General features: G+C 62.3%; 48 protein-coding genes (1 of these 48 only partly in view). 23 read left to right on the top strand and 25 right to left on the bottom strand.

The window, feature by feature from the left end; all coding sequences use genetic code 11:
* Window positions 1-213 precede the first annotated feature (213 nt).
* The 3 genes from uvrD to ACIPL0_RS29235 all read left to right on the top strand — a co-directional run bounded on the left by uvrD (window position 214) and on the right by ACIPL0_RS29235 (window position 4115).
* Window positions 214-2400: a DNA helicase II gene (uvrD, locus tag ACIPL0_RS29225; protein ID WP_400602548.1), complete on the top strand. Its 2187-nt coding sequence runs from the start codon at window positions 214-216 to the stop codon at window positions 2398-2400.
* Between the two features lie 324 nt (window positions 2401-2724).
* Window positions 2725-3576 (top strand): Tim44 domain-containing protein, encoded by an 852-nt coding sequence (locus tag ACIPL0_RS29230; RefSeq protein ID WP_400602546.1) that lies wholly within the window; start codon window positions 2725-2727, stop codon window positions 3574-3576.
* 131 nt (window positions 3577-3707) lie between these two features.
* Window positions 3708-4115 (top strand): SMI1/KNR4 family protein, encoded by a 408-nt coding sequence (locus tag ACIPL0_RS29235; RefSeq protein WP_400602544.1) that lies wholly within the window; start codon window positions 3708-3710, stop codon window positions 4113-4115.
* Window positions 4116-4150: 35 nt separating this feature from the next.
* On the opposite strand, the gene ACIPL0_RS29240 is transcribed toward ACIPL0_RS29235, so the two are convergent.
* On the bottom strand, window positions 4151-5914 hold the full coding sequence (locus ACIPL0_RS29240; protein WP_400602543.1) for a cation:proton antiporter: 1764 nt from the start codon (window positions 5912-5914) through the stop codon (window positions 4151-4153).
* Window positions 5915-6224: 310 nt separating this feature from the next.
* Between ACIPL0_RS29240 and ACIPL0_RS29245 the strand changes: the two genes are divergently transcribed.
* Window positions 6225-6710 (top strand): acyl-CoA thioesterase, encoded by a 486-nt coding sequence (locus ACIPL0_RS29245; RefSeq protein ID WP_400602541.1) that lies wholly within the window; start codon window positions 6225-6227, stop codon window positions 6708-6710.
* 177 nt (window positions 6711-6887) lie between these two features.
* On the opposite strand, the gene pdxY is transcribed toward ACIPL0_RS29245, so the two are convergent.
* Window positions 6888-7754 carry a pyridoxal kinase PdxY gene (gene pdxY, locus ACIPL0_RS29250; protein ID WP_400602538.1) on the bottom strand — a complete coding sequence of 289 codons (867 nt, stop codon included), beginning with the start codon at window positions 7752-7754 and terminating at the stop codon, window positions 6888-6890.
* 134 nt (window positions 7755-7888) lie between these two features.
* Between pdxY and ACIPL0_RS29255 the strand changes: the two genes are divergently transcribed.
* Window positions 7889-8281, top strand: coding sequence for a DUF3301 domain-containing protein (locus tag ACIPL0_RS29255; RefSeq protein ID WP_400602536.1), 393 nt, complete (start codon window positions 7889-7891; stop codon window positions 8279-8281).
* A 20-nt stretch (window positions 8282-8301) separates the two neighbouring features.
* Here the strand turns inward: ACIPL0_RS29255 and ACIPL0_RS29260 are convergent, their stop codons facing one another.
* Complete coding sequence (locus tag ACIPL0_RS29260) at window positions 8302-9264, bottom strand: CobW family GTP-binding protein (protein WP_400602534.1); 963 nt, start codon at window positions 9262-9264, stop codon at window positions 8302-8304.
* Window positions 9265-9318: 54 nt separating this feature from the next.
* On the opposite strand from ACIPL0_RS29260, the gene ACIPL0_RS29265 reads away from it, so the two are divergent.
* Window positions 9319-9684, top strand: a complete 366-nt coding sequence (locus tag ACIPL0_RS29265) for an NADH:ubiquinone oxidoreductase (RefSeq protein WP_400602533.1) — start codon at window positions 9319-9321, stop codon at window positions 9682-9684.
* A 174-nt stretch (window positions 9685-9858) separates the two neighbouring features.
* On the opposite strand, the gene zigA is transcribed toward ACIPL0_RS29265, so the two are convergent.
* The gene (zigA, locus tag ACIPL0_RS29270) at window positions 9859-11061 is read right to left on the bottom strand and encodes a zinc metallochaperone GTPase ZigA (RefSeq protein WP_400602531.1); all 1203 of its coding nucleotides are present in this window, start codon (window positions 11059-11061) and stop codon (window positions 9859-9861) included.
* A gap of 125 nt (window positions 11062-11186) precedes the next feature.
* On the opposite strand from zigA, the gene ACIPL0_RS29275 reads away from it, so the two are divergent.
* Window positions 11187-11540 carry a glutamine synthetase gene (locus tag ACIPL0_RS29275; RefSeq protein ID WP_400602529.1) on the top strand — a complete coding sequence of 118 codons (354 nt, stop codon included), beginning with the start codon at window positions 11187-11189 and terminating at the stop codon, window positions 11538-11540.
* A gap of 113 nt (window positions 11541-11653) precedes the next feature.
* On the opposite strand, the gene ACIPL0_RS29280 is transcribed toward ACIPL0_RS29275, so the two are convergent.
* A complete protein-coding gene (locus tag ACIPL0_RS29280) occupies window positions 11654-12895 on the bottom strand; it encodes an N-acetylmuramoyl-L-alanine amidase (protein ID WP_400602528.1) in 1242 nt (413 codons plus the stop codon).
* A 253-nt stretch (window positions 12896-13148) separates the two neighbouring features.
* Entirely contained in the window at window positions 13149-13670 is a 522-nt protein-coding gene (locus ACIPL0_RS29285) for a DUF3617 domain-containing protein (protein ID WP_400602526.1), read from the bottom strand.
* A 190-nt stretch (window positions 13671-13860) separates the two neighbouring features.
* Here ACIPL0_RS29285 and cls point away from each other — a divergent pair, with 190 nt between their 5' ends.
* Both cls and ACIPL0_RS29295 read left to right on the top strand, forming a co-directional pair.
* Window positions 13861-15300 (top strand): cardiolipin synthase, encoded by a 1440-nt coding sequence (gene cls, locus ACIPL0_RS29290; protein WP_400602524.1) that lies wholly within the window; start codon window positions 13861-13863, stop codon window positions 15298-15300.
* Between the two features lie 333 nt (window positions 15301-15633).
* On the top strand, window positions 15634-16110 hold the full coding sequence (locus ACIPL0_RS29295; RefSeq protein WP_400602522.1) for a hypothetical protein: 477 nt from the start codon (window positions 15634-15636) through the stop codon (window positions 16108-16110).
* 3 nt (window positions 16111-16113) lie between these two features.
* On the opposite strand, the gene cfaB is transcribed toward ACIPL0_RS29295, so the two are convergent.
* From cfaB to hflK, 5 genes are all read right to left on the bottom strand, one after another.
* The gene (gene cfaB / locus ACIPL0_RS29300) at window positions 16114-17298 is read right to left on the bottom strand and encodes a C17 cyclopropane fatty acid synthase CfaB (protein ID WP_400602520.1); all 1185 of its coding nucleotides are present in this window, start codon (window positions 17296-17298) and stop codon (window positions 16114-16116) included.
* 294 nt (window positions 17299-17592) lie between these two features.
* Entirely contained in the window at window positions 17593-19536 is a 1944-nt protein-coding gene (locus ACIPL0_RS29305; protein ID WP_400602518.1) for a cation-translocating P-type ATPase, read from the bottom strand.
* The gene (locus ACIPL0_RS29310; protein ID WP_400602516.1) at window positions 19533-20600 is read right to left on the bottom strand and encodes an SPFH domain-containing protein; all 1068 of its coding nucleotides are present in this window, start codon (window positions 20598-20600) and stop codon (window positions 19533-19535) included. Before ACIPL0_RS29310 ends, ACIPL0_RS29305 begins: the two co-directional genes overlap by 4 nt.
* Window positions 20597-21652, bottom strand: coding sequence for a protease modulator HflC (gene hflC, locus ACIPL0_RS29315; protein WP_400602514.1), 1056 nt, complete (start codon window positions 21650-21652; stop codon window positions 20597-20599). The genes ACIPL0_RS29310 and hflC overlap by 4 nt, the downstream gene beginning before the upstream one ends.
* Window positions 21653-21663: 11 nt before the next feature.
* Window positions 21664-23628 carry a protease modulator HflK gene (gene hflK / locus ACIPL0_RS29320; protein WP_400602512.1) on the bottom strand — a complete coding sequence of 655 codons (1965 nt, stop codon included), beginning with the start codon at window positions 23626-23628 and terminating at the stop codon, window positions 21664-21666.
* A gap of 380 nt (window positions 23629-24008) precedes the next feature.
* On the opposite strand from hflK, the gene ACIPL0_RS29325 reads away from it, so the two are divergent.
* Window positions 24009-24884, top strand: coding sequence for a LysR substrate-binding domain-containing protein (locus ACIPL0_RS29325; protein ID WP_400602510.1), 876 nt, complete (start codon window positions 24009-24011; stop codon window positions 24882-24884).
* Between the two features lie 233 nt (window positions 24885-25117).
* On the opposite strand, the gene ACIPL0_RS29330 is transcribed toward ACIPL0_RS29325, so the two are convergent.
* The 4 genes from ACIPL0_RS29330 to fae all read right to left on the bottom strand — a co-directional run bounded on the left by ACIPL0_RS29330 (window position 25118) and on the right by fae (window position 29639).
* Complete coding sequence (locus tag ACIPL0_RS29330) at window positions 25118-26479, bottom strand: MFS transporter (protein WP_400602508.1); 1362 nt, start codon at window positions 26477-26479, stop codon at window positions 25118-25120.
* A 172-nt stretch (window positions 26480-26651) separates the two neighbouring features.
* Entirely contained in the window at window positions 26652-28085 is a 1434-nt protein-coding gene (locus tag ACIPL0_RS29335; RefSeq protein WP_400602506.1) for an NAD-dependent succinate-semialdehyde dehydrogenase, read from the bottom strand.
* Window positions 28082-29116, bottom strand: coding sequence for an aldo/keto reductase (locus ACIPL0_RS29340; protein WP_400602504.1), 1035 nt, complete (start codon window positions 29114-29116; stop codon window positions 28082-28084). The genes ACIPL0_RS29335 and ACIPL0_RS29340 overlap by 4 nt, the downstream gene beginning before the upstream one ends.
* 10 nt (window positions 29117-29126) lie before the next feature.
* Window positions 29127-29639, bottom strand: a complete 513-nt coding sequence (gene fae / locus ACIPL0_RS29345; RefSeq protein WP_400602502.1) for a formaldehyde-activating enzyme — start codon at window positions 29637-29639, stop codon at window positions 29127-29129.
* A gap of 540 nt (window positions 29640-30179) precedes the next feature.
* On the opposite strand from fae, the gene ACIPL0_RS29350 reads away from it, so the two are divergent.
* Window positions 30180-30821, top strand: coding sequence for a CDP-alcohol phosphatidyltransferase family protein (locus tag ACIPL0_RS29350; RefSeq protein ID WP_400602501.1), 642 nt, complete (start codon window positions 30180-30182; stop codon window positions 30819-30821).
* Window positions 30822-31040: 219 nt separating this feature from the next.
* Window positions 31041-32441, top strand: coding sequence for a dihydrolipoyl dehydrogenase (lpdA, locus tag ACIPL0_RS29355; protein WP_400602499.1), 1401 nt, complete (start codon window positions 31041-31043; stop codon window positions 32439-32441).
* A 440-nt stretch (window positions 32442-32881) separates the two neighbouring features.
* Here the strand turns inward: lpdA and ACIPL0_RS29360 are convergent, their stop codons facing one another.
* Window positions 32882-33373, bottom strand: a complete 492-nt coding sequence (locus ACIPL0_RS29360) for an Lrp/AsnC family transcriptional regulator (protein ID WP_400602497.1) — start codon at window positions 33371-33373, stop codon at window positions 32882-32884.
* 135 nt (window positions 33374-33508) lie between these two features.
* Here ACIPL0_RS29360 and ACIPL0_RS29365 point away from each other — a divergent pair, with 135 nt between their 5' ends.
* From ACIPL0_RS29365 to ACIPL0_RS29385, 5 genes are all read left to right on the top strand, one after another.
* On the top strand, window positions 33509-34138 hold the full coding sequence (locus ACIPL0_RS29365; RefSeq protein ID WP_400602495.1) for a LysE family translocator: 630 nt from the start codon (window positions 33509-33511) through the stop codon (window positions 34136-34138).
* Between the two features lie 180 nt (window positions 34139-34318).
* Entirely contained in the window at window positions 34319-35938 is a 1620-nt protein-coding gene (locus ACIPL0_RS29370; protein ID WP_400602493.1) for a glucan biosynthesis protein, read from the top strand.
* Window positions 35939-36572: 634 nt separating this feature from the next.
* Window positions 36573-37874 carry a hypothetical protein gene (locus ACIPL0_RS29375; protein ID WP_400602491.1) on the top strand — a complete coding sequence of 434 codons (1302 nt, stop codon included), beginning with the start codon at window positions 36573-36575 and terminating at the stop codon, window positions 37872-37874.
* A gap of 14 nt (window positions 37875-37888) precedes the next feature.
* Entirely contained in the window at window positions 37889-39184 is a 1296-nt protein-coding gene (locus tag ACIPL0_RS29380; protein ID WP_400602489.1) for a hypothetical protein, read from the top strand.
* Between the two features lie 264 nt (window positions 39185-39448).
* Complete coding sequence (locus ACIPL0_RS29385) at window positions 39449-40216, top strand: substrate-binding periplasmic protein (protein ID WP_400602487.1); 768 nt, start codon at window positions 39449-39451, stop codon at window positions 40214-40216.
* A gap of 164 nt (window positions 40217-40380) precedes the next feature.
* On the opposite strand, the gene ACIPL0_RS29390 is transcribed toward ACIPL0_RS29385, so the two are convergent.
* The 9 genes from ACIPL0_RS29390 to gcvA form a co-directional block, all read right to left on the bottom strand.
* Window positions 40381-42183: an FAD/NAD(P)-binding protein gene (locus tag ACIPL0_RS29390; protein WP_400602486.1), complete on the bottom strand. Its 1803-nt coding sequence runs from the start codon at window positions 42181-42183 to the stop codon at window positions 40381-40383.
* Window positions 42174-43181: a 2,3-diaminopropionate biosynthesis protein SbnB gene (gene sbnB / locus ACIPL0_RS29395; protein WP_400602484.1), complete on the bottom strand. Its 1008-nt coding sequence runs from the start codon at window positions 43179-43181 to the stop codon at window positions 42174-42176. The genes ACIPL0_RS29390 and sbnB overlap by 10 nt, the downstream gene beginning before the upstream one ends.
* Complete coding sequence (gene sbnA, locus ACIPL0_RS29400) at window positions 43174-44193, bottom strand: 2,3-diaminopropionate biosynthesis protein SbnA (protein WP_400602482.1); 1020 nt, start codon at window positions 44191-44193, stop codon at window positions 43174-43176. The genes sbnB and sbnA overlap by 8 nt, the downstream gene beginning before the upstream one ends.
* Before the next feature lie 2 nt (window positions 44194-44195).
* Window positions 44196-45548, bottom strand: a complete 1353-nt coding sequence (locus ACIPL0_RS29405; protein ID WP_400602479.1) for a SidA/IucD/PvdA family monooxygenase — start codon at window positions 45546-45548, stop codon at window positions 44196-44198.
* Between the two features lie 53 nt (window positions 45549-45601).
* Window positions 45602-46549 carry an ABC transporter substrate-binding protein gene (locus ACIPL0_RS29410; protein ID WP_400602477.1) on the bottom strand — a complete coding sequence of 316 codons (948 nt, stop codon included), beginning with the start codon at window positions 46547-46549 and terminating at the stop codon, window positions 45602-45604.
* Window positions 46546-47670: an NAD(P)/FAD-dependent oxidoreductase gene (locus ACIPL0_RS29415; RefSeq protein WP_400602475.1), complete on the bottom strand. Its 1125-nt coding sequence runs from the start codon at window positions 47668-47670 to the stop codon at window positions 46546-46548. The genes ACIPL0_RS29410 and ACIPL0_RS29415 overlap by 4 nt, the downstream gene beginning before the upstream one ends.
* Before the next feature lie 18 nt (window positions 47671-47688).
* Window positions 47689-49200, bottom strand: a complete 1512-nt coding sequence (locus ACIPL0_RS29420; protein ID WP_400602473.1) for a methionine--tRNA ligase — start codon at window positions 49198-49200, stop codon at window positions 47689-47691.
* The gene (locus ACIPL0_RS29425) at window positions 49197-49640 is read right to left on the bottom strand and encodes a cupin domain-containing protein (protein ID WP_400602472.1); all 444 of its coding nucleotides are present in this window, start codon (window positions 49638-49640) and stop codon (window positions 49197-49199) included. Before ACIPL0_RS29425 ends, ACIPL0_RS29420 begins: the two co-directional genes overlap by 4 nt.
* A 629-nt stretch (window positions 49641-50269) precedes the next feature.
* A complete protein-coding gene (gene gcvA / locus ACIPL0_RS29430) occupies window positions 50270-51178 on the bottom strand; it encodes a transcriptional regulator GcvA (protein WP_400602470.1) in 909 nt (302 codons plus the stop codon).
* Window positions 51179-51337: 159 nt separating this feature from the next.
* Here gcvA and ACIPL0_RS29435 point away from each other — a divergent pair, with 159 nt between their 5' ends.
* The 6 genes from ACIPL0_RS29435 to ACIPL0_RS29460 form a co-directional block, all read left to right on the top strand.
* Window positions 51338-52261 carry a DMT family transporter gene (locus tag ACIPL0_RS29435; RefSeq protein ID WP_400602468.1) on the top strand — a complete coding sequence of 308 codons (924 nt, stop codon included), beginning with the start codon at window positions 51338-51340 and terminating at the stop codon, window positions 52259-52261.
* A gap of 173 nt (window positions 52262-52434) precedes the next feature.
* Complete coding sequence (locus ACIPL0_RS29440) at window positions 52435-53367, top strand: LysR substrate-binding domain-containing protein (RefSeq protein ID WP_400602466.1); 933 nt, start codon at window positions 52435-52437, stop codon at window positions 53365-53367.
* Between the two features lie 358 nt (window positions 53368-53725).
* Window positions 53726-54736, top strand: a complete 1011-nt coding sequence (locus tag ACIPL0_RS29445; RefSeq protein ID WP_400602464.1) for an NAD-dependent epimerase — start codon at window positions 53726-53728, stop codon at window positions 54734-54736.
* Window positions 54733-55476 (top strand): glycosyltransferase family 2 protein, encoded by a 744-nt coding sequence (locus tag ACIPL0_RS29450; RefSeq protein WP_400602462.1) that lies wholly within the window; start codon window positions 54733-54735, stop codon window positions 55474-55476. The genes ACIPL0_RS29445 and ACIPL0_RS29450 overlap by 4 nt, the downstream gene beginning before the upstream one ends.
* On the top strand, window positions 55473-55757 hold the full coding sequence (locus ACIPL0_RS29455; RefSeq protein WP_400602460.1) for a lipid-A-disaccharide synthase N-terminal domain-containing protein: 285 nt from the start codon (window positions 55473-55475) through the stop codon (window positions 55755-55757). The genes ACIPL0_RS29450 and ACIPL0_RS29455 overlap by 4 nt, the downstream gene beginning before the upstream one ends.
* A gap of 4 nt (window positions 55758-55761) precedes the next feature.
* Window positions 55762-57195: the 5' portion of an ArnT family glycosyltransferase gene (locus ACIPL0_RS29460; RefSeq protein WP_400602458.1), read on the top strand. It continues 90 nt past the right edge of the window; the window shows 1434 of its 1524 coding nt (coding positions 1-1434); the start codon lies at window positions 55762-55764; the stop codon falls past the right edge of the window.

Raw genomic sequence — 57195 nt, forward strand, 5'->3', positions numbered from 1 at the left:
TGAATGCCATGGTTCGGGATGGAAAACCATGGCAAGACTCGCCTGCCAGCCGTTAGTCGGGTGGGAGGCTTAAGACAGTTGGCTCCCTCCCACAGAAAAACATGCCATCGACCCCCTATCGGGCAAGCATGCTCTATAAGCGGAAAACGGCTTTTCACGACCGCCCGCCGTTAGGGTTTGCCCGCCATCCCTCCGCCACCCTAGAATGCCCCGATGCGCAATGATGACCTCTCCCTCCTGCTTAATTCCCTCAACGACGCCCAACGTCAGGCCGTAGCGGCCTCGCTTGGCCGTCAGTTGGTCCTGGCCGGCGCTGGTTCCGGCAAAACCCGCGTGCTGGTGCACCGTATCGCCTGGCTGATGCAGGTCGAGGGCGCCTCGCCGCATTCGATCCTGTCGGTGACGTTCACCAACAAGGCCGCCGCCGAGATGCGCCACCGCATCGAACAGCTCATGGGCATCAGCCCGGCGGGCATGTGGGTCGGCACCTTCCACGGCCTGGCGCACCGCCTGTTGCGCGCGCACTGGCAGGAGGCCGGGCTGAGCCAGACCTTCCAGATTCTCGACAGCGACGACCAGCAACGAGTGGTCAAGCGGGTGATCCGCGACCTCGGCCTGGACGAGCAAAAGTGGCCTGCCCGTCAGGCGCAATGGTTCATCAACGGCCAGAAAGACGAAGGCCTGCGCCCCAAACACATTCAGGCGTCGGGCGACCTGTTCCTCGGCACCATGAAGTCGATCTACGAAGCCTACGAGGCCGCCTGTCAGCGCGCCAACGTCATCGACTTCTCCGAATTGCTGCTGCGCGCGCTGGATCTGTGGCGCGACCACCCAAGCCTTCTGGAACACTACCAGCGGCGTTTCCGCCATGTGCTGGTGGACGAATTCCAGGACACCAACGCCGTGCAGTACGCCTGGCTGCGCCTGCTCGCCAAGGGCGGCGAAAGCCTGATGGTAGTGGGCGACGACGACCAGTCGATCTACGGCTGGCGCGGCGCCAAGATCGAGAACATCCATCAATATTCCGATGACTTCCCGGACACCGAAGTCATCCGTCTGGAGCAGAACTACCGCTCCACGGCGAGCATCCTGAAAGCCGCCAACGGCCTGATCGTCAACAACAGCGGCCGTCTGGGCAAAGAGCTGTGGACGGATGTCGGCGACGGCGAACTCATCAGCCTGTACGCGGCGTTCAACGAACATGACGAAGCGCGCTACGTGGTCGAAACCATCGAAAGCGCGATCAAGACCGGCCTGTCACGCAGCGACATTGCCATTCTCTACCGTTCCAACGCCCAGTCGCGGGTGCTGGAAGAAGCCCTGCTGCGTGAGCGCATTCCGTACCGTATCTACGGCGGTCAGCGCTTCTTCGAGCGGGCTGAAATCAAGAACGCCATGGCCTACCTGCGCCTGCTCGACGGCCGTGGCAACGATGCCGCGCTGGAGCGGGTGATCAACGTGCCGCCACGGGGCATCGGCGAAAAGACCGTCGAGGCGATTCGCGAGCACGCCCGCCACGCCGATGTGTCGATGTGGGAAGCGATGCGCCTGTTGGTTGCCAATAAAGGCCTGACCGGTCGCGCCGCCAGCGCGCTGGGCGCCTTTATCGAGCTGATCGAAAACCTCGCGGCCAAGGTGCTGGAGATGCCGCTGCACCTGATGACCCAGACGGTCATCGAGCAGTCGGGTCTGATCATTTACCACCAGGAAGAAAAAGGCGAAAAAGGCCAGGCCCGGGTAGAAAACCTTGAGGAACTGGTCAGCGCCGCCCGTGCCTTCGAGAGCGCCGAAGGCGAGGAAGACCTGACACCATTGCAGGCATTCCTCGGCCACGCGTCGCTGGAAGCCGGCGACACCCAGGCCGACGAACACGAAGACAGCATCCAGCTGATGACGCTGCACAGCGCCAAGGGTCTGGAGTTCCCGTATGTGTTCCTGGTCGGCATGGAAGAGGGCCTGTTCCCGCACAAGATGAGCCTGGAAGAGCCCGGCCGTCTGGAAGAGGAACGGCGTCTGGCGTACGTCGGGATTACCCGGGCGATGCAACATCTGGTGCTGACCTACGCGGAAACCCGTCGCCTGTACGGCAGTGAAACCTATAACAAGGTGTCGCGCTTCGTCCGTGAAGTACCGCCGAACCTGATTCAGGAAGTGCGCCTGTCCAACAGTGTCAGCCGACCGTTCGGCGGCTCGAAGGTCATGGCACCGAGCCGCCTGTTCGAAGGCGAAGGCATTCCGCAGAGCCAGTTCTCGCTGGGCCAGCGCGTGCAGCACGCCGTGTTTGGCGAAGGCGTGATCCTCAACTTCGAGGGCTCCGGCGCTCAGGCGCGGGTGCAGGTGAACTTCGCCGAAGGCAGCAAGTGGCTGATGTTGGGGTATGCCAAGCTGGAGCCGGTTTGATCGGCGGGGTCGCCTGGCCATGGCGATGATCCTTTCGTAGGAGTGAGCTTGCTCGCGATTGCTGTTATCGAGATGCCATTGCGGTGTCTGACACTGCGCTATCGCGAGCAAGCTCACTCCTACAAGATCGTTCTCTCCCACAAGACTTGTATTCCTAAGCTGCGCCCTCACCTTTCCTACAGAACTTTCCACATAACCCCACAGCCCAAGTAGTACGTACGCTGTGACTCTTCACGCAAAAGCCGGAAACATATGGCTGCTGGTCAGACACATTTGTCCTGTGCAACATGGCGCGCGTGCTATCCACAAACGGGAAATCCCACTATGCAACGATTTTTAAGCATCGCTTTGGCGCTGGTCATCGGGCTCACCATGAGCCTGGACGCCAACGCCGCGCGTTTCGGTGGCGGCAAGAGCATGGGCTCGGCGCCAAGCCACCAGGCGCGTCAAACCGCTCCATCCGCTCCTGCAGCCGCCCCTAACGCCGCCGGTCGCCCTGCGCCGGCTGCAGGCGGTGCTTCCAAGTGGCTGGGCCCTCTGGCCGGTATCGCTGCCGGCGGTCTGCTGGCGTCCATGTTCATGGGCGGCGGCTTCCAGGGCATGCAGTTCTTCGACATCCTGATCATGGCGGTCATCGCCTTCGTGATCTTCCGTTTCATCGCCGCCCGTCGTCGCAAGCAGCAGCCACACATGGCTCCGGCTGGCGCGCCGTACCAGCGTGAAACCTTCGAACAGCCACCTGTGCAGAACAACTCGATGTTCGGCGGTGCTTCGGCTGCTGCTGCCCGTCCAGTGATCAACGCACCGGCCTGGTTCAACGAAGAACGCTTCATCGAAGCCGCTCGCAACCACTTCCAGTCGCTGCAACAACACTGGGACGCGAACGAAATGGACAAGATCGCCGAGTTCGTGACCCCGCAGATGCTGCAGTTCCTGAAAAAGGAACGTGCTGACCAGGGTGAAGGCTTCCAGTCCACCTACATCGACAACCTGACCGTGCAACTGGACGGCGTCGACGACCGTGCCGACAAGACCATCGCCACGCTGACCTTCAACGGCGTCGCGAAGACCTCGCGCTTCGACCAGGGCGAAGTGTTCAGCGAAAGCTGGAACATGGAACGTGCTCCGGGCGAGAACCAGCCTTGGCTGGTAGCAGGTATTCGCCAGAACGGCTGAAACTCCTGGCCGCTTCGCTAATCCAAAACCCCGACTGCGATCGGGGTTTTGTTTTTTGGGGCCCGGCGGTTAATTTGGTGATGTCTTTGAGCTACTGTATAACCCGCGCAAATCGTTAGAGGATCCACGTCGTGGAAGAAGTCATCGAACAACTCCGTGAAGCGAACGAGCCGGTTCCCGTCCCGCTTGAGCTGCCGGATGAGGACCAACTGGTCGAGATCGAAGAAGAGCTGTTCATCAACATTCCTTTTGTCTTCAAGGAATTTCTGCTGACCGTCAGTGACGTGGTCTACGGCAGTCTGGAACCGGTCACCGTCACTGATCCGGGGTCGCACACCTATCTGCCGGAGGTCGCCGCCAACGCTTGGGATGCCGGCGTACCCCGTGACCTGATTCCGATCTGTCAGGACGGCGACGACTATTACTGCGTCGAAGAAGACGGCACCGTGGTGCTGTGGTCCGGCGAAGAAGAAATCGTCACCGAAGAAAGCTGGGAATCGGTCTGGCACTGGGCGCGGGACGTCTGGCTGGAAAGCTGAAACCGCCCCCTTCATCGATCAGGAGCCTTCGGCACTCAATGTTCCGAGGGCTCTTGATGATTCCCCAGCGTCTCCATCAGTGCGATCTGCATCCGCGTATGCACCCGGATGAACCAGCGCCACAACACCGCCGCCACAACTCCCGCCACCAGCACAATCAGCAGCAGCCATTCACTGGTCGGCAGCATGCTCGCCGACAGCAGCGCAATCAGCAGGAAAATCACCAGCAGCGACAGCAACGGGATCACCTCGGCAATCACTCGCCGTACCCGCGCCGTGTGCCGCCCGGCCATTTCCGGTTTGACACCCATCTCCGCCAGCAGCATCGACAGGGCTTTGAGCTTGCGATAGGCCGCGATCAGGAACGGCAACGACAGCAGCAGCGAAGCGCCCCAGATCCAGGCCTTCTGCTGACCGACTTCGTTGACCCAGGCGCTGAAATAGTCACCGATACGCTCGGCGAAAAACGCGCCGCAGAAGAAGATCGCCACCACCAGCGCCAGATTGACCCCGACCTGCAGGATGATCTTGCGAATCATCGAGGCCAGTAACGCCCCCTCGCCTTGCGGCTGGATACTGCGCAGCCACTCGCCATACAAACCGAACACCCGCGCCATGCGCTGCGGAACGATGGCGCCGAGGGAATGCGACAGCGGATCAGCGGCACGAATCAGATAAGGCGTGAGCAAGGTGGTGATCGCCGACACCGCCACGGCAACGGGATAGAGGAAGTCGCTGGTCACCTGAAGCGTCATCCCCAGCGCAGCGATGATGAAGGAAAACTCGCCAATCTGTGACAGCCCCATGCCGACGCGCAACGACGTCTTGCCGTCGTTACCGGCAATGAACGCACCCAGGCCGCAGGAAAGCATCTTGCCCAGCACCACTGCCACGGTGATCACCGCAATGGGCCAGGCGTATTCGAGAAGAATTTTCGGGTCGATCAGCAGACCGATGGCGACAAAGAAGATGGCGCTGAACATGTCGCGAACAGGTTCGATAAGGCGCTCGATTTTCACCAGTTGCCGGGATTCGGCCATGATCGCACCGATCAGGAAGGCGCCGAGCACCATGCTGTATTCCAGCTTGACCACCAACAGGCAGAAACCGAAACACAGGCCCAGCACCGTCACCAGCAGCATCTCGTTGCTTTCGAATTTCGCCACATAAGCCAGCAGCCGAGGCACCACCAGAATGCCGATGACCAGCGCCACGATCATGAACAGCGACAGTTTGCCGACCGTGGAAAACACCTCGCCCGAACTGACCGTGCCGCTGACGGCAATGCCCGAGAGCAGCGCGATGATGCCGATGCCGAGAATGTCCTCGACAATCAGCACGCCGAAGATCAGCTGCGCGAAGCGCTGGTTCTTCATCTTCAGGTCGTTGAGCGCCTTGACGATGATGGTGGTGGAGGAAATCGCCAGAATGGCGCCGAGGAACAGAGAGTCCATGGTGCTCCAGCCGAAGAACTGGCCGATCTCGTAACCGAGCCAGATCATCAGCATGATTTCCAGAAACGCGGCGATGAACGCCGTGGCCCCCACCTTGAACAACTTGCGCAGGCTGAATTCCAGCCCCAGGCAGAACATCAGGAAAATCACCCCCAGCTCGGCGAGGGTCTTGATGGTGTCTTCGTCGTGGATCAGGCCGAACGGCGGAGTGTGCGGGCCGATGATGAAGCCGGCGACGATGTAGCCAAGCACCACTGGCTGCTTGAGGCGGTGGAACAGCACGGTGACCACGCCAGCCACCAGCATGATGACTGCCAGGTCCTGAATGAAACTGATGGCATGCATGGGCGCGGCTCCTTGTGACGACTGCGAAGAGGCGCGTTCGCACGGAAAGAACGTCTTCCATTGCGCGAGATGTCGCCAATGGAGTCGGAAAGTTCTGACTGGAACGCAGGAATTACCCCATCCAAGGGTTTTCGCAGGTTAACACCGCACACCTGTGGGTAAAGCCGGTGCAATATATGGAAACAGATAGGCGTCAGGCGTGACGGCAAGGAATCCGCCGGCGTCCCGGTAGTGGTGGTTTTGATTGCCGATCTGCATACGAGCACCGACGCAAGGTGCCTATTTGATTCAACCTGACCGTGAGCATGCTATGGAACCCGGAAACGCCCAGCTGTCGATGACTGTATTGATGACCCCGGACATGGCCAACTTTTCTGGCAACGTGCACGGCGGCACGCTTCTGAAGTACCTCGACGAAGTCGCCTACGCCTGCGCCAGCCGTTACGCAGGCCGTTATGTCGTGACCCTGTCGGTGGACCAGGTGATTTTCCGCGAGCCGATCCATGTCGGCGAGCTGGTGACCTTCCTGGCGTCGGTGAACTACACCGGTAACACGTCGATGGAAGTGGGCATCAAGGTGGTCACGGAAAACATCCGCGAGCGCTCGGTGCGCCACACCAACAGTTGCTTCTTCACCATGGTGGCCGTGGACGATCAGCGCAAACCGGCCAGCGTGCCGCCGCTGGACCCGCAGACCAGTGAAGACAAACGCCGTTATGCACAGGCCAAACAGCGCCGGCAACTGCGTCAGGAACTGGAAAAACGCTATCAGGACATCAAGGAAGACAGCGTTTAAGACCACATTGGTCCCACTGTAGGAGCTGGCTTGTCCTGCGACCGGCTGCGCAGCAGTCGTAAAACCCGAGAACGCGATCTGTCTGATTCACCGCGTTTATCGGACTTACTGCCGCTTCGCGCCAGGTCGCAGGACAAGCCAGCTCCTACAGAGTCGCGTGATGATCCAGAGCGTACGTTACAAACGCACTGCCTCAAACTTCACCCGCGGATGGGCAATCCGGTCCTGCGCTCTGATCAGCTCCAGCTCGTAGCTGCCGCAAGCCTGAGTCTCCAGCAGCACTTCATGCACGGCAGAAGCGGTGTATTCGAAGGCGCTGCGCAGGTCTTCGCCAAGTAGCACTTTCGCCAGAAACAGCCCCGAGGTCAGGTCGCCGACACCCACTGGCTGGCGCGGGAACGCCAACAACGGTCGGCTCAGGTGCCAGCTTTCACTGCGGGTTACCAGCAGCATTTCAAAACTGTCGGCCGGCTTGCCCGGATAGGCCAGATGCTTGACCACCACCGCCTTCGGTCCCCGGTCCAGCAGCGCACGGGCCATGTCCAGGCAATCGAGCAGCGAATCCGGCTTGCGCCCGGAAAAGCTGTCCAGCTCCAGCTGGTTCGGGCAGAGGAAATCCGCCACCGCTGCCGCGTCTTCCAGCAAAAAGTCACTGACTTCCTGTGGCACGATGCAGCCTTTTTCCGGATGCCCCATCACCGGATCACACAGGTACAGCGCACGTGGATTGGCGCGCTTGATCTGCGCCACGGCCTGCAAAATCGACCGCCCCTGCGCGGCGCTGCCCAGATAGCCCGACAGCACTGCATCGCAGTGACCCAGCTCGCCAATCGCGGCAATGCCCTCGACCAGCGCAGGAATCTGCTGTGGCGCCAGCACTTCGCCCGTCCAGTGTCCATACTGAGTGTGGTTGGAGAACTGCACAGTGTTCAGCGGCCAGACATTGATGCCGATGCGTTGCATGGGAAACACGGCTGCACCGTTGCCGGCATGGCCGAAAACCACGTGGGACTGGATAGCGAGTAAATGAGGCGAACGTTTCATGACAGGTTCCTGAAGCCGGGCATGCACAGTAAAAGCGAAGCTGGACGAAGTGAAGCGAAATTAAGCGGCTCTGCACTGGCTGTCAGCCACCCGGCGCAGTTAAGCTGGACATCTTCTCCTGGAGCTCTCTTTCCATGCTGACCCTGGGCAATATTTTCGTCCTGATGCTGCTGGCGACCGCCGGTGCGTGGCTGTGGCATTCCCATGGCTTGCGCGAGCGAGCGCTGGAGCGCGTCAAACAGCACTGCGCCAAACTCGACATCGAGCTGCTCGACGGCAACGTTGCCCTGCGCCGCATCACCTTCAAGCGCGACAACGAAGGCAGAAAGCGCCTGGCCCGTGTGTATAACTTCGAGTTCACCGTCACTGGCGAGCAGCGTCACCCCGGCACCATCACCATGTTCGGCGCCCACACGGCGCAGATCGAACTGGCGCCCTACCCGTTCGAAATCAACAATCCCCGGCCCACGGCGGAAATCATCCAGCTCAACGAGTGGCGCCAGGAACACAACAAGTGGAAACAGTAAGCCGCTGTGGATAACTGATGCTAGGCCAGACAGGCCGCGAGCTGCGCAGTCAACATGGCCTCATCCTGCGGTGCGCTGAAGATCAGTTCCAGACGCGAATCCTTGCGCCATTCACTCGGCGCCCACTCCAGCTCTGTCCCGTCCAGCGCATTGCCCGACAGCCAGCCCGACGCGCTGTGGATAACCAGCTTGGCCCGGCGCCATTCAAGGCCCTGCAGCCAGCCCGACACTTTTGCAGCATCGAACACACGCTCGGGGTGCCAACGCCAGCCGATGCTCCAGCCTTCGACCTGGCCCTGACTCAGGCAGATCGGTTGCAACGGATCTGCCCAAACGGCGGGAAGCTGCCCCAGGGTTTTCGGCGCCACGAAGTTATCCACACCCTCGCTGGCCTGCGCATCGACACCCGGCAGTTGATCGAGCGACAGCGCCGCCCGCTCTGCCCACAGCAGCGGGCCATCCGGCAATTGGCTGACGATGCGCTGTCGCACAGCCTCGGACAGACCCTCGGCCTTGTTCAACAGCAGCAAACCTGCGTCCGCCAAAGCCTCCTGCTGAGTCGGCGGCAACGGGTTGCCCACAGCCAGCGCCTGGGCGTCGAGTACCATCACGCTCGGCTGCACCGCCAGCACGCCGGTCCACGGCGCCTCGCGCAGCTGAGCCAGCAGTTGCGATGGATGCCCCAGCCCGGAAGGTTCGATGAACAGGCGGTCCGGACGGGCTTTGCGCAACAGACGACCCAGACCGATCTGGAACGGCGCGCCATTGACGCAGCACAGGCAACCGCCAGCCACCTCGCCAAGTGCGATACCATCCTCGGCCGTGGTCAGCAGCGCGGCATCCAGGCCGATCTGGCCGAATTCATTGATCAGGATCGCCCAGCGTTGATCGGCCGGCTTCTGCGCCAGCAAGTGTCTGATCAGGCTGGTCTTGCCGGCGCCCAAAGGGCCAGCAATGACATGGGTTGGAATGTTCTGCAGCATGTCCGGCCATTGTTCAACGTCGCTCCCGAGAACGAGCGCAGACGGAGGTAATCGATGCGAGCAATCTGGCTGCCCGTGCGGCTGGCGCTGCTGTTGGTGTCCACGACGACCCCGGCGTGGGCCGAATCCTGTCTGGTCCACAGCCAGGCCGAACGGCTGGACGTGAAGGTCTGCCAGGAAAACCTCAACATCCCCGCCGAACTGTTCCACGACGGCTTCTGCAAACCACAGCTCAAGGATCAGAAGGTCGATGTCACCTATCTGGATCAATGTCCGTCAGGCTCGTTCGGCCAGTGCAGCAACGCGCAAGTCGCCAATATGCCCTATCGGCAGAACATTCACTATTACGGCGTAGCCAGCGACGCAGCGTTTCTCAAGCCGTTCTGCGAGCAGCAGAGCAAGGGTGTGTGGAAACCGTAGTAACGAATCTCGCGGCTGACCATTGAAATACAAAAACCGTGGGAGGGAGCCCTGCTCGCGAAAGCGTGGTGTCAGTCGATACTGTGCTGTCTGACACGACGCTTTCGCGAGCAGGGCTCCCTCCCACAGGGTTCAGTGTCGCCCGATCAATTCGTCAGACCACCACAACCTGTTCTAGGCAGCCTCACCATGCCAATCACCAAACGGATCGGCCAGTTGCGTCCAGGCCTCGGCACCCGCTGCCATCTCGATGTCCGTCAGCAGACACGCATCCAACTCGGCATTCAACCGCACAAAGTCGATGTTCTGGCCGATAAACACCAGTTCCTGACGGCAATCACCGCTTTGCGCCATCCAGTTGCGCATGATCACCTGGGTGCTTTCTTCGTCCTGCGGCCAGTGCTCCTTGGGCACGAAGCGCCACCAGCGCCCGGCAAAACCGTAGCGCATCAGGCCGCCGGCCTGTGACCAGCTGCCTGCTTCCTGATGTTTGTTCGCCAGCCAGAAGAAGCCCTTTGAGCGCAGCAGCCGGCCATTGGTCCATTCGCCGTTGATGAAGTCGAAGAACCGCTGCGGATGAAACGGTCGACGGGCACGATAGGCCGTCGACGCGATGCCGTACTCCTCGGTTTCCGGTACGTGTTCGCCACGCAGTTCCTTGAGCCAGCCCGGCGCCTGAGCCGCCCTGTCGAAGTCAAAACGCCCGGTGTCGAGAATCTTGCCCAGCGGCACCGCGCCCATGACCATCGGCAGAATCTCGGCCTGGGCATTCAGGCGTTGCAGAATCGCCATCAGTTCCTGGCTCTCGGCGCTGCCGATCAGGTCGATCTTGCTGATCAGAATCACGTCGGCGAACTCGACCTGCTCGATCAACAAATCGGTGATCGAACGCTCGTCTTCTTCGCCCAACGTTTCACCACGGCTGGCGAGGCTTTCCGCCGCCTGATAATCACGCAGAAAATTCAGGCCATCGACCACCGTCACCATGGTGTCGAGCCGTGCGATATCGGCCAGACTCTGTCCCTGCTCGTCGCGGAAGGTGAAGGTTTCCGCCACCGGCAGCGGTTCGGAAATGCCGGTGGACTCGATCAGCAGATAATCGAAGCGCCCGTCGCGGGCCAGACGGCTGACTTCTTCCAGCAGGTCTTCGCGCAACGTGCAGCAGATGCAGCCGTTGCTCATTTCCACGAGCTTCTCTTCGGCGCGGTTGAGGCTGACGTCACGCTGGACCTCACTGCCGTCGATGTTGATTTCACTCATGTCGTTTACGATCACCGCGACCCGCAGGTTGTCGCGATTACGCAGGACGTGGTTGAGCAGCGTACTTTTGCCGGCACCGAGAAAGCCGGACAGGACGGTAACGGGAAGGCGGTTCATGGAGTTCTCATCAGGTAGCGGGTTCGGACGCTTTTTACGTTATAGTATAACAATACAAACGCGCTAACATTTTTTGCGGGATCAGCTCGATGGTCAGGATGTGCTGTGTTTTCTGGGTGTGGCTGATGCTGGTCGCGACACAGACGTTCGCTGCGCCGCCGTCGCCACGGCTGGACCAGGCGCTGTGTACACGCAGCGCGACGCTGCTGGCGTGCGTGGACGCCTACGACAATCAATACAGTGTGGCGATGGCGGGCACGACGATGTATCTGCGCGGCTATGAAAGCGCCGACAAACGCCGCTGGGCGCAGACCAACAGCCGCTACGGTTCGCTGACGTTTTTCACCGGGCTGGCTTCGGATGGCGAGGTGTGGGTGGGGTCTATCCAGAAAGTCGGCTGGACCACGATCAGCCGGGTGTCCAGCTCAAGCGGCAGCCAGAGCCGGTTTACCTGCAGTCGGGTGACGGGGTGTCGTTGAACACATGACCTGTAGGAGTGAGCTTGCTCGCGATAGCGGCGTGTCAGTCGATGTAGATGTCACCGAAAGGATGCATCGCGAGCAAGCTCACTCCTACAGAAGATTGCGGGGCGTTAAACGACAGCCTGTTCCGCCGCCTTCTGCTCCTGCCGCCAGGCAACATACGACCCCGCCGGCGGGTTGCGTTCAAAGTACTGTTTCATGCCATCGAACAAGCCGTCGGCAACCGCCTGTTGGTGACGCGGCGTGACCAGGCGCTGGCTGTCGCGGCTGTTGGAGATGAAGCCGGTTTCGACCAGGATCGACGGCACGTCCGGCGACTTCAGCACAGCGAAGCCGGCCTGCTCCACGCGCTTCTGGTGCAGCGTGGTGACGCCTTCCAGACTGCCGAGCACGGTGTGCCCCAGTTGCAGGCTGGCGGCGATAGTCGCGTTCATCGACATGTCGAGAATCACCCCGGCCAGCATCGGGTCCTTGTCCTTGAGATTGAGCAGGCTGTTGGCGCCGATCAGGTCGGCACCGTTTTCGCGCTGGGCCATGAACCGCGCAGTCGCCGAGGTCGCGCCGTTTTCCGACAGGGCAAACACCGAGGCGCCGGACGCCGTCAGCCGTGGCGCAGCATCGGCGTGTACCGAGATGAACATGTCGGCGTTGTATTTGCGCGCAATGTCCACGCGCTTGCGCAGCGGCACGAAGAAATCGTCGTTGCGCACCAGGCGCACATCGAAGCCCTTCTCACGCTTCAACCGTTTCGCCAGCAACTGCGCGATGGACAGCACCACATCCTTCTCGCGTTCGCCTTTCGAGCCAATGGCGCCCGGGTCTTTACCGCCATGACCGGCATCGACCACCACCATGATGTCTCGCTTGGGATGATGCTTGTCGACTACAGGCGCGGGCGGCTCTTTGGCGACGGCCGCCGCAGCGGCCAGTTGCACCGGCGCACGGGCAGCGGCTTCATGACCGAGATCGACCACCAGCCGGTTGCCCTGCGCACCTTCCGGGCCGAGCAGGAAGCTGTTGAGCTGCACCGGCGACGCCAGATCGAGCACGATGCGCGTGTCGCCCTGACCGAAGTGGCCGGAACGAATCGCCTTGATCGGCGTGTTCTCCAGCGCCAGCTGGCTGAAATCGCCCTCCAGCCTCGCGCCGCTGACATCGATGATGATGCGTTCCGGCGCGGTCAGGGTGAAGGTCTTGTACTGCACCGGGCCACTGAGGTCGAACACCAGCCGCAGCTTGCTATCCGAACGCCAGAGTCGGGCGTTGCGAATCTGCGTGGCGTTGACGGAAAAAGGGAGCGCGAAGGCGGCGCTGGCCAAAAGCATATTGAGCAGCAATTGACGTCGATGCATGACACGTTCCGAAAAAAGGCGAGCATCCCGGCTCTGATAGGCGAGAACATTGTTCGTAACAATATAACATGCCGGCCAGACTGCGAAGATGAAGCTTTTTATAGAAAGCGCTGAAACTTTATCCTTTAAAACAAAGGGTAAGGGCAAAAAACTCAAGTGAAACAACAAGATGTTCCACGTGGAACACGCGCCGCGATTTTTGCCCCGAAAACAAAAACGCCCCAGCAAATGGGGCGTTCCGACCAGCGGTCATTCAGGTGCGCGGCTTGACCGTGCCGCACTGCTGGCCCAGCCAGACGGCATGGGTGTCCATGCTGCCATTCTGCTGCTGGCCGGTAGCGTTGAAGGAGCCAATGACGTGGGTATTGAACTCGCGGTCGCTGAGGAACTGTGCGGTGCCGGTGCCTTGGGCGCGCGGGCAGCTGAACTTGAATTTCCAGGTTGGGCCGTTACGTTCAGTGATCTGCTGGGTGCAGCCGGACTTCGGATCCTGCAACGGGATCTGTTCGTTCTTCACCTGGTCCTGGGTCAGGCAGATGCGCACGCCTTTGCCACCCAAGGTAATCCCTTGTTTTTCCAGCATTTGTTCCATGGCCGCGCGCTGCTGCGGGGCCATCATTTGCATCTGTGCGAGCATGACCTGCAAGTCCGGCATCTGCTGGCCGTCGACCTGCATGTTGCTCGACGTCAGTTCCCACAAGCCGGGCTGCAGCACTTGCGCCTGAGCGAAGGGCGCCGCGACACAAACCATCAACGCCAGTACGCGCTTTTTCATGAATCTGATTTCCTGTTTACATGGAACCGTTTTAGATGGAACCGTTGAAACGCGGCCAACACACCAGCCGCCGAACGATGACGCTTAGACGACGAAACCGCGGACTCGTTGCACGGGCAAGAAAATAGCGACATTCCCGCCCCAGTGTGGTCTGTTAAGACACCAGTAAGCCCCAAGCATAAGGTTGCGCATGGATTATCACAGCCCGTATTTCTTTGGCTATCTGATCGGCTTCACTCATCTGCTGGGCATCGTAGCAGCGATCCATGCTCTGCTGACGGTGCGTACTGCACAAGGCTCGCTGGCCTGGGCGATGCCGCTGATTTTCATCCCCTACATCACGCTCATTCCCTATCTCGTGTTCGGCCGCAGCACCTTCGACGCCTACATCAAGGCACGGCGCCAAGCCAACAACGAGATGCGCAACGCCATCGTCGACTTCAACTGGAAGCCGTGGATTGAAGAGGCCGTCGCCGCTCGCCGCAGCGATGCCTATGCGTCATTGCGCGCGATGCCCAAACTCGGGCGCATGCCGTGTCTGGCCAACAATGAGGTGAAGCTGCTGGTCAATGGCACCGCCACCTTCGATGCAATCTTCGAGGCGATTCGTGCCGCGAAGCAGGTGGTGTTCGTGCAGTTCTTCATCGTCCACGACGACGACCTGGGCCGGCGCCTGCAAACACTGCTGCTGGAGAAGTCCGCCGAAGGCGTCGAAATCTACATGCTCTATGACCGCATCGGCAGCCACGCCCTGCCCGCCAGTTACGTGGAAAAACTGCGCGCAGGCGGCGTGCGGATCAAGGCGTTCGCCACCCGCAGCGGCTGGCTCAATCGCTTCCAGATCAACTTCCGCAACCACCGCAAGATCGTGGTGGTCGATGGCGTGAAGGGTTTCGTCGGCGGGCACAACGTCGGCGACGAATACCTGGGCCTCAAGCCGCCGCTGGCGCCGTGGCGCGACACCCATGTCGCCATCGTCGGGCCGGTGGTGGCGTGCCTTCAGGAGTCGTTCGCCGAGGACTGGTTCTGGGCGACCCGCAAGCTGCCGCCGCTGATCCTGCCGGAAAGCTATCCGGAAGACGGCGTGCTCTGCCAGTTGCTCGCCACCGGCCCGGCGGATGCGCAGGAAACCTGTTCGCTGTTTTTCGTCGAGGCCATCCATGCCGCGACCGAGCGGATCTGGATCACCACGCCGTATTTCATTCCTGACGAGGCGGTGTTTGCCGCGCTGCGCCTGGCGGTACTGCGCGGGGTCGATGTGCGTCTGCTGCTGCCGTCGCGCCCGGACCATTACACCGTGTACGCCGCCTCCAGCCTGTACGCGTTTGAAGCCGTGCGCGCCGGGGTTCGGATGTTCCGTTATCAGCCGGGCTTCCTGCATCAGAAGGTGGTGCTGGTGGACAACGCGATCACTGCCATCGGCAGCGCCAACCTCGACAACCGTTCTTTCCGGCTGAACTTCGAGTTGATGCTATTGACGGTGGATGAGGACTTTGCCGCCGAAGTGGAGGCCATGCTCAGCGACGACTTCGCCCAGGCCCAGGAGATCACCGCCGAGGACCGCAAGGAAACCCACCATCTGCAGCGTCTGGGCATGCGTGTGGCGCGGTTGATTTCACCGATTCTGTGACCCCTTCGCGGTCCGTTGCAGGAGCTGGCTTGTCCTGCGACCGGCTGCGCAGCAGTCGTAAATTCGGCAAACGCGGTGTGTCAGAAATGCAAAGTCGCCAGGTTTTACGACGACTGCGTCGTCGGTCGCAGGGCAAGCCAGCTCCTACAAGGTCGGTGGTGTTGATCCAATAGAGAGGTGGGCCCCTTCCACAACAGCAAATGTCCCTTGCCAATGTCACGCTTGCCTTTAAAGAGCAGTAGGAAAGTTCTGATTCACTCCGCCTACCGCACCGGCTCAAACATCCGCTCCTATGCTCTGCCCTCCCTTACGACAGGCACACAAGGAGCCGTGATGAAACTCGCATTATTCGGATGGGTACTGAGCGCCACCCTCGCCGCACCGGTCATGGCGCAGACGCCAGCAACAACGCCGGCTCTCACGGTCGAGTTCGGCAAGCCGACCTTCATTCACCGCCTGACCTACCAGAAGATGTACAGCGAGAAGCCGTTCGAGCAGGCCGTGCTGTATTACTACGATAACGGCCTGTACAAAATCATCTCGCCCGGCGAAGAGCACTACGGGGTGTATGTGGTGAAGGGCGACATCAGCGCGCCGCAGTATTCGATCAGCTACATCTCGCTGCCCCATGTCGACTGGGCCGGCAATGTCGCGCGCCACGACCTGACCTTCAACAAGACCAGCGGCGCATTCGAGCAGCAAGCACTGACCCCGGCCGATCAGCACATTCCCCGTCAACACGGGATTTTCGAGCTGGCAGACAACACCGTCGAAAATCCCCTCGATGAGAAATGGCCGACCGGCCAGTGAGCCTTAGCGGTAGAGATCCTCGCGTGTCCACGGCAGGTCGTGGCCGCCGTCGGCGCGGGGTTTGACCGCGAGGATCTGGTGCAGGTTGATCCAGCCCTTGGAGAAGGCGTACGCGCAGCCGGCCAGGTACAGACGGAAAATCCGCAGGGCCTGTTCCGGCACCATGGCGGCTGCGACGTCGAGCTTCTCTTCCAGCCGCGCGCTCCAGTGGTCCAGGGTCTTGGCGTAGTGCAGGCGCAGGCTTTCCACGTCGACCACTTCCAGACCCGCCTCGCTGACGAAGCCGGTGATCATCGCAAGGTGCGGCAGCTCACCGTTGGGGAACACGTAACGGTCGATGAAGTCACCAGCGCCGCGTCCCACTGGGCGGCCATCGGTGTGCTTGGCGGTGATGCCGTGGTTCATCACCAGACCGCCCTCCTTCACCGCGCCAAACAGACACTTCGCGTACAACTCCAGGTTGGCGTGGCCGACGTGTTCGAACATGCCGACACTGACCACCTTGTCGAAACGACCGTCCTGGGGCAGATCGCGATAATCCAGCAACTGCAGCTCGACGCGATCTTCCAGCCCCTCGGCCTTGACCCGCTCCTGGGCCAGCGCCAGCTGCTCGCGGCTCAGGGTGATGCCGAACACCTTCACGCCATACTCGCGGGCAGCGAAGCGCGACAGCCCGCCCCAGCCGCAACCGACATCGAGCAGGTACTCGCCCGGTTGCAGGCGCAACTTGCGGCACAGGTGGTGGAACTTGTCCTGTTGCGCCTGTTCCAGCGTCTCGTTGCCGGTCTTGAAGTAGGCGCAGGAATAGACCATTTCCTTGTCCAGCCAGAGCCGGTAGAAATCGTTGGAAAGGTCGTAGTGGTAGGAGATCGACTTGGCGTCGGTTTCCTTGTCGTGTTGCGTGCGGACCGGGAGGCTGTCGTCATCCTCATCGCCCAGCGCCTTGGTCAGCTCATCGCAGACGCGCATGACTTCGCTGATCGAGCCCTCCATCTCCAGCCGCCCCTCGACGAAGGCGGTACCCAGCAGATCGAGGCTGGGGTGGGAGAAGTCGGACACCAGTGTGGGGTCTTTGACGAAAATAGTGACACTGGGGTCATCACCCAGTTCGACCTCGTTGCCATCCCAAAGCTTGAGTCGTAGAGGCAAGTGAAGCTTCTGTAACGCCGGTGGAAGTTGCGCAAGCATTGAGATATCCCCCTGATCCAGAAACACGGAAAAGGGTAGTCCAAAACCGGTTCCGCGCAGGAACCGTCAGGCGATCGGCTTTTTTGATGGATTACGGCGACAACGTTTGAAATCGGGTACTGCCTTGTTCCCGAATTTCCAGCCAATGTGAAGCCTGTGATGGAGCACCCTCTTCATGACTGACTGGTAATTTGTTACAGAGTTCTTCAAAGCTCAAGCAAATTTTTATACTTAGAAAACGCCTCTAAGCCGGTGCTCTCAGCGAAAGCACCGGCCGGAAAGGCTTGCAGCAAATTATGAAATTTTGCCGATAGGCTCGTGGAACCTCAGCAACCGCCCTGCATTGCCCAGCACCAGCAGCGTGCTGAGGTTGTGCAGAATGGCGGCAATCATCGCCCCCGCTGCGCCGAGCAAACCGAAAGCCGCCAGCGCGACAATCACCAGGGTCCAGCCCAGGCCGATGATCACGTTGGCCTGCAAGGTCTGCCGGCACTGACGGCTCAAACGCACGCACGTGCCGAGGCGACGCAGGTCGCTGCCGATCAGCACGATGTCGGCAGACGCCAAAGCGATGTCCGCGCCACCCGCGCCCATCGCAACACCCACCACACCGGCTTTCAGCGCCAGCGAATCGTTGATGCCGTCACCGACCACCATCGGCCGGAAGCCGCTTTTGATCTCGCCCATCACGTGGGTCAGTTTGTCTTCGGGCAGCGCCTGGGCGTGGATGTCGTGGATGCCGACTTCTTCGCCGACGCGGTCGGCCACACTCTGCCGGTCGCCGGTCAGCAGCAGCTGGCGACCCATGCCCAGCTCGCGCAGCTCATTGAGAGCATGGCGTGCTTCCGGCTTGAGGCTGTCGGCCAGCAACAGCCAGGCGACGAACACGCCATCCAGCGCCAGTCCGGCAATCGGGCCGTCGTGGTTCGGTACTGGCGTGGTGTCGATGCCCAACTGTGCGAACAGCTCCGGTCGTCCCAACGCCGCTTCGCCGCGCGCGGTCTGCGCCACGACACCGAGTCCCTGACGCTCGCGGATGTCTTCCAGCGCCAGCAGCCGATCCTTGTCGACCAGTCCGGCCAGCGCGCGGCTGACCGGGTGGCTGCTGGCCGAGCCGAGGCTGGCGGCCAGCTCACGCACGCCTTCATCGCTGCCCTGCCCGGCGTCGATCGATTGAAGGCGCAGGCTGCCGTAGGTCAGGGTGCCGGTCTTGTCGACCACCAGCGACGTGAGGTCGGCGAGTTCTTCGAGAAAGGCCGAACTGCGGATCAGGATGCCGTGGCGTGCCGCAACCGCGATGCCGGCAATCGCCGTGGCCGGCGCCGACAGCACCAGCGCGCACGGGCAGGCCGCCACCAGCACGGCGAGCATGGCTTGCGGGTTGTTGGTGATGAACCAGGTCACGGCAGCGATCAGCAGCACCAGCACCATGTAGCTGCCGGCGTAGCGTTCCAGCAGGCGGGTGATCGGCGGCTTCGAGCGCTCGGCGTTTTGCATCAGGGCGATGACCTTGCCCAGCGTCGATTCGTGGCCGGTGCGGGTCACTTCGATGCGCAGCAGGCCGTCGAGGTTGATCGCGCCGCCGAACACTTCCATGCCCGCACGCGCTTCCAGCGGCACCGACTCACCGGTGATCGGCGCAGTGTCGAGGCTGGCCTGACCGGACATCACCAGACCGTCCGCCGGCACACGATCACCGGCCCGTACCTCAACGCGGTCACCGGCCACCAGCGAGCTGTTGTCGACTTCGCGGATCGAACCGTCGGCGCCAATCAATCGGGCATGGCTGCGGGTCAGCCGGCCCAGTGCCTGAATCGCCTCTTGGGAACCGATCACGCTGCGCTCTTCCAGCACATGGCCGAAGATCATGATGATCGGCAGCAGTGCGGCGGTCATCAGATCGCCGGTGGCCCAGGCGCCCAGCATTGCCAGGGCGATCAACTGGTCGGTCACGCCGTGCAGGCTCGGATAACGCAGGCTGTACCAGCCAGCGCTCACCACTGGAATCGCCACCAGCAGGGAGGCTGCGCCCAGCAGCAACTGGCTGACGCCGTTCTGTTCCGGGGCAAAGAAGCGCCAGACCAATCCCAGCGCCAGCAGGCCGAGGGCGAGCATCGCCAGGGTCAGTTGGCGGGCGGCGCTGCGTTGCTCGTTGCGTGTCAGCATGTGACCGGCGTCGGTGTCAGCGTGGTCATGCGGCTCGGCGTGAGCGTGGGTGTGTGCGGCTTCGCCACTCATTTGTCGGCTCCCTGAATGATCAGGCGTGAATCGTCATGGGGGTCGACCGTGGTCACCGACCCGGCCTGCTTGAGAATCGCCGGCACCCGCTCGCGGTAGATCCGCAGCAGCAGGCCCGGGTCGCTCTTGTTCTGGATCGACTGCGCCAGACCGGTCACCGTGGCGGTGTCCGTCTGCGCTTTCGCCAGCCGCTCCGAAGCCTGGGCGTGGGCCACCTGCAAGGTGCGGTCGGCCTGCTGGTTGGCGGTCTGGTTAAGTTTTTCCGCGTCAGTGCGCGCATTGGCCACGGCCTGATCGGCCTGCTGACTGGCCGTCAGCACGGCGTTGAACGCGTTCACTGCGGCGGCAGGCAGGCTCGACTGCACGTCGACCCGCACCACCTCAATGCCCAGCCCTGCCCCGGTTGCCGCCAGTTCGCCCAGACGCTGATTGATGCCCTGGACCAGATCGCCACGCAGTCGCTCACGGCGCTCGGCGGACTGGCTGTCAGCGCCGACCAGTTCCGGACGCGCCACCAGAATGGTGTCCAGATCCCGCGCCGCCGTCAGGCTGACCGCACTGCGATTGACCAGCCGGTCCAGCGCCGGCAGCACATGCTCGCCTTGCAGGACAAAAGCCCGTGGGTCGGTGACCTTGTAGTACGCCGTGACATCCAGCTGTACCACACCCGCATCGCCAGTCAGCAGGTAACCGGAGCCGGCCAGCGCATCGCTCATCGGCGTGGCGAAGCTGGTGACCTTGTCGGCGGCCAGCGCGGTCGGCGAGCGCAGCAGGGTCTCCACGTGGCGCTCGATCACCCGGTCCGGCGACGGCAGCAGCGTCACTTGTTCGAACGGTTGCGGCCAGGCCAGCAGCAGACCGGCGTTCTGCACCCGGTCCATTTCACCGAAGCGGAACACCACGGCGCGGTCCTGCGGAGCGATCTGCCGTACGTTGGAAATGGCCCAGCCGAGCGCCGCCAGCAAGGTCACCGCGTACAGGCCGAGAAACGCCAGGCGGCTGGCCTGCAGCCACGGGCTGTTGACCGGCGCACGCTCGATCGTTGTCGAGTCCTGCTCACTCATGGCTGCGTCGCTGCCTTGTTGTCTGGCTTGCCGTCCAGCGCCGGCGGGCCGTCCACCAGTACGCGGAACGGTGCGGCGTCGGTGCGCAGAATCAGCTTGGTACTCGGGCCGACCACGGTGCCGAGGGTGTCCAGCGAGCGCAGCAGGTTGTACAGCTGCGGCGAGCCGGCGTAGGCACGGCCATAGATCTGCGCCGCCTCGACCCGTGACTGCGCTTCGATGTCGGCGGCTTTCACCGTGGCGTCCGCTTCGACGATACGCGCATCGCGCTCGGCGGCAGAACGGATCTGCGCGGCTTCGCGCTTGCCGATGGCGGTGCGTTCGGTGGCGATGGTTTCGCGCTCGGCGCGCATGCGGTCGACGGTGGCATTGAGGGTCACCGACGGCAGGGTCAGGCGCTCGATGCCGACCTGCAAAACCCGCACGCCGTAGGTGTCGAGCAGTTGCTTGTCGATCTGCTGGCGCAGCTGGTTTTCGAAATCAGTGATGCGCACCTGGCTGGCATCGGTGTTGATCAGGCTCGACAGGTCGAAACTGGCTGCCGTGGTTTCCAGCGCCGAACCGACGAAGGTGCGGATCTGCCGCGCCGCCTCGTCAGGCTGATTCTGCACCGCGCGCATGAAGCGTTTGACGTTGTCCGGGTCGCCCTGCACCTGCCACGCCACGTAGGCCTGAACGATGATGCGCAGGCCGTCGCGGGTGCCGACATCCTGCAGGCCGCTGGAGGTGGTGCGCAGGCGCAGATCGACCGGAATCGCCGCTTCGAACGGCGCCGGCCAGCGCCAGCTGAGGCCAGGGTCGAGCAACACCCGCGCCGGATTGCCGAAACGGGTCACTACGGTGGCCTCGCCGGAACGCACCTGGACCAGGCTGGCCGCCGCCGCCGCGAAGGCGATCAGCACCACCGCCAGCGCCGCGCGCCGCCAGGGGAAATCCGCCGGGCCAGCGCTTTCATCGTGGTGGTGATGACCATGATGATGGCCGCCATGGCTGTGACCGCCGTGGTCATGACCGCCGTGGCCGTGATGGTCGTGGGAATGGAACAGGCTCAAGAGACGACTCCTTATTCAGCCGCTTTGGGGGACGCGGCAGGATCGGCCGGCAGGGTAAATGTTCGTAGATCGATGGTCGGCGCGCTGCTGTCGCCCAGGCGGTGGTCCAGCACCAGAACTTTGGCGTGGGTCAGGCCGAGGGTCAGCTGGCTCAGGTACTGCTCCAGCAGAAACGCCTGGCCGGCCTTGGCGTAGCCCTGTTGCTCGGCACTGAAACGCAGGTCCGCGCTCTGCGCCGTCGCCATGACTTCGCGGGACGTGGCCGCCGCCTGATCGTGGGCAATGCTGGCATGCAGCTGCGCAAGGTTGGCCTGATCCGCCGCCGCGCCGCGCTCACGGGAAATCAGCGCCTGGGCACTGATCTGCGCCGCTTGCACGCCGTGGTAGGCGTTGGCCGCACCGGCCGGCGGATGGATCGACTCGACCACGGTGGCGAGGATTTCCACGCCGCTGTCGAGCTTTTTCAGATCGCGCTGCACGGCGCTGCCGATCTCGTCGGCCAGATCGGTGCGCTGCTCGCCGAGCAGTTCATCGAGGGTCCGCGAGGCGAAATCGTGGACCAGCACGCGGCTGGCGGTGCTGCGAATCAGGCTCGGAATGTCGGCGCTGTTGTAGGTCGCCGCCATCGCCGCCTCGTCACTCAGACCGATGCGATAAACGAAGCGCACGTCCATGTTGACGATCTGAAAGCTCTGCTTGTCGCCCGCACCGCTGGCGATCACCTGGGATTTGTCGTTGATATGGGTGGCGTCCCACAGGCGGTTGGCCCGCAAAGGTGGCGGCCCTTCGGCCGTGTCGACGACCGGCTCGGCGGCGGCTTTGTCGGCGCCGCCCGCTTCGGCAACGCTGGTCGCCAGTTCGTGAACCACGCCGTTTTCAACCGCCAGCACGGTACCGAACGGCCATGGCAGACCGGCATGCAGGCCCGGCCCGAGGACTTCCACCGGCTTGCCGAAACGCTCGTAGATGCCCCGGCCCTGCATCGGAATTTCGTGCACGCCACTCAAGGCCCAGCCCAGCGCGACGATCACCGCCAGCACCGGCAGGAACGCTTTGCGCATGTAAGTGAAGGCCCAGACCTGACGCAGATCGATGCCGAAGCGGTTGCTCAGCTCGTTCTGCAGCGCCAGCAACGGGCGCGGCGGCCAGCGCAGCAAACCGGCGACAAAGCTGCTGGCAACCAGACGCGGCTCCAGCCGTTCGTTGCGCGGGCTGAAGATCGACAGCAGCGCACGGATCAACAATTCGACGGCGACCAGCCCCGGCAGCAGGCCGATCAGCACCGCCAGCCGCGCCGGCCACACGCGGTCCGGCGAGGAGAAAAACAGACAGAGCGCGGCGATCAGCAAGGTGCCAATGGCGGCGCGGCTGATCTGCGCCAGTTGCTCGGCCTCCGGCCAACTGCCTTCGGACTCGTTGCTGAACTGACGCTCCAGCACCAGCAGGCCAAAGCCGATCAACAGCAGCAGGCCGCCGACCAGATTGCCGGCGAGGCCCACGGACGTGCCGACCAGCGTCAGATTCCAGATCAGCGAAATGCTGATCAGCGCCAACAATGCCCAGCCCGCCAGCCAGAACACCGGCGTGCCGATCTGCCCGACCATCGACGTGCCGGCGCCACTGATCCGCGCCAGCAAGCGGTCGTACCAGCCCTGCTCCTGAGCCTCGACCGGCTCGTCGCCCTCCACCACTGCCACGTCAGGCGCGATGACCTGCGCCCGCCACAGGCTGACCACCTGCGCCGACTGCAACGCCGCCGCCAGCACCAGCAGGCTCGCGGCGCTGTTGGTCAGCACCGCGGTCCACAGGGAATTGGGAGAGAACAGATCGACAAACAGCGAGACCACCAGCCCCACCACGCCCATGGCACCCAGCGCCTGGGTCAGCCGCGCCAGGCGTCGCGCCTGAAACGTCGCCCGCTGGAACCGTGGCAGGTTCTCGGGCACCGCGTCTTCAACATCCAGATCAACCCGCATCGATACTCCAGAACGTACTCAACGCTTGCGTCATCACCTTTCCCGCCAGCCCGTGGCAACGGTTCGCAGCGCAGGTCTGCAAACATGCCGAAACATAAATATGTGGGGCGTTACGATATAACAGATGGCGTGAAAGTTTCGTCTGGTCATTTCGCTCCCTGCGACAAAATTCCTTGGCCAGACAGCCCGTAGACAGGTTAGTCGCTCCCTGCCCACGACCAACCCGGAATTTCTGCACCGAGGCCTTGCATCGATTCACGCCAAAGCGTCAGATACGTCCTACAAAATTACCCGCAAAAACAACACAGCCCGACCTCGACCCGCACCGTGCAAATCTGCGTGCGTCGTCGATTTTCGAGGTCGCGCCGGAGCCTGCCTGAATGCGTCAACTGCCCTCGCTGAACACCTTGCGCATCTTCGAAGAGGTGGCCCGGCATCGCAGCTTCAGCAAGGCCGCCGAGTCGTTGAACGTCACGCAAGGCGCGATCAGCCGGCAGATCAAACAGCTGGAAGACTATCTCGGCGTCACCCTGTTCATCCGCACGCCGCGCGGGCTGTCGCTGACCGAGTCGGGCGCGGCGCTGTCGCCGAATCTGGCCCAGGCGTTCGATCACATTGAGCGGGCGTTGCAGGCCGTGCGCGTGCCCAACCTGCGCCAGCGCCTGCGCATCCTCGCCCCGCCGACCTGGGCCACACGCTGGCTGTCGGTGCAGCTGCGCACTTTCGTCCAGCGGTACCCGGACATCAGCCTGAGCATCACCAATCAGGCCAGCCATGAGGGCTATGCCGAGGTGGATTGCCATATCCGCTTCGGCCTGGAGGCTGACACGCACTGCCAGAGTCGATTGCTGGTGATGGAACGGCACATGGCGGTTGCCAGCCCCGAGCTGTTTGAAAACGGCGAAGCGCCTGACCTGCGGCGCTTTCCGCTGCTGCACATCCTGCACGAAGGCAAGCGTCTGAAGGTGTGGGAAAACTGGCTGAGCGCGGTGGGCAGAATCGATGTCGATGCCAGTCAGGGCATGGAATTCAGCACCCTGGATCAGGTGATCAACACCGCCCTGGCCGGCGGCGGTCTGGCGGTGATCGACCGGCAGATGATCGAACGTGAACTGGCCAATGGCAGCCTGCTGCCCATCACCCCGGTGGAAGTGATCGGCCCCTACGGCTACTGGCTCGACGTGCCCAACGACAAGCAGGGATTGTCGAAGGTGCAGCTGTTTACCGAGTGGTTGAGCCTGGCGAGTAATCCCTGAACTCCTCGTAGCAGTCCGGCTTACCGGCGGTAGCGATCTCGAAGACGCCACCGCCGGCAAGCCGGACTGCTACGGGAGCGGTGCGAACCCCAACCAACAGGACAACACATGATCTGTGGGAGGGAGCCCTGCTCGCGAAAGCGTCAGATCAGACAGCACATTGTTGTCTGCAATGCCGCCTTCGCGAGCAGGGCTCCCTCCCACGGGTTTCTTTTGTGTCAGAGAGATTGGCGTTAAGCCTGTGATGTCAGCGTCGGGCTGACCGCCACGGATTCACCCCCCTCCTTCACCGCACACGCCTGGCTCAGCGTCAGGGCCTTGGTCTCTGGCGCCCAGGCCCAGGAGATGACGGCACCGATGGCGAGGATCGCGGCGAGGATGCCCATGGTCGGGCTCAGGCCGATGCCGGCCACGCTGACCGGCAGCAGGAAGGTGCTGATCGCCGAGCCCAGACGGCTGACCGCCGTCGCCAGGCCGATGCCGCTGGCGCGCACTTCGGTGGGGAAGCTTTCTGCCGGGAACACGCCAACCAGGTTGCTTACCGCCGACAACACCACGGTAAACAGCGCGAACGCCGCGACCATCAGCAAGGTCGAGCTGCTCGGCAGTACCGCCAGCAGGAACAGCGCGATGGCGAGGATGATGAACGAGTTGATCAGGAAGCCCCGGCGGGTGAATTTCACCGTGCACCAGATACCGATCAGCGCGCCGAGGATCAGCAGCATGTTCAGCATCAGTTCGGTGCCGAAGCCTTCGGCCAGGCCCATCTTCTGCAGGATCGACGGCAAGAAGGTGTAGATGGCGAAGTACGGCATGACGATGCAGACGAAGAACAGGCAGTTGAACAGCGTCCGCGTGCGGTACTCGGGGCTGAACAGAATGGCGTAACCGGAACGACGGTCGCTGGGGCGCTCTTCGTCCATGACCACGTGATCGCCCAGGTGCTTTTTGACGATGGCACGGGCTTCGGCGACGCGGCCCTGGTTGATCAGCCAGCGTGGCGATTCCGGGGTGCCGATGCGGGCGATCAGGATCAACGCGGCGGGGATGGCCGACGACGACAGCATCCAGCGCCAGGCGTCGTCACCCAGCGACAGCATCGCGGTGCCGACGAAGGTGGCTGCGACGTAACCGAAGGTCCAGATCACGCTGAAGGAGCCCAGCAGCACGCCACGGTGCTTCTTCGGCGAAAACTCGGCCAGCATGGCGTGGCCGACACTGAAGTCACCGCCCAAGCCGATGCCGATCAGCACCCGGCAGAGGAACAGCTGCATCGCGGTTTCCGCATAGAACTGCAGCACCGAGGCGAGAGTGATCAGCACGAAGCTGACCAGGAAAATCTTTTGCCGGCCGAGCCGGTCGGAAATCCAGCCGAAGAACAGGCTGCCGAGGAACAGGCCGATCAGCGCCGACGAACCGATCAACCCTTGCCAGAAGGCATCCAGGTGCAGTTGCGGGCTGAGCAGGGTGAAGGCGATACCGATCAGGCCCAGGATGTAGCCGTCGGTGAAGTGCGCGCCGAAGGTCAGGCCGGCGATCTTGATGTGGAATTTACCGATGGGCAGATCATCGATTTGTACCGGTTTAACGGACATGTTTGCCTCCAGTTATTGTTATTGACGGAGAAGCGAAACCAGCATTTTTCGTGTTGAAACCCCACCTGTAGGAGTGAGCTTGCTCGCGATAGCGGTAGATCAGTCACCCGTGCAGTGACAGATCCGACGCATCGCGAGCAAGCTCACTCCTACAAGGGAAATGCGTCAGGGCTTACAACCCACCCATCAGCAGGTATTTGATTTCCAGATAGTCTTCCAGACCGTAACGCGATCCTTCGCGCCCCAGGCCCGACTCCTTGATGCCGCCGAACGGCGCCACTTCCGTGGAGATGATCCCTTCGTTGATGCCGACCATGCCGGCTTCCAGGCCTTCGGCCATGCGCCAGACGCGGCCGATGTCGCGGCTGTAGAAGTACGCCGACAGACCGAACGGCGTGTCGTTGGCGCGGCGCAGCACTTCGGCTTCGTCCTTGAAGCGGAAGCACGCGGCCACCGGGCCGAAGGTTTCTTCACGGGCGATCAACATGTCATCACTGACATCGGTGAGTACCGTCGGCTCGAAGAAGGTGCCGCCCAGCGCATGACGCTGACCGCCACACAACAGCTTGCCGCCCTTCTCCAGCGCATCGCCGACATGTTGCTCGACCTTGCCCAGCGCGGCGTTGTTGATCAGCGGGCCTTGCTCGGTTTCGCCTTCCAGGGCGTTGCCGACACGCATCGCCGCCACCGCTTCGGCCAGCTTGCGGGTGAAGGCGTCGTACACGCCGTCCTGAATGAAGAAGCGGTTGACGCAGACGCAGGTCTGCCCGGTGTTGCGGAATTTCGAGGCCATGGCGCCTTTGACGGCGGCATCCAGATCGGCGTCATCGAAAACAATGAACGGCGCGTTGCCACCCAGTTCCAGCGACACTTTTTTCAGGGTGTCCGAAGCCTGACGCATCAGCAGCTTGCCGACTCGGGTCGAACCGGTGAACGACAGCTTGCGCACTACCGACGATGCCTGCAGCGCACCGCCGATGGCGACAGCGTCGCCCGACACGATGTTGAAAACACCAGCCGGAATACCGGCCTGCTCGGCCAGCACTGCCAGAGCGAAGGCCGACAGCGGGGTTTCTTCCGACGGTTTGAGGATCATGGTGCAGCCGGCGGCCAGAGCCGGGCCGACCTTGCGGGTGACCATCGCCAGCGGGAAGTTCCACGGCGTGATCGCCGCCACCACACCGATGGCTTCCTTGGTCACGACGATGCGTGCATCGGCCTTGTGGCTCGGAATCACGTCGCCGTAGGTACGCTTGGCTTCTTCGCCGAACCACTCCAGAAAGCTTGCCGCGTAGACCACTTCGCCCATGGCTTCGGCCAGCGGCTTACCCTGTTCGCGGCTGAGCAGCGTGGCCAGCTCACGCTGATTGCTCAGCATCAGCTCGCTCCAGCGCTTCAGGCGGACGCTGCGTTCCTTCGCGGTCAGCTTGCGCCAGGCCGGCAGCGCGCGCTCGGCAGCAGCGATGGCTTGATCGGTTTCCTCGGCGCCGCCCTTCTGCACCTCGGCGATCAGCTCGCCGGTGGCAGGGTTCGACACCGGATAGGTCGCGCCGCCGGCCGTCCATTGGCCGTCGATGTAGTGTCCCTTACGGATCAGCGCGCTCATGCCACGGCCTCGGTCAGGCTGAAGGCTTCAGTGGCCGGGCGCGGGGTGCGCAGGATGCGTTTGCCGGCGGTGTAATCGTTGATCACGTCGCACGGCGTGTAGTTGCGCTCCAGCTCGTACAGCTCGTCAGCGTCCAGTTTGGTCTCCAGTGCAGCCAGGGCGCTGTCGAACTGTTCGGTGGTGTCGGCGCCGACCAGCATGCAGTCCACACCCGGATGATTGGCCACCCAGGCCTGAGCGATCTGGGCGTTGGACACGCCACGACGCTGCGCCACGCGCTGTACGGAGTGAGCGATCTGGAACGACGCTTCGTCGCTGTACATCTGCTGGGTGAAGAAGTCGGTCTGGTTGCGGGTCGACTTCACGTCACCGGTCAGCAGGCCGCGGGCCAGCGGGCTGAACACCGAGACGCCGATGCCCTGATCGCGGCAGAACGGGATCATCTCGCGCTCTTCTTCGCGGTAGGCGCAGTTCAGTTGCAGCTGCATGTTGATCGGCTTGACCCAGCCATTGCGCTCGCAGGCCATGAGGATCTTCGCCAGTTGGCCGGTGAGCATGGTCGAGACGCCGATGTAACGGGCCTTGCCGGAACGCACGATGTCGTTCAGCGCGCCCATGGTCTCTTCGACCGGGGTGTTCACGTCGAAGTAATGCAGCATGAACACGTCGACATAATCCATGCCCAGACGACTCAGCGAGGCGTCGATGCTGTCCATGATGTGTTTGCGCGAATGACCGCTGGCGTTTTTACCGGCGCGGGTGCCGTAGCCGACCTTGGTGGTGATCACCAGGTCTTCGCGACGGGCCAGACGCTTGACGATGCGCCCCACCACTTCTTCGCCGACGCCGGCGGAGTAGAAGTCCGCCAGGTCGATGAAGTTGACCCCGTTTTCCAGCGCATGGCGCACGATCGGCTCGCTTTTCTTCTCGTCGAAGATCCACGGTTTCCAGTCAGGGGTGCCCATGTTCATGGTACCCAGACACAGCCGCGACACTTCGAGGCCCGAATTTCCCAAACGAATGTATTGCATGGCGCGGACCTCAGGCTTTTGGCGTGTAGAACGGGTTGCTGATGCGGTTGACCACGTCGGCCAATTGCGAACGCTCCGGTTTGCCGGTCAGGGCGGCGCGGATCGCGGTGCGGCAGGCGTTGTAGTTGTTCAGGTAGACGGCATCCAGGTCGTCGCAAGCCGGGTTGACCCAGTTGGCGGTGACGATGGCCCACTCGTCTTCGGCTTCCGGCGGCAGGGTGCCGTCGAGCAGCGCTTCGGTGACCGCCTTGGCGATACCGGCCTGGGACGCGCCCCAGGTGGCGTTGCCGTGCAGGTCGCTGCCGATGGCGGCCTTGTTCACGTACAGGGTCATCGGCTTGACCGGGATGTTCGGCTGGGCGATCACCATGAACGGGCAGTGGCCCTGGCTTGGCGACGCCAGGCTGTTGGCGAAGGCCTGGCCGGCCGGGCCATTGCGCGGGCCGATCAGGATGTTGATGTGCGCTGCGTTGACGCCTGGGCCTTCGAAGCCTTCGCCGATGTACAGGTCGAGTTCTTTCATGGTGCTCTCCGGAACGGAAAAATGCGGGTGATCAGAAACGCACGCAGGTGCCGGGCACCGCGTGGCGAATGGAGGAAATCGAAGAGCGCCGCAATGGGCAGGACGGAATCGGGGCGTGCAGTGAAGTCATGGTCGCAGGCGCTCTTTGTTGTTGTGGATGAGCTGTGCTGCGATTTTTATCACCGCTGTCTGGCGGGCCAGTAACCATAAAAACTCAAGGGGGTATGAGCTGGGGTCATAGCCCTGTTCCGCTGCTGGAACGGCTTTTACCTGATGAACACATACCCTGTGGGAGGGAGCCCTGCTCGCGAAGACGTCATGACAGACGACGCTGTGGTGTCTGATCCAAATGCTTTCGCGAGCAGGGCTCCCTCCCACGGACGGTGTTCGTTTGACGGATTCTGTAGGAGTGAGCTTGCTCGCGATGCGTTGTTTCAGTGCCTTCGGTGGTGCCGGGCAAAGCGCAATCGCGAGCAGGCTCACTCCTACAACTTGCACTATGCTCCTCAAAGTTATCCACAGGGGACGAGGCGCGCTGCGATGCTGACCACTCTCGATGCCTGGCTGCAAAAAGCGCTGCACCCGATCGCCCGGACGTTGTTCGATGACGGGGTTCGCGCGGTGCATGTGACGCTCTGCGCCGGGCTCATTTCGCTGGCGGTCGGCGTGCTGGTCGCGGCGTTTGCTTTCCACCGCTGGATCTTCGCGCTGATCCCGATCTGGGTCGTGCTCCGCGTGCTGTTTCTTTCCGTGGAAACCCTGCTGGCAACCGAATTCGGTCAGCTCTCGAAAGCCAGTATCTGCGCCCGCGAGTTCAGCCGGGTCATCGCGGTAACCGCTCTATTTCTGCCGTTTGCGGTGATTCCAAAGGTCAGCGTGCTGCTGACCCTGCTGGTGGTGCTGCTGGCAATTTTCAGCGAATTCGCCGGTCTGCTCGGCCCTTTGATCAAGGCTTCCCGCCGCCGTGACGGGCCGATGAGCAGCGGTCTGTGCCTGCTGTTTTTTGCCGTTTTCGGCGCAGGAATCGCCTCGGGTCACCTGCCGACCGCACCGATCAATATCCTCCTGGCGGTGATGGCGATCCTGCTGCTGGTGACCATCGGCAAGCGCATCAGGAACGCTCTGAAGGAAACCGTCAGGCCGGTGACCCCTGCTCCAGTGAAGGCCATGGCCGAAGAGTGAGCGCACTGTTTCAACAGCTTTACACACAAGCTGCCTACAGGTTATCCACAGGCGTTTTTTCCTCGCTGCAACCGCCCTCTTGAAAACCTCCACCCTTGACCTCAGTTTTGCTTCGAGCGGATATTACGGGCGTAATTCAAACCGCCAACGGTTCAGGACTTTTCCCCGGCGCGGTCTACGCTTGCCTCCACTGTCGATTTCTTAATCAGGAGTACGCACATGAGTCACTACGACGTTGTCATCCTCGGCGGCGGCCCCGGCGGCTACAACGCGGCGATCCATGCCGGTCAGAAAGGCCTGAAAGTGGCCTGTGTCGAAGGCCGCGACACCCTCGGCGGCACGTGCCTGAACGTCGGTTGCATCCCGTCCAAGTCGCTGCTGCACGCCTCGGAGCTGTATGAAGCGGCTGCTGGCGACGAGTTCAAGAAGCTCGGCATCGAGGTCACACCGACCCTGAATCTGGCGCAGATGATGGCGCAGAAGGCCGAAAGCGTGACGGGCCTGACCAAGGGCATCGAGTTTCTGTTCCGCAAATACAAAGCCGAGTGGATCAAGGGCTGGGGCCGTCTCGCCGGGCCGGGCAAGGTCATCGTCACTGCCGCCGACGGCACGGAAACCGAGCTGACCGCCAAGGACATCATCATTGCCACCGGCTCCGAGCCGACGCCGTTGCCGGGCGTGACCATCGACAACCAGCGCATCATCGATTCCACCGGCGCGCTGTCGCTGAGCGAAGTGCCGAAGCACCTGGTGGTGATCGGCGCAGGCGTAATCGGTCTGGAACTGGGCTCGGTATGGCGGCGCCTGGGGGCCAAGGTCACGGTGGTAGAGTTTCTCGACCACGTCGCCCACGGCACAGACCTGGAAGCCGGCAAGACCCTGCAGCGCTCCCTCGCGCGTCAGGGCATGTCCTTCAAGCTCAGCTCGAAAGTCACCTCGGCGGTGGCCGGCGAAAGCGGCGTGACCTTGAGCGTCGAACCGGCTGCCGGCGGCGAATCGGAGATGATCGAAGCCGATTACGTGCTGGTGTCCATCGGTCGTCGCCCGTATACCAAGGGCCTGGGGCTGGAAACCGTCGGCCTGGAAGTCGACAAACGCGGCATGCTCGCCAATGACGGCCATCGCACCGCCGTGGACGGCATCTGGGTGATCGGCGACGTCACCTCCGGGCCGATGCTGGCACACAAGGCCGAGGACGAAGCCGGGGTCTGCGTGGAACGCATCGTCGGCAAGAAGAGCGAGCTCAACTACAACCTGATCCCCAACGTCATTTACACCTGGCCGGAAATGGCCAGCGTCGGCAAGACCGAGGAGCAGTTGAAGGCCGAGGGCCGCGCTTACAAGATCGGCAAATTCCCGTTCAGCGCCAACAGCCGGGCCAAGGTCAACCATGAAACCGACGGCTTCGCCAAAGTGCTGGCCGACGAGCGCACCGACGAGATCCTCGGCGTACACCTTGTGGGACCAAGCGTCAGCGAGATGATCGCCGAGTACTGCGTGGCCATGGAGTTCGCCGCCTCGGCCGAAGACATCGCCCTGACCTGCCACCCTCACCCGACCCGCTCCGAGGCCTTGCGCCAGGCGGCGATGGGGGCGGGCGGGCATACCACACAGGCGTAACGCCGATGGTTGTCCATTTGTAGGCGCTGGCTTGCCCTGCGACCTGCCGGGAACCGGCAGCAAACCCGGTAGATACGGTGTGCCAGACAGACTGTATGTGCAGGTTTTACGACTGCTACGCAGCCGGTCGCAGGACAAGCCAGCTCCTACAGAATCATTGCCCGCCGCAGTTTTTGTAAACGACGCAAAACCCGTGGGAGGGAGCCCTGCTCGCGAAAGCGTCAGATCAGGCACCACAACTTCGACTGACACACCCCATTCGCGGGCAAGCCAGCTCCTACAGAATCATTGCCCGCTGCAGTTTTTGTAAACGACGCAAAACCCGTGGGAGGGAGCCCTGCTCGCGAAAGCGTCAGATCAGGCAGCACAACATCGTCTGACACACCGCATTCGCGAGCAGGGCTCCCTCCCACAAGGTCCAAGGCGTCTCGAAACATGACTCACACCGGCAAATGCCCCAACGGCAGCGGCCCTTGCGCCTTGAGCGTGCGGATTGCGAAGTTGCTGCGGATATCCCGCACGCTGGGCATTTTCAACAGGGTTTCGGTGAGAAAACGGTCGTAGCTGCGCAGGTCCGGCACCACCACATGCAGGAGAAAGTCCGACTCGCCGGACACCAGGTACGCCGAGATCACTTCCGGCAACGCCGACACCATCTGATGAAATTTCTGCGCCTCATCTTCGTGGTGACGGTCGACCTTGACCCCAATGAACACCGTCATCCCCAGGCCGAGCGCATCGGCGTCCAGTGCCGCCTGATAACCGCGAATCACCCCCGCTTCTTCCAGTTGCCGCACCCGGCGCAAGCACGGCGACGCCGACAGGCCGATCTCGTCAGCCAGTTGCACGTTGGTCAGGCGGCCATCCCGTTGCAGGGCAGTGAGGATGCGGCGGTCGTAGGCGTCCAGCCGGACATTCAAATGATTTGGCATAACCGACACCTTTTGGCGATTAATAAAGGCAGAAGCTGCCAATACTACGTAGTTTCAGGGTCAAACACGCAAGCACCTGCCCCGCCCTTCGCCCGTAGAATTTTCTTCCGTTATCCCTGCCCTGAGAGCCGAACAATGGAAGACATAGCGCTGTTTATCGTGGCCCTGTCGATGATCCTGCTGGTGCCGGGGCCGGACATGATCCTGTTGCTGCAGACCGGCGCTCGCCACGGCCGCAGCAAAGCGCTGGCGACAGCGCTGGGGCTGGCCATCGCCCGGGGTTGCCATGTGGCGTTGGCGGCACTGGGACTGGCGGCGCTGTTCAGGGTGTCGCCGTGGACGTTCGAGGCCGTGCGCGTGGTCGGTGCGGCGTACCTGCTGTGGCTGGGCCTGAAGATGTTCAGACCCGGCGCCCTGAGTGGCGCGGCGCACGGCAGCACCGGTGAGGCGAGCATCACCTGGCGCACGGCGATGTTGCGCGGCGTGCTGACTAACCTGCTCAACCCCAAGGCGCTGCTGTTCTGCTCGGTGTTGCTGCCGCAATTCATCGATCCCCACGCCGGTTCCGTGGCCGGGCAATTCGTCGAGTTAGGGGTGATTCTGCTGCTGGTCGGCCTGACCTTCGACAGCGTCTACGCCATGGCCGGCGGCTGGATCGGCGGCTGGCTGGCACGCAGCCAGACCGCCCAGCGCGTGCAGCAATGGCTATTTGGCAGCCTGCTGATCGGGTTCGCCGTGCGCCTGGCGTTCATCCAGCAGGCCTGAACACACAATTGGCAACAATCTGATGGCACTCTGAAATGCACGTCGCCAATGATTTTTTATCTTTTTGCGAACAAGATGCCGCGATTGTTATCTGTTTGTTGGTAATTTGCGTTCGGCAAGGATCGGGAAAGCGCATGTTCAGGTGCAGGAGGCACGGCATTTCTTCAGAGGCTTCACCTTATGAATCGCAGGAATCTCCTGAAAGCTTCCATGGCGCTGGCAGCCTATAGCGCGCTGCCCGCCTCCGGCCTTTTTGCAGCACGCGCCCTGGCCGCCGCAGCCGATGGCGACATCGAGCATTTCGACTTCAAGACCTTGCAGCAGACCGCCAAAGACATGGCCGGCAAGGCTTACGTCAGCACCAAGCAGAACCTGCCGCCGACCCTGGCGAACATGACGCCTCAGCAGTTCAACGCGATCAAGTACGACGCCGGTCACTCCCTGTGGAACGACGTCAAAGGCCAGCTGGACGTGCATTTCTTCCACGTCGGCGCCGGCTTCAAGACGCCAGTGCGCATGTACAGCGTCGACCCGGCGACCCAGCAGTCGCGCGAAGTGCATTTCCGCCCCGAGCTGTTCAACTACGAAGCCAGCCGCATCGACCAGAGCCAGCTCAAGGGCGACTTCGGCTTTGCCGGTTTCAAACTGTTCAAGGCCCCGGAAATCGCCATCAACGACATCCTGTCGTTCCTTGGCGCCAGCTACTTCCGCGCCATCGACAGCAACAAGCAGTACGGCCTGTCGGCACGCGGTCTGGCCATCGACACCTACGCCCACCGCCCGGAAGAATTCCCCGACTTCACCAAGTTCTGGTTCGAGAAGCCGACCAAGGACGCCACTCGCTTCGTGGTCTACGCGCTGCTGGACTCGCCGAGCGCCACCGGTGCCTATCGCTTCGACATCGACTGCCAGGCCGAACGCGTGGTGATGGACATCGACGCGCACATCAACGCCCGCGCCGACATCGAACAACTGGGCATCGCCACCATGACCAGCATGTTCAGCTGCGGCACCCATGAACGGCGCATGTGCGACACCATCCACCCGGAAATCCACGATTCCGACCGCCTGGCCATGTGGCGCGGCAACGGCGAGTGGATCTGCCGACCGCTGAACAACCCGGCCAAGTTGCAGTTCAACGCCTTCGCCGACAAGGACCCGAAAGGCTTCGGCCTGGTGCAGACCGACCACGACTTCAAGACCTATCAGGACACCGTCGACTGGTATCACCGCCGGCCGAGCCTGTGGGTCGAACCGACCACGCCATGGGGCGAAGGCTCCATCGATCTGCTGGAGCTGCCGACCACGGGCGAGACGCTGGATAACATCGTCGCGTTCTGGAACCCGCGCGACCCGGTCAAGGCCGGTATGTCGATGAACTACGGCTACAAGCTGTACTGGAGCCCGCTGCCACCGGTGAGCACGCCGCTGGCGCAGGTTCATGCCACTCGTTCGGGCATGGGCGGCTTCATCGAAGGCTGGGCGCCAGGCGAGCATTACCCGGACGTCTGGGCGCGGCGTTTTGCCGTGGACTTCAACGGCGGCGGTCTGGACCGTCTGCCGGAAGGTTCGGGGATCGAGCCGATCGTTACCGTGTCCAGCGGCAAGGTGCAGGACTTCAACGTGCTGGTGCTGCCGGACATCAAGGGCTTCCGCGTGACCTTCGACTGGTACCCGACCAGCGACTCGGTGGACCCGGTGGAGATGCGCATGTACATCAAGACCGGCGACCGCACCCTGAGCGAAACCTGGCTGTACCAGTACTTCCCGCCGGCGCCGGACAAGCGGCGGTATACATGATAAGGGCAGGTTGAACACCTGACCTGTGGGAGGGAGCCCTGCTCGCGAAGGCATCAGATCAGGCAGCACAACGCCGACTGACACACCCCATTCGCGGGCAAGCCCGCTCCCACCAGATCAGGCTCCAGCCGCAAAACCTGTGGGAGCGTGGCTTGCCCGCGAAGGCGTCAGGTCAGGCAGCACAATCTCGTCTGACACCCTGCATTCGCGAGCAGGGCTCCGTCCCACAATGGGTTGATGTCGCATTGACGCCCGATGTAACAAAAACGAGCCATAGCCCCCCTGTATCAAGGCTCTTTTCCGGCCTGTTTCACAGCGTCAAATTCCCACCTATCAATAAAATCAACAGGTTAAGAACAACACAAAAACCACCCGGCAAATTCTGTCCGAATATTTGACGAATCGATTGACAGCCCTCTTTTCTGCGGCTGATATATCCCTGTCATGCCGTTCGAGAGGGACCTGTTCAGGCTGTCCTCTTCCCACCCAACGTCATTCGACCCTTACCGATTCTTCGACCCGCTCGACGGCCATGCCGACTTTCGAGGGGCGGTAGCTTTGCCGCGCAGGCGAGCCATTTTCATCTCCGGCCTGACGGTTACCCCCACTTCAAACGCTCCCGAGGGGCTGCACCATGATGTCGAATTCCCCGGTCTACGTTGAAAAGCCATCCCTGCTGTCGTTCGATAAATCCACCGCCATCGTGCTGGTCGCGATCAGCCTGATCCTGGTGGAAACCTTCTCCGGCGCCCTGCGTTTCTACCTCGACAAGGCCGGTATCTCGGTGCTGCTGTATGCACCGAAAATCGCCTGTCTACTGTTCTTCGCCCTGGAGCTGCGCAGCTTCAAGGCCGGCGCGGGCGTGTGGATGTGCTTTCTGGTGCTGATGCTGTCGGCGGCCTGGGCCATGCTCAACGGCGCCAGCGCGGGTAACCTCGCGTTCGCGCTGTACGGCATCAGCCCGTTGCTCTTCGGCCTGGCCTGCGGTGAGCAGATCACCCGGCACAAGCGCCTGTTCATGTGGGTGATCCTGTTTGCTCTCGGCGCATCGCTGGCCGGCATCGCGCTGGACATGCTCACCGAACTGCCGTGGAAGGGTTACAGCTACAGCATCGGCGGCACCGAACTGAGCGCCAACACCAACTGGTCTGCCCAGGATGCCGACCGACCAGCCGGTTTCACCCGGATCTCCAGCGCGCTGGCGATCATCATCTCGATTTTCAGCCTGTACCTGATGGCGACCCTGCGTTCGCGTACCCTGGCCCTGGCCATCTGCGCAGCGGGGCTGGCCGGGGTGTTTCTGACCACCAGCAAGGCGCCGGTGCTGGCTTTTGCCGGCGGCGTCGGCGTGCTGATGATCACCCGCTTTCGCTGGACCACCCGGGGCGCCATCGTTTTTGCGGTGCTGCTGGGGATATCGCTGCCGTTCATCGCGATGATGTTCGACTTCGATGCGAACAAAGTGTCCAGTGGCACCGAGCTGTCCTCGATCTACGACCGCTTCATCAACACCTGGCCCAACGTGCTCAAGGTGCTGATCAACGAGGGCCGCGCCATCACCGGGGTCGGTTTCGGTCTGGTCGGCAGCTCCGTGGCCGCGTTTCCGGTCGCGGGTGCGGAAATCTTCATGGTCTCCGACAGTACCGTGGTCTACCTGTGGGCGATCTTCGGCCTGGCCGGGCTGTTTCTCTATGCCCTGCACATTCCGCTGTTCTTCATCCTCGCCGACAGCGCCACCCGCTATGGCCGCGCAATGCTGGCGACCGGTTTCTGCATCTGCATCGTCAGCTGGACCACCGACACGCTGGAAGTGACCCTCGCCAACCTGTTCCTCGGCATGGCGATCGGCCACGCGCTCACCGCAAGGTCACAGGTCAGGGCTCACCACCCAAAGCCCCGTGAGGTGCAATGGAACGGCCTGCCGGGACTGAGCTGAACAGGAAAGCGCCGATGAATCCGTCGAGTATGGGCCGCAAGGGCCTGCTGTTACTGGCGTGTCTGCTGGCGGGCCTTCTGATGGTTCGCAGCGCCGCCGCCGAACCCTTCATCGTCGGCGTCGGCACCCATTCGATGAACAATCTGGCGCAGCCCTTACGCAGCCTTGAGCTGGCCAGCCAAGCCGGGGTCACGTCGGTGCGCGACGATGCCTTCTGGTCGACCGCGGAGCCCTCCCCCAACCAACTGCGCATCATCCCGCAATGGCGCGCCTGGCTGAGCACTGCGGGTGCGCTGAACCTGAGCCCGGTGGTGATTCTCGGCTACGGCACCTCGTTCAACGGCAACGCCAAGCCGCGCAAACCCGAGGTGAAGATTCCCTATCTGAAATACGTCGATTACATCACCCGGCAACTGGGCAACCCGGTGCAGTTCTACGAGGTGTGGAACGAGTGGGATATCGAAGGCCCGAAAGACCCGCGCCTGAGCAACGACTACGTGGCCCTGGTGCGTGACGCCGCGCCGATCATCCGCAAAAACAATCCACAGGCCAGAGTGCTGGCCGGTGCGGTGACGTCGGCGGGAATCAAGGGCGGTTTCGTCGAGCGCATGCTGGCGGCGGGCGTGCTCAAGTATGCCGACGGCATCTCCCTGCACCCTTACGTGCATTGCGAAGGCCGCGACCACAACACCCCGGAAAACTGGATCGGCTGGATGCGTGACGTCAACCAGCAGATCAGCGCCAAGGCCGGCAAACCGGTGCCGCTGTACCTGACGGAAATGGGCTGGCCCAGCCATGACGGCAAATGCGGAATCAGTGAGGTGCGCCAGTCAGCGTATCTGGCGCGGGCGTATTTTCTGGCGCGCACCGTGCCCAACATCAAAGGCATGTGGTGGTACGACCTGATCAACGACGGCCCGGCGCGCAACGATCAGGAGCACAACTTCGGCCTGCTCAATGCTGACCTCAGCGCCAAGCCGGCCATGCCGATACTCGCGGCGATCAGCCCGTATTTGCGGAATTTCAGCTACGACCCCGGCAGCAGCCTGCAGGCCGATAACGTCTACAAACTGGCGTTCACCGATGGCCGCGAACGGATCATGGTGGCTTGGGCGACAGGCCGACCGCGTGACGAGCAGGTCAGCGCCACGATCATGAACAACGGCCCTCTGCGGGTGCTCGATACCCAGGCTGCCGCCAGGGGCATGGTCGATACTGCCCAACGTTGGCATTGCGAGGGTTCCCGTTGTTCGGCGCCGGTGACCCTGACCGAATTCCCCAAGATCATCCGCCTCAGCCCCGGCAGTTAACCAAGGAGCCCGCCTGACGTGATCAGCGCGGGCTTTTTTTCGCCCTCGAATCGACCCCTGTGGGAGCGAATTCATTCGCGATACGCCAGTACAGTCGATAAATGTGTATCGGCAGGTCGGGCCTCTCGCGAATGAATTCGCTCCCACAGGGCTCCTACAGGATTGATTGCGAGGCGGGCGAAAAATAGTGGCAGTTAGACACACCAAAGACATTCAGCACTGCTACGCTGGGCTTCTCTTTTGGCAGGAACCCAAGGGGAACGCATGGGGTTTCGACGCAGCTTGCTCAGCGCGCTTCTGTTTTGCGGTCTGGCCCTGCCAGCCCTGGCTGCGCCGTTCGTGGCCGGCGGTACGCCGTGGAAGCCCTACGCCTACGAAGACGACAATGGCCATCTGATGGGCGTGTCCATCGATATCGCCCGGCGGGTCATGCAACTGGCCGAGCTGGATGTCACCTTCGTCACCTACCCGGTCAACCGCCTGCAATCGATGCTGCAAAAGGGCGAGATCGACCTCAACTACGCCGATGCGCTGATCTGGAACAGCCCCCAGGAACAGCAGCATTTCGTCTTTTCCAAACCTTATTCGGCAGTGCGCGAGCACCTGTATTTCCTCGCCGACCACCCGGCGCGGGACCTGCCCGTGGAACAGATGCAGCACCTGACCGTGGGCATGGTCAGGGGTTACACCTATTGGGCGCTGGACCCGGCCATGGCCGAGCACCGGCTCCAGCGTCTGGAAACCTCGCAGGACGATGCGCTGATCAAGTTGCTGCAGAGTCGGCGGGTGGATGCCGTGGCGATGGTCGACGACATCTTCGACGCGCTGATCGCCCAGGGTCACCTCGACCCCGCCCAGTTTCGCCAGGGCGCCCGTCTCAGCGAAGCGCCGCTGGTGTTCAAACTGCAACCGCAGTACGCGCAGTGGCTGCCGAAGATCAACCGGGCGATCGATGCGATGAGCAGGAGTGGGGAGTTGGAGCGGATAAGGCGGCAGTATTTACCTGCCGCAGCATCCGGTGAACGCAATTAGAGGACTGCTCAGAGGACCCGTGGGAGGGAGCCCTGCTCGCGAAGGCGTCAGGCCAGAAACCACAACATCCGCTGACACTCTGTATTCGCGAGCAGGGCTCCCTCCCACGGCCTTCGGCCAGCATCAAAAGCAATATCCATCCCCAGTCACCAGGCACCCAGCTCCTACAAAGTACCGCGTACCTGTGCATAACTCCCCAGCATTTCCCGGGCGATGCGGTCGGCGTCGATAAAGGCCCGTGAATAGCTGCCCGCCGACGGCACGTAATGGTTGTAGTACGTAGCGCCCTCGACGATCGGACCGATTATCCACAGATTCGGCTGGGCCTTGCCGTGTCCATCCACCTCAATGCCCTCACCTTCTTCGTTCAGACTGTGGATAATCCCGCTGGCGCGCAACTGCCGGATGATGGCGGGTTGCGTATCCGTCTGACGGTTATCCCCAACGTGGGCACGAACCACGGCATCGAGCGCAATGCGTTCCCCGTCTGCCAGGGTTATCGACACCTCGCCCAAGGCCGCGTTGTGGACAACTTGTCCGCTGTGAACCCATTGCACGATCCCCGCATCTACCAGCGCCAGCAGCTCCTGATGCCGCTCCTTTTGCGGGCCGGCCACCATTCGATTGACCAGCGGCGCGTATTCGGCGAAGAACTGCCTGTGGGATTCCGGGGTCAATCCGTGGTTATCCACAACCCGACGCAGTTGTTCACGGCAACTGCGCCAGACTTCCACGGCCGCCTTGAGCAGACTGTGATCCAGATCGAGGACGCTCTCGGCGATGTCGTTTTCGATGAACGCCCGCACCCATTGTGGATAATCCGCTGGCGGTACTTGCACGACGCGCGGGTTATACACAGCCTCGTCCAGCATCGGTACGGCAAAACGCTGCGCCAGCGTCTGCGCGATGGCCTCCAGCTCGCCCAGCAGGAAGGCATTGGCCACTTCCGACTTGATCCGCAGCGCCGATTCGCCGTTTTGCGCCGCAACCATGCCGAAGTATTCAGCAAACATCTCGGCCTTGAGCAACGGCAGCACGTGGCGCACGAAATCCAGCCCCTGTGGATAAGCCGCCCGCAGATCCGACACCGCCGACAAGGTGAAGATCAGCGGCGAAGCGCCGACCCTATGGGGTGCGATGTCCGGGCGGGTGCGATACGGCTGGCCGCTGCGCGAATACAGGAATATCTGCGGTTCTTCACCGCTGGCCTGATAGTGCAAGCCGTGCGGCCCTTCGACAAAGCGCCCGCGACGGCCCACGGTCAGCCCTGCGACCACATCCATCGCCGACAGGCCCATGCCTTCAATGCCGACACGATCTGTGGATGACAGGCTTTCCAGCACATACGGCTGTGGGTAAGCGCTCAGATAGCGGGTTCGCCCGCCGCGATTATCCACAACAGCCGGTGCCGCTGCGTGCCCGACGGTGATCAGCAGCCAGTCGACGGCCTGACGCGGGCCATGCCCTGTGGACAAGACAAAACCACCGAGATCGGTGTGCTCGACGTTATCCACAGCACGGGCATGATGCACCACGCGGATGTGATCCGGCAGGCCGCGCAGCACCTCGTCCCAGGTCCAGGCCAGGTACTCGCCGAGCCAGCGCCGGGGCAGGAATTCATTGGCGCGCACCAGCCGCTCCGATGCCTTGAAACGCAGGCACCATTCATGAAAATTCGGCCCCGGCCGGCCACTGAAACCCGCCAGCGCGGCTTGATCCGGGAACATCGAAATCTGCGAAGCCACGGTGTTGAGCATCAGGTATTCCGGCTGTTCTACCGAATGCAGCCCTGGCCCCGGCCGGTGCGGGTCGTAGGCGTGAATCTCCAGCGCCTGGCCGCTGTCCGTCGCCAGCGCACACAGGCGCTCCAGCACGGTCAGGCCACGTGATCCACAGCCGACGATGCCGACGCGAATCAGCGGCTTGTCCACAGGTGCAGTTATGCACAGGCTCGGGCTCAGTTCCATCTCAGGGTTTCTCCAAAGAACGAATCGATGGCGACCGCTCGCGACTCCGCCAGCGCGGTGTCGACCACGAACTTGCCCAGGGCCAGATCCAGCACGCCGAGGCCGAATGGCGAAAAGATCGACGGTCGCTGCGGGTCCAGCTCGACCTCACCGCGAATCAGCCCGGCCAAAGTGCCGTTCATGAACGTGCGGTTGCCGCTCAACTGTTCGGCCAGGTGCGGCGAGGTGTTGGCCTTCATGCAGTGCTCGATGTCGTCGCACAGGTTGTTGGCCTGCAGCAGCAATTGCGGGGCGATGTCGCGCAGCGAGATGTTCAGCACCACTTGCCCGGCACGGAACGCCTGCGGCGGCAGCACATAAGGCTCGCCTGCCGTGGTGGCGAAAATCACCAGATCCGCCGCCAGCGCCTGTTCCAGCGTGCCGCTGCGGGCTGCGCATAAGTCGCTCTGCTCGATATAGGCCGTCAAGGCACCCGCCGAAGCCTCGTCGAAGTCGTGGACCACCGCCTGATCGATACTCCAGCCTTCCACCGCCAGCATCCGCGCGATGTTGCGCGCGATCACCCCGGCGCCGATAAACCCGACCGTCGCCGCCTTGCGCGACTGGCCGTTGAGCCAGAACGCACCGGATACCGCCGAAGCCGCCGTTCTCACCGCACTGATCTGCGCGCCTTCCAGGCAGGCGTAGGGGTAGCCCGTCTCGCGGTCATTGAGAATCACCACCGCCGAAGCCCGCGGCTGCTGGCGGGCGACGTTGCCGGGAAAGCTGGAAATCCACTTGATCCCGGCCACGCCGTCGTCGCCTTCCAGTGAGGCCGGCAGGGCGATGATGCGGTTGGCCGGCTGCTGTGGAAAACGCAAAAAGTAACTGTCCGGATTGATAGTCTGGCCGTCGTGATGCTGCAGGTAGGCCTGCTCGATACGCGCCACCATACTGTGGGCCTGCTGGTCGAGGATGTCCTTGACCACGGCGCCGGGAATCACATGAAAGTCAGGCATTCAGCGCTTCTCCCTCGAAGGTGTGGACGTACTGTTTCAGGTAGCGGCTGATGGGCTGCGAAGCCAGCGCCGCCAGCTCGGCGCGGCCGAACTTCTGCATCACCCATTCGTCGTTGTAGATCGTCTCCAGATAGCGCTCGCCGGCGTCCGGGGAGATCGCCACCACCACCGCATCCTTGGGAATGCCCAGCGAAGGCGCAGCCAGCCCGGCGACCACTGTGCCGGTGGAACCGCCCGCCAGCACGCCGTTGGATTTCGCCAGCCAGCGGCACATCGCGACGGTGGCGCGCTCGTCGACCACTTGCTGGCGATACAGGTGGTGCGGACGGAAGATCGGCGGCATGACGCTGGAGCCCAGCCCTGGAATGAAGCGCTTGCCCGGCGTCTGGCCAAACGTCACCGAGCCGGTGCTGTCCACCGCGATGACCTTGGTGCGTGGCGAATGCTTGCGGAAATACTGCACGCAGCCCATCAGCGTGCCGGTGGTGCCAGCGCCGACCACCAGGTAATCCAGCGCCGGAAAGGCGATGTGGATGGAACGCGCCGTGGTCAGTTCGTGGGTGCGTGCGTTGGCCGGGTTGCTGTACTGGTTGAGCCACAGGTAGCGCGGGTCGCGGGCCACGGCATCGCGGATGTAGCGGATGCGCGTGCCGAGGTAGCCGTCGTTCTCGTCGCGCTCGGTGACGATGACGATCTGCGCGCCGAAGGCCTCCATCATCTTGATGTTGTGCAGGTTGGTGTTGGGGTCGACCACGCAGCAGAAGCGGTAGCCGCGCTCGGCGCAGATCATCGCCAGGGCCACGCCGAGGTTGCCCGAGGACGACTCGATTAGCACGCTGTCCTTGTGGATAAGTCGCTTCTCTGCATAAGAGTCGATCAGCCCGATGGCGGTTTTCATCTTGATCGAGCCGGCCGGATTGCACGACTCCAGCTTCAGGTGCAGGTTCTCGAAACCCAGGCCCTTGAGCCGGACGAAATTCGAGTCGCCGACGATATGGGAAATGAAATTCATGGTCAGGCCTCGACGCGCGCAGGTTTGGACATCACCGGATGCGCCAGCACCGGGGCTTTCTGCCGTGGCTGGCTGGACAGCAACGCATCGGTCAGTTGCCGCGCGCGCAGGGCGACCATGGAAAATGACTGCGCATCACTGATGCCGTGGGTTTTCTCCGAGGTGCCATTGGCGAGGATCTGCAGACCTTCGCTGTTTTGCAGGCCGACTCGGTAATCGCGGTCCACCGCCAGGCTGCCGTCCTCGTCACGCAACAGCCACGGTTGCAGCAGCGTCAGCAGCGGCGGCACGGCGAGCTGTTGATAACCGGTGCCAAGCACGATGCCATCGACATACAGGGTGGTTTCCTCGCCGGTATTGCTGTCGCGCAGCAGCACCGAATAGGCGTCGCCGACTTTTTCCACAGACTCGACGGTCGACCAGGTGTGCAGGTTCAGGCGCTGATGACCGCTGACTTCACCCTCATACATGAACGAGTACAGCGCCTGGCTCTCATCGGCGTCGATGCCGGCGTAGTTGGTCGAACGGATCTCGTCGAACACCTTGCTGCGCTGGCTCGGCGCCAACTGGTGGAAGTAATCGATCTGCTCCGGCAGGAACGCCATGTTCGGGAACTGACCCAACTGGCCGACCCTGAAACCGACGCCACGGTGCACCGAATGCACCTGAGTGGTCGGCGCCGCGCCGAGCAGATGCGCCACCGCCTCGCCAGCGCTCTGCCCCGAACCGAGGACCAGCCAGCGCTGCGCAATCGGCCCGCCGCCGAGGTGGATGTTTTTCAGGTATTGCGAGGTGTGGAACACCCGTCCGCCGAGATGCGCACTGAACGCTTCCGGAATGCGCGGCAGGCTGCCATGGGACAGCACCAGGCGTTTGGTGCGATAGGTGCCCTGGCTGGTGACCACATCCACAGCCTTGAGGATGCCCTGCTCGGCCACCGGCAGGATGTCGACCACGCCCTCGTCGTAGGCCGCGTAGTCCTTGAGCTGTGCGGCCACCCAACCGATGTAGTCAGACCATTCCACGCGGCTGGCCGGGCGCCCCAGCAGGCCGAATTTGTACAGACGTCCCTTGTCTTTCAGGTACATGGCGAAGGAGAAACGGCTGCGCGGGTTACGCGGCGTCACCAGATCACGGAAAACGTGGTGATTGATGTCGGTGCCGGCCAGCAGGAATGCGCCATGCCAGGTCGAATCGCGGCCTTTCTCGAAGAACCGTACGCGCTGAAACGGCTTTTTGCCGCGCTCTTCGGCTTCGTCTTCCAGCGCACAGGCCAGGGCGATACCGGCGGGACCAAAGCCGACCGAGACGACATCCAATTCCTGATGCGAACTATCGATTTCAAACTGATTCATGGTGGTCCTTCCTGAATGCGTTAAAGAGGTGCGAGCGCTTGAGAGCGTCCGGTTCAACCCAGCAGACGCCGCTCATGGGCGTGCGTGTCGGTGTAGGCCCACAACGAAATTCGGGCGTGATCGTTTTCCCCGTTACTGAAACTGATGGGGCCGGCCGGGGTAGCGAACGCCTCGAAACGCAAGGCATCGAGCAAACTCCGGCGGCGCTGCGCGGCAAGCTCTACCAGCGAGAACGCCGCCAGCGTCTCGATGGCGTATACCGGGGCCGGTTCGCCGAACAGCTGTTGATAAGTGCGGTCGGCGCTTTGCGCTTCCGGCAGGTCGCCGGCCACCGGAAAGCTCACCACGTACACCGTGCCGGTCTGGCCGAGGCCGCTGACCAGTGCCGGAGACGCCGCGTCGTCGGTGAAAATGATGGGTAATCCACAACCGGCAGCGCGCTTGTCCACAAGGAACTGGCGGCTGGCCTTGAGCCGTCCGCAAAACACCAGTGCATCCGCCTGGCTGTGGTCATCTACAAGTTGCACTGTGGATAAGTTCGCGGCGTCCTGCAGTTCGTGAAGTTGCTGACGACCGTGCAGGCTGGCGTCGGCAGACAGCGCCAGGCGTTGCAGACCCTGGGTCTCGGCGAAGCTCAGCAGACGTCGGGCCAGCGCGCGGTCAGAAGCGCAGATGCGGAAGGTGGTGCGACCGTCCTCGGTGAGTGCTGCGCAGGTCGAGGCCGGCAGGATCAGCGGAATCCCGGCCTGTGCATAAGTGTCTACCACGGCGGCGGCCGACTCTGACGCGAAATGGCCGATCACCGCGTCCACGCCTTCGTCGATGAAACGTCGGGCCGCAGCGCGACCACCCTCGGCGCAGGCGCCATCATCGACGTAGACGTGCTTTGCCCGGCGTACATGACCGAACAGGTGGCTGGCCAGATACACCCCGCGCAGAAAGCTGCGCGCATGCAGGGTGGTGCCAACATCGAGCGCGGCGCAGATCCCCAGGCGCATCATGACAACGCCACTTCGGCAAACCGCGCCGGGTTGAACGCCGCCATCAGCACGCGGTGTTCGGCATCGATCTGCGTGCCGCTCATCAGGCTGCCCAGCTCGAACGCCAGCAGGTCGGCGACGCCGGGTGCCATCTTGAAACCAATGCCGCAGAAACCGGTCGCCAGGTACACATGGCTGCGCGCACTGGCCCGGCCGATCAGCGGATGGCCGTCTTCGGTGTAGGCGTCCCACGCCACGCCGGTCATCAGCGGCAGGCTGTGCTGACGGTCGTAACCGAGCCGGGCGACGCGCTCCATCACGTCCTGCTCGTTGTCCATCGGCGCCAGGTTCAACTGGTCGGCGTGGGGCGCGCGATGCCGCCGTTGCCCGCCGGCCTGCACCAGATTGCGCCCCAGCGGCAGCAGATAGGTGTTGAGGTGATGGGCGATCACCGGCATGCCCGGCGCCTGATCGCAACCGAAGCGGGTGAATGGAATGGTCCGCGCATGCACCGCGTTGTGCGGCCGAGTGAACGGGCCGCTGGCGCCACAGGCATCGATGACCCAGGTCGCCTCCAGGCACAACTTGCCGGCGAACACCTGAACCTTGCCGTCCTGTTCTACCATCCGGTCCGCGGCCAGATGATCGAGAAACGTGGCTTTCTCACCGACATAACGGCTCAGCCCGGACACCACCGTCCGCGCATCGACCATGCCGCCGTCACGCTCGATCAGCAGGCATTCGCCCGTGCAGAACGCCGAGAAACGCCCGTTATCGAGCGCTTCCACCGACGCGTGGAGCTCGACGCTGTGGTGGCTGTCGCTGCCCACCGCATCCAGGTACTTGCCGCAGGTTTCCGCATTGGCGATATAGGCCACGCCCGTGCGGGTCAGCGAGCGCTCGAACAGCTCACGAACAATGCCGTTGCTGCCACGCAGCGGGCTGCGCCGGGTCAGCGGACGCAGGGCCGGGTCAAGTTCCAGCCCGCGCACGATGCCGCCGGTATCGCGGGTCGCCCCCTGCGCGCCAGCGATGCCCTTTTCCATCAGGGCAACGTCCAGGCCGCTCTCGACCAGTGCGGCGGCAATCGAAGCGCCCATCACGCCGGCGCCGATCACGATCACATCGAAAGAGGTTTTCATCACCGTAAACCTCCCGGGTCAGATCTCGTATTCAACGGCGCTGACGTACACCAGTTGGTGGAACACTTCGTTCTCGGTGAAGCGGCAGTAGCGCAGGATCTGCCGGGCCAGGTCCGGGAACACCGGCGCGCCGATGGCACCGATCAGGGCCATGTACGGCAGGATGCGTTTGCCCAGCAACTGCCGGTCGCGCGCTGCGTTGATCACGTCCGAAACCAGCACCGCCAGGCCCTTCATGCTGAAGTGGTCCACCGACGTGACCTCGAACCAGCGCGCCACCAGTTGCTTGATCGCCGCTGCGTCGGCGTTGCTGACCTTCAAGCTGTCACCCTCGACCCGCTCGCGCTCGGCCTGAGCCGCCAGCTTGACCAGCACTTCGTTGAAGGTCTGCTCGCGCCAGGCGGCGAACTTGTTCACATCGAAGTCGTCGGTGTCCTGCTCCGGCGCAATCAGTGCGAGATAGAAGCGCGCGCTGTCGGTGCAGGCGTCGGCGACCAGATCCCGTGCCCAGATCGCGTAGTTGCGGCTGGTCGACAGGTTCTTGCCGTTCAGGGTCAGGAACTGGTTGGTGTAGAAGGTCTGGCGCAGGCGGTAGCCGTGCATGGTCTGCAACAGCGCCGGGTAGACCATCATGTGGCTGAAGGCGCAGTCGTAACCGAGGAAATGCACCAGCCGGCCTTTGCCGGAACGGCAGTATTCGTCGTACTCCCACGGCGCATGCTTGTGCTCGTTGAGGTACTCGCGGAACGCGCCCAGATAACCGGACAGGCCCATGACCCAAGTGTGAATGCGCCGGCTGCCGTCGGGCTTGAGGTCCAGACCGCCGTCATGGGGCCGGGTGATGCCCCAGTCCAGCGGGCCGATCTCGAATTCTTCATTGAGGAAGCGGCGAATGAATGGCCGCAGCGGCGTGTGTTCGAAGGTGTTCTTGAGGTGATTGCGGAAGTTGGACAGGGCCAGGAACTCGCGCTCCACCGGCCGCCAGATCATCTTGCCGCTGCACAGCTTGCAATGGAAATCGCGCATCTTCGACGCATTCGGTGTGTGCGCGCACTCTTCGCACTGACTGGCGTCGGAGTCGCTGCCGCAGTAATCGCAAAGGCCACGGCCAAAGGCTTCATAGCCCCACTTGTCGCAGTGTTCGCAATAGGGTTCCTGGCTGACCTTCTTGTAGATCGCGCCGGCCTTCATGGCGAATTCGTAGACTTCCTCGACGGCTTTCTTGAAGTAGTTGTTGCGGTACGGGCGCATCCAGAAATCCACCTGGATGCCCATTTTCTTCAGCGTTTCGTTGATCTTGTCGGTATTCTCCACCGCCAGCTCCTGCGGCGGCCGATCACGCTCGATGCCGCGGCGCAGCATGTACGACTGGTAGTCGTCGGAGTACGACACCAGCGTGCAGTCATGGCCGCGCTGGCGTTGGGCGCGGGTGAAGATATCGGCGGCGAGGAACGGCCCGGCCATGTGGCCGATGTGCAGATCGCCGTTGGGGGTCGGTGGGGTGATGGTGACCAGGAGTTTGCCCATCATGAAGCCCTCTGTGCCGAGACGTCATGGACCGTCGCCTTTTGCAGGGCGAATTCGTTGAGCGCCACGGCTTCGCGCGCGTCTTCATCGAGGAAGCGGTTGGCCGAATCGCGGTCCCACCAGACCACGTAGAAGTGGAAATCTTCGTCGCTGTCGTTCACCACGTAGTGGTCGGTGTGTTTGGGGATGGCGGCGATATCGCCCATGGTGAAGGGGTACGTCTGCTCGCCCACCACCAGCGTGGCCGAGCCTTTGATGCCGATGAAGAATTCCTGGTCGATCTGCGTATGCGACAGCGACTTGGTATGCGGCCGAACCACACACCAGCCACCGCCGATAGGGGTCGGATAACCATTCCACGGCAATAGCCGGGAGCCATCCAGATCATATTCATGGACCAGTTTGTCCCAGGCCATGGGGCGGAAAATTTGAAAGTCTGTCATGCGGTTTCTCCTTCAGCCCGGGGCATCCATGCCCGTTGTTTCAGCGACTGCAATTCATGCCGAATTACGCTGTTCGATGGAGGGATAAGCTGAAGAAAATCGCAGGGGGGAGCAAACAAGAAATACGCAATCCGCAGTTAAGTCAGACTTAACTGCCGCCGATTCAATTATTCAATTTATCAACCGGTTAACTGCGTTTTGCTGGCCATTTGTTGTCATGGCCACTGTTGAAGTAGGACTTAACTGTCATCACAAACAGCCAATAAACATCATGCAGAATATTTCTGCGGGCATTAAGCGGGGCTTAACTGGCGTGAATTTGCATCATCCCTCGACCTGTAGGAGCGCGCTTGCCCGCGATTGCGGTGTGTCAGCCGACATTGATGTATCAGACAGATCGCTATCGCGAGCAAGCGCGCTCCTACGGGGGTCTGTGCATGTATTTCCCGCGGTTGAACCATTGATACGCCAACCGCCCTCAAGCCGGACTGCTACGGGCGTTCACCGCGTATCTGTAGGAGTGAGCTTGCTCGCGATGGCGGTGTGTCAGTCGACATTGATGCATCAGACACACCGCCATCGCGAGCAAGCTCACTCCTACAACGATCTAGGCATGTCTTGGCGATACCTCAACGGGTCGTGAACTCCCGCTGGGCAGCAATCGCCTGAGACAACAGCCAGTCGCGAAATTGCCGGCTGGATTTGGGCAGGATGGCGGTTTCGTCGTAGACCAGGTAATACGCAATCGGCGTATCGATGGTGGCGCGGAACGGCACCACCAGCCGGCCTGAGGCCAGTTCTTCGCGGATCAACGAGCGGCGCACCAGGGCGATGCCCATGCCGGCCAGCGCCGCTTCGATCACGCCGTTGGAATCGACGAACACCGAACCGCGCTGCACCGCCGGGTCGGCGTCTTCGATACCCACCGCGCGCAGCCACAGCGCCCAGTCTTCGCGGTGCTCGTCGTGCAGCAGGTTGTAGCTTTTCAGGTCGATGGGCGACGACAGGTAACGCGAATCCGGCAGCAGGCTCGGGCTGCACACCGGTTGCAGACGGTCGTTGATCAGCATCTCCACTTCCAGCCCCGGATAGCGGCCCAGACCATGGCGCACGGCAAAGTCGACGCCGTCACCCAACAGGTCGACGAGACGGTTGGTGGTGCTGATCAATACTTCGATGCCAGGGCAGATCGCCTGAAAATCCGGCAGACGCGGCAACAACCACTGCATGGCGAAGCCGCTGGTGCAGCTGACGGTGATGGTATTGGGGCCGTTGTCGCTCATCAGCCGCTGGGTCGCATCGGAAATCTGCCCCAGCGCCGGGCGGATGGCGCGCAGGTAGATCTTGCCTTCGGCGGTCAGTTCCAGGCGTTTGGTGTTGCGGATGAACAGCGTCACCCCCACGGCTTTTTCCAGCTTGGCGATCTGCTGGCTGATCGCCGCCGGGGTCACGAAAAGCTCGCCTGCCGCGCCTTTCATGCTGGCGTGGCGCCCTGTCGCTTCAAAACACAACAACGCGTACAGGGGCGGGAATTTCATGCCGGTCCTCAGTTAAGAAAATCTAATGTGCTTAAGAAAAGCTCGCTTGAGCACGGCTTCAGACACTGTTCAAATCATCACACCGCCACTCGACAAGCGTCAATCTACAAGTTTCCCGGCGCTGTTTTCCACCCACCGCCCAATAAAAAAGGAAGTGTCATGAGGCCGTCCGACTTTATCCGCTTACTTCTTCTGGCTGCGATCTGGGGCGCAAGTTTCCTGTTCATGCGCGTGGTGGCACCGGTATTGGGCGCATTACCCACCGCCTTCTTCCGGGTATTACTCGGCGCCATCGGTTTATTGGTGATTCTGGCAATTTTGAAAACCCGCCATGACTTCCAGGGCAAATTCAAATCCACGCTGGTATTGGGCGTCATCAACTCCGGTATTCCTTTCTTGATGTACAGCATGGCCGCGTTGTTATTGCCAGCCGGTTATTCGGCGATTCTCAATGCCACCACGCCGTTGATGGGCGTGTTGATCGGCTCGATGTTCTTCAGCGATACCCTGACCCCGAAAAAGGCCGCCGGCGTGTTGATCGGTCTGGTCGGTATCACGCTGCTGACCACCACCGGCCCGGTGACGTTCACCACCAGCGTGGTCATGGGTGCGCTGGCCTGTCTGGTCGCCACCAGTTGCTACGGCGCTGCCGGTTTCCTCACCCGGCAGTGGATCGCCGACAAGGGCGGCCTGGACGCCAAGCTGGTGGCCCTCGGCAGCCAGATCGGCGCGACCCTGTTCCTGGCGCCGTTCTTCGGCATCTCGGCGGCGGTCAATCCGCCTGCCAGCTGGGGCGACGCCACGGTATGGCTGTCGCTGGCGGCGGTCGGCTTCATCTGTACCGCTTGCGCCTACATCCTGTATTTCCGCCTGATCGCCGATATCGGCCCGGTGCGATCGCTGACGGTGACCTTTCTGATCCCGCCGTTCGGCGTGCTCTGGGGCGTGATGTTTCTCGACGAGCACCTGTCGGCCGGGCATCTGTACGGCGGTGGCCTGATCTGTCTGGCGGTGTGGTTCGTGCTCAGCAAGAGCAAACCCAAGCCGGTGACCGGGACGCAGGATCGACCCGCAACAACCTGAATAAAAGTTACCCACAGCAAAATCCCGACCTGCGGTGCCCCAGTGGATAAACCGCCCAGGCCTTGCTGTGTCTGAAAACTGCGGTATGCGACAAGTCAGGCTTTTGGAATGACTGCAATGGCGACAAGAACAGTGACACCGACCTGCCGTGAACTCTGGGTGGAGTACGCCGTATGAGCAGAGCGATCCCGTTGATAGCCCTTCGCACCTTTGTCGAGGTGTGCAAGGTTGGCAGCATGAAGCGCGCCGCCGACCACCTGTGCGTGTCCCCGGCAGCCATCAGCCAGCAGATCAAGGGTCTGGAAGACCAGATCGGCAAGCGCCTGTTCGAGCGCGACGCCAAGGGTATCCAGCTCACCGCCAGCGGACGGATTCTGTTCGACGAGTTGACCGACAGCTTCGACATCATCGAAAAGGCCTGGTCCGCTGCCGCCCTCAAGCAGCCACGGCAGACCCGTCTGGTGATCGGCACCACCTCGACCATCGCCAGCTCCTGGCTGATTCCGGCGCTGGGGGATTTCAAGGAACGCTGCCCGAACATCGAAATCTCTATCCAGATCTGCAACGGTCTGGCCGACCTCAAGCACGGCCATGTGGATATCTCCATTCAGCGTGAAACTGCCAGCAGCCCGGACAACCATGCCACGCGCCTGTGGTCGTCCTATCTGATCCCGGTGTGCAGCCCGAGCCTGCTGAACAAGCAGCGCAGCATCGAATCTCCACAGGACTGCCTGACTTATCCACTGCTGCAGGACAGCGAGCGCAATTACTGGAAGGTGTGGATGAATGCCTTTGGCATGAGCAACCGCAAAATGATTCAGGGCTCAAGCTACGGCGACGAGTCCCTGTTGATAAGTGCGGCTTGCGCCGGCCAGGGCATCGCCCTTGTGAATAACGTCTTCGCCTCGGAGGCCCTGCAATCAAGGCGGCTGGTGCAGGTGACCAACGCCACCTCTGAGCTGAAGTTCGATTACTTCGTCTACTGCGCGAAGGAGCGCCGGGAAGAGTGGGCCATCGTCGAATTCATGAAGTGGGCCGTGCAACAGGCAGGCAAGACCGCCAAGGGCCATGTGCGGGAGATCGACGGGGCCAGCAAGGTGGCGTGAGCACTGGCGGTTTAGCCTCTGATTCTGCCCGAAGGGCGTAGGAGCGAGGCTTGTCCCGCGACCTGCCGGGATCCGGCAGCAAACCCATACGGATTGGCCGCGCCAAGTACACGGCGTGTGCAGGTTTTACGGCGACTACGTCGCCGGTCGCAGGGCAAGCCAGCTCCTACGCTTCGGGCGGCGTTCTTGAGTCTGCCGCTCAAATGACTCAGCTGTTTTATCCACAGTTGTTTTTTTGAAACATTTCTCTGCCAACCATAGTCCGCTTTCCAGAATGGAAATCGTCTATGGCGTTGACCAGCAGTAACACCACAATCATTCGGGCGTTGCCGGGTGTAGCGCCAGCATGGGCCAGGCCATGACGGTACTGGTCACCGGCGCTGCCGGTTTCATCGGCTTCCATGTGGCACGGCGACTGTGCGAGCAGGGTATCGACGTCGTCGGCATCGATAACCTCAACGATTACTACAGCGTCGAGTTGAAGCTGGCACGCCTGGCCATTCTGCAGGAACTGCCGGGCTTCACCTTCCATCGTCTGGATATCACCGACGCTGCCGGCCTGGCCGAAGTATTCGCGGGTCAGCCCTTCGCGCAAGTCATCCATCTGGCGGCGCAAGCGGGGGTTCGCTACTCGATCGACAATCCGCACGTGTACGGCCAATCCAATCTGGTGGGGCTGATCAACCTGCTTGAAGCCTGCCGGCATTATCCGCCCGGCCATCTGATCTATGCGTCCAGCAGTTCTGTCTACGGGACCAACAAGCAGATGCCTTTCCGGGTCAGCGACTCTGCCGACCACCCCGTGTCGCTCTACGCGGCCACCAAACGCGCCAATGAATTGATGGCCCACAGCTATTCACACCTGTACCGGCTGCCGACCACCGGGCTGCGGTTCTTCACTGTATATGGCCCTTGGGGCCGCCCCGACATGGCGCTGTTCAAGTTCACCGAGGCGATGCTCGCCGGCCGGCCCATCGACATCTACAACCACGGCGAGATGGCGCGGGACTTCACCTACATCGATGACATCGTCGAGTGCATCTGCCGCCTGCGTGAACGTCCGCCCGTCGCCAGCGAAACCGTGGCGCCCTATCAACTGTTCAACATCGGCCGCGGCCAGCCCGTTCCTTTGCTGGCGTTCGTCGAGGCACTGGAAAACGCTCTGGGCATTCAAGCCCAACGCCGACTGCTGCCGCTACAACCTGGCGATGTGCTGAAAACCTGGGCCGACGTCTCGGCGCTGGCGCAGTGGGTGGATTACCAACCGCGAGTACCGGTCGAGGCCGGCGTGCAGGCTTTCGTCAGCTGGTACCGCAAGCATTTCCAGGCCTTGCCCGGCCCGTCTCTTTCTCAACAGGCACACCCATGACCCAAAGTATTTCCCTCTCCGTACTCATCCCGGCCAAAAACGAAGCCGCGAACCTGCCTGGGTTGCTCAGGGAAATCCGCACCGCGCTGCAGGGCGAGTCCTACGAGATCATCGTGGTCGACGACGGCAGCACCGATGGCACTGCGTCCCTGCTCGGTGAACTCAAGTCTGGCGAAATGCCGGAGCTGCGCATCCTCCAGCACGAGCGCTCGCTGGGTCAGAGTACGTCGATCTATCACGCCGCCCAGGCCGCACAAGGCAGCTGGCTGGCGACCCTGGACGGCGACGGGCAGAACGACCCGGCAGATATTCCCGGCATGCTGGCGCTGATCCGCGCCCGCCAGGAAGGCCAGGACGCCATTCAGCTGATCGCCGGACACCGGGTGAATCGCAAGGACACAGCCAGCAAACGCTGGGCTTCACGCTTTGCCAACGGCCTGCGCCGGCGTCTGCTCAACGACGACACACCGGACACAGGCTGCGGGCTGAAGCTGATCTGTCGCTCGGCGTTCCTCGCACTGCCCTACTTCGACCACATGCACCGGTACCTGCCGGCACTGATCCAGCGCCATAACGGACGCATGCTGGTGCATCCGGTCAACCACAGGCATCGCCAGGCGGGTGTCTCCAAATACGGCAACCTGGATCGGGCGCTGGTCGGCATCGTCGACCTGTTCGGGGTCTGGTGGCTGATCCGCCGGACTCGCCTGAACGTCACAGCCCTGGAGGTTCGCCCATGAAACTGGACAACGAGACATTGTGGCTGGTGCTCGGCTTTGCCGGGCAGGCGGTGTTCACCGGCCGTTTCGTCCTGCAATGGCTGTACAGCGAGTACAAGAAACGCAGCGTGATCCCCGTTGGGTTCTGGTACCTGAGCATGCTCGGCAGCGCCCTGCTGCTGATCTACGCGATCTACCGCCAGGATCCGGTGTTCATCGCCGGGCAATCGTTCGGTCTGCTGGTCTACCTGCGCAATCTGCAGCTGATCAACCATCAGACCAAAGCGCTCAAGGAAGAATAAGACCGTGCGAGTGTTCTTGCCCCCCCGCCGTGAAGGCCTGTTTCTGGTACTGCTGGCCGTGATCCTGGTCGGCGCCGGGCTGGGCCTGCGTCTGCCACAGAACGTCGATGAAGAGCGCTTTCTGGGCGTAGCGCTGGAAATGCTGCAAAGCGGCAACTGGTTCGTGCCCTACCGCGCCGCCGAGATTTACGCCGACAAGCCGCCACTGTTCATGTGGACGATCGCGTTTTTCACCTGGCTCACTGGCAGCCCCAACATTGCGCTGTACCTGCCCGGCATTCTGTCGGCAGCGACCGCGACGGCGGTGCTTTACGACCTGGGACGACGCCTGTGGAACCGCCGGACAGGGCGCAACGCGGCCTTGCTGTTTCTGGCGACCTACCAGACCTACTCCGTCCTGCGCACAGGACAGATCGACAGTTTTCTCTGCCTGTGGGTGGCACTGGGTTTCTACGGGATGGTCAGGCACCTGCTGCTGGGCCCGGCGTGGGGCTGGTTCTATGCCGGTTGCGCGGCCATGGGCCTGGGCATCATCAGCAAGGGCGTGGGCTTTTTGCCGGCCCTGATGCTGATCCCTTACGCCTACGCCGTGCGCAAAGGCTGGCGCGGGGTGGTGCCGATGCCCGGACAGGCCGGACGCTGGGCGCTGGGCCTGCTGGTGGTGCTCGCCGCTTGCTGCGTGTGGCTGGCGCCGATGGTCATCTCGGTGGTGCGGGACGGCAGCCCGGACGGGCTGGCCTACATCAAGGAAATCCTCCTGCATCAGACCGCCAATCGCTACGCCAACGCCTGGGATCATCGCGAGCCGTTCTGGTATTTCTTCGTCAACGTCATCCCCAAGTACTGGTTGCCGCTGGTCTTCGCCCTGCCCTGGCTGATCCCGGCGTGGCGTCGACAATTGCTCAAACAGGATGGCCGCACCCTGGTCCTGCTGGGCTGGGTGCTGATGGTCGTGTTGTTCTTCTGCCTGTCCACCGGCAAACGCAAGTTGTACATCTATCCGGCACTGCCAGGACTGGCGCTGGTGGCGGCGCCGCTGGTGCCGTGGCTGCTCAAGCGCTGGTTCGGCCAGCGCCGGATGGCACAGCGGATTTTTGCCGGCGTCGCCGTGCTGTGGTTCTGCCTGTGGTTCAGCCGCGGTTTCATCGAACCGCTGCAAGAAGGCAACAACCCCCATCAAGACCTGATGGCTGAAGCGGCAGAACTGACCGGTGGCGCCGACCTCGTGCTCGTCAACTGGCGCGAGGGCCATTGGCTCTATGCCCGGCAGCCACTGGTGCACTTCGGCTTCACCCGCCACTCCACCGTCGAGCAGGCAGCCGGCTGGCTGCAACTGCACCCGAATGCCTATGCGCTGGTGCCCGAAACGGAGTTGGCGAACTGCTTCGACCCGAGCAAAGCCCACGCGCTGGGTTCGACATCCCGCGCCGACTGGTTC

It is taken from the genome of Pseudomonas sp. NPDC090208, assembly GCF_044746785.1.
Taxonomy (GTDB): domain Bacteria; phylum Pseudomonadota; class Gammaproteobacteria; order Pseudomonadales; family Pseudomonadaceae; genus Aquipseudomonas.

What these genes read in the sequence shown, in the direction of transcription:
- uvrD (WP_400602548.1), top strand. Translation starts at nt 214, where the DNA reads ATGCGCAATGATGACCTCTCCCTCCTGCTTAATTCCCTCAACGACGCC.
- ACIPL0_RS29230 (WP_400602546.1), top strand. Translation starts at nt 2,725, where the DNA reads ATGCAACGATTTTTAAGCATCGCTTTGGCGCTGGTCATCGGGCTCACC.
- ACIPL0_RS29240 (WP_400602543.1), bottom strand. Translation starts at nt 5,914, where the DNA reads ATGCATGCCATCAGTTTCATTCAGGACCTGGCAGTCATCATGCTGGTG.
- ACIPL0_RS29245 (WP_400602541.1), top strand. Translation starts at nt 6,225, where the DNA reads ATGGAACCCGGAAACGCCCAGCTGTCGATGACTGTATTGATGACCCCG.
- pdxY (WP_400602538.1), bottom strand. Translation starts at nt 7,754, where the DNA reads ATGAAACGTTCGCCTCATTTACTCGCTATCCAGTCCCACGTGGTTTTC.
- ACIPL0_RS29255 (WP_400602536.1), top strand. Translation starts at nt 7,889, where the DNA reads ATGCTGACCCTGGGCAATATTTTCGTCCTGATGCTGCTGGCGACCGCC.
- ACIPL0_RS29260 (WP_400602534.1), bottom strand. Translation starts at nt 9,264, where the DNA reads ATGCTGCAGAACATTCCAACCCATGTCATTGCTGGCCCTTTGGGCGCC.
- ACIPL0_RS29265 (WP_400602533.1), top strand. Translation starts at nt 9,319, where the DNA reads ATGCGAGCAATCTGGCTGCCCGTGCGGCTGGCGCTGCTGTTGGTGTCC.
- zigA (WP_400602531.1), bottom strand. Translation starts at nt 11,061, where the DNA reads ATGAACCGCCTTCCCGTTACCGTCCTGTCCGGCTTTCTCGGTGCCGGC.
- ACIPL0_RS29275 (WP_400602529.1), top strand. Translation starts at nt 11,187, where the DNA reads ATGCTGGTCGCGACACAGACGTTCGCTGCGCCGCCGTCGCCACGGCTG.
- ACIPL0_RS29280 (WP_400602528.1), bottom strand. Translation starts at nt 12,895, where the DNA reads ATGCATCGACGTCAATTGCTGCTCAATATGCTTTTGGCCAGCGCCGCC.
- ACIPL0_RS29285 (WP_400602526.1), bottom strand. Translation starts at nt 13,670, where the DNA reads ATGAAAAAGCGCGTACTGGCGTTGATGGTTTGTGTCGCGGCGCCCTTC.
- cls (WP_400602524.1), top strand. Translation starts at nt 13,861, where the DNA reads ATGGATTATCACAGCCCGTATTTCTTTGGCTATCTGATCGGCTTCACT.
- ACIPL0_RS29295 (WP_400602522.1), top strand. Translation starts at nt 15,634, where the DNA reads ATGAAACTCGCATTATTCGGATGGGTACTGAGCGCCACCCTCGCCGCA.
- cfaB (WP_400602520.1), bottom strand. Translation starts at nt 17,298, where the DNA reads ATGCTTGCGCAACTTCCACCGGCGTTACAGAAGCTTCACTTGCCTCTA.
- ACIPL0_RS29305 (WP_400602518.1), bottom strand. Translation starts at nt 19,536, where the DNA reads ATGAGTGGCGAAGCCGCACACACCCACGCTCACGCCGAGCCGCATGAC.
- ACIPL0_RS29310 (WP_400602516.1), bottom strand. Translation starts at nt 20,600, where the DNA reads ATGAGTGAGCAGGACTCGACAACGATCGAGCGTGCGCCGGTCAACAGC.
- hflK (WP_400602512.1), bottom strand. Translation starts at nt 23,628, where the DNA reads ATGCGGGTTGATCTGGATGTTGAAGACGCGGTGCCCGAGAACCTGCCA.
- ACIPL0_RS29325 (WP_400602510.1), top strand. Translation starts at nt 24,009, where the DNA reads ATGCGTCAACTGCCCTCGCTGAACACCTTGCGCATCTTCGAAGAGGTG.
- ACIPL0_RS29330 (WP_400602508.1), bottom strand. Translation starts at nt 26,479, where the DNA reads ATGTCCGTTAAACCGGTACAAATCGATGATCTGCCCATCGGTAAATTC.
- ACIPL0_RS29335 (WP_400602506.1), bottom strand. Translation starts at nt 28,085, where the DNA reads ATGAGCGCGCTGATCCGTAAGGGACACTACATCGACGGCCAATGGACG.
- ACIPL0_RS29340 (WP_400602504.1), bottom strand. Translation starts at nt 29,116, where the DNA reads ATGCAATACATTCGTTTGGGAAATTCGGGCCTCGAAGTGTCGCGGCTG.
- fae (WP_400602502.1), bottom strand. Translation starts at nt 29,639, where the DNA reads ATGAAAGAACTCGACCTGTACATCGGCGAAGGCTTCGAAGGCCCAGGC.
- ACIPL0_RS29350 (WP_400602501.1), top strand. Translation starts at nt 30,180, where the DNA reads ATGCTGACCACTCTCGATGCCTGGCTGCAAAAAGCGCTGCACCCGATC.
- lpdA (WP_400602499.1), top strand. Translation starts at nt 31,041, where the DNA reads ATGAGTCACTACGACGTTGTCATCCTCGGCGGCGGCCCCGGCGGCTAC.
- ACIPL0_RS29360 (WP_400602497.1), bottom strand. Translation starts at nt 33,373, where the DNA reads ATGCCAAATCATTTGAATGTCCGGCTGGACGCCTACGACCGCCGCATC.
- ACIPL0_RS29365 (WP_400602495.1), top strand. Translation starts at nt 33,509, where the DNA reads ATGGAAGACATAGCGCTGTTTATCGTGGCCCTGTCGATGATCCTGCTG.
- ACIPL0_RS29370 (WP_400602493.1), top strand. Translation starts at nt 34,319, where the DNA reads ATGAATCGCAGGAATCTCCTGAAAGCTTCCATGGCGCTGGCAGCCTAT.
- ACIPL0_RS29375 (WP_400602491.1), top strand. Translation starts at nt 36,573, where the DNA reads ATGATGTCGAATTCCCCGGTCTACGTTGAAAAGCCATCCCTGCTGTCG.
- ACIPL0_RS29380 (WP_400602489.1), top strand. Translation starts at nt 37,889, where the DNA reads ATGAATCCGTCGAGTATGGGCCGCAAGGGCCTGCTGTTACTGGCGTGT.
- ACIPL0_RS29385 (WP_400602487.1), top strand. Translation starts at nt 39,449, where the DNA reads ATGGGGTTTCGACGCAGCTTGCTCAGCGCGCTTCTGTTTTGCGGTCTG.
- ACIPL0_RS29390 (WP_400602486.1), bottom strand. Translation starts at nt 42,183, where the DNA reads ATGGAACTGAGCCCGAGCCTGTGCATAACTGCACCTGTGGACAAGCCG.
- sbnB (WP_400602484.1), bottom strand. Translation starts at nt 43,181, where the DNA reads ATGCCTGACTTTCATGTGATTCCCGGCGCCGTGGTCAAGGACATCCTC.
- sbnA (WP_400602482.1), bottom strand. Translation starts at nt 44,193, where the DNA reads ATGAATTTCATTTCCCATATCGTCGGCGACTCGAATTTCGTCCGGCTC.
- ACIPL0_RS29405 (WP_400602479.1), bottom strand. Translation starts at nt 45,548, where the DNA reads ATGAATCAGTTTGAAATCGATAGTTCGCATCAGGAATTGGATGTCGTC.
- ACIPL0_RS29410 (WP_400602477.1), bottom strand. Translation starts at nt 46,549, where the DNA reads ATGATGCGCCTGGGGATCTGCGCCGCGCTCGATGTTGGCACCACCCTG.
- ACIPL0_RS29415 (WP_400602475.1), bottom strand. Translation starts at nt 47,670, where the DNA reads ATGAAAACCTCTTTCGATGTGATCGTGATCGGCGCCGGCGTGATGGGC.
- ACIPL0_RS29420 (WP_400602473.1), bottom strand. Translation starts at nt 49,200, where the DNA reads ATGATGGGCAAACTCCTGGTCACCATCACCCCACCGACCCCCAACGGC.
- ACIPL0_RS29425 (WP_400602472.1), bottom strand. Translation starts at nt 49,640, where the DNA reads ATGACAGACTTTCAAATTTTCCGCCCCATGGCCTGGGACAAACTGGTC.
- gcvA (WP_400602470.1), bottom strand. Translation starts at nt 51,178, where the DNA reads ATGAAATTCCCGCCCCTGTACGCGTTGTTGTGTTTTGAAGCGACAGGG.
- ACIPL0_RS29435 (WP_400602468.1), top strand. Translation starts at nt 51,338, where the DNA reads ATGAGGCCGTCCGACTTTATCCGCTTACTTCTTCTGGCTGCGATCTGG.
- ACIPL0_RS29440 (WP_400602466.1), top strand. Translation starts at nt 52,435, where the DNA reads ATGAGCAGAGCGATCCCGTTGATAGCCCTTCGCACCTTTGTCGAGGTG.
- ACIPL0_RS29445 (WP_400602464.1), top strand. Translation starts at nt 53,726, where the DNA reads ATGACGGTACTGGTCACCGGCGCTGCCGGTTTCATCGGCTTCCATGTG.
- ACIPL0_RS29450 (WP_400602462.1), top strand. Translation starts at nt 54,733, where the DNA reads ATGACCCAAAGTATTTCCCTCTCCGTACTCATCCCGGCCAAAAACGAA.
- ACIPL0_RS29455 (WP_400602460.1), top strand. Translation starts at nt 55,473, where the DNA reads ATGAAACTGGACAACGAGACATTGTGGCTGGTGCTCGGCTTTGCCGGG.